The sequence below is a fragment of the Dactylosporangium sp. NPDC050688 genome (assembly GCF_040654515.1).
In the GTDB taxonomy this organism is placed as follows: Bacteria; Actinomycetota; Actinomycetes; order Mycobacteriales; family Micromonosporaceae; genus Dactylosporangium.
This window is the reverse complement of sequence record NZ_JBFAIC010000004.1, coordinates 1-57,031: the sequence shown is the minus strand read 5'-3', so window position 1 is coordinate 57,031 and position 57,031 is coordinate 1. Positions and strand designations below refer to the sequence as shown.

General features: G+C 72.2%; 53 protein-coding genes. 22 read left to right on the top strand and 31 right to left on the bottom strand.

What is annotated here, in order from left to right:
* Positions 1–165 precede the first annotated feature (165 nt).
* Positions 166–936 carry a VOC family protein gene (locus AB0H83_RS05830; protein WP_360087473.1) on the top strand — a complete coding sequence of 257 codons (771 nt, stop codon included), beginning with the start codon at positions 166–168 and terminating at the stop codon, positions 934–936.
* Positions 937–939: 3 nt separating this feature from the next.
* On the opposite strand, the gene AB0H83_RS05825 is transcribed toward AB0H83_RS05830, so the two are convergent.
* On the bottom strand, positions 940–2,289 hold the full coding sequence (locus AB0H83_RS05825; protein ID WP_360087470.1) for a serine hydrolase domain-containing protein: 1,350 nt from the start codon (positions 2,287–2,289) through the stop codon (positions 940–942).
* Positions 2,286–2,636, bottom strand: coding sequence for a histidine triad nucleotide-binding protein (locus AB0H83_RS05820; RefSeq protein WP_360087467.1), 351 nt, complete (start codon positions 2,634–2,636; stop codon positions 2,286–2,288). The genes AB0H83_RS05825 and AB0H83_RS05820 overlap by 4 nt, the downstream gene beginning before the upstream one ends.
* A 33-nt stretch (positions 2,637–2,669) precedes the next feature.
* Between AB0H83_RS05820 and AB0H83_RS05815 the strand changes: the two genes are divergently transcribed.
* The gene (locus AB0H83_RS05815; protein ID WP_360087464.1) at positions 2,670–3,407 is read left to right on the top strand and encodes an SDR family oxidoreductase; all 738 of its coding nucleotides are present in this window, start codon (positions 2,670–2,672) and stop codon (positions 3,405–3,407) included.
* 163 nt (positions 3,408–3,570) lie between these two features.
* On the opposite strand, the gene AB0H83_RS05810 is transcribed toward AB0H83_RS05815, so the two are convergent.
* The 3 genes from AB0H83_RS05810 to hrcA all read right to left on the bottom strand — a co-directional run bounded on the left by AB0H83_RS05810 (position 3,571) and on the right by hrcA (position 6,928).
* On the bottom strand, positions 3,571–4,266 hold the full coding sequence (locus AB0H83_RS05810; RefSeq protein WP_360087461.1) for a 16S rRNA (uracil(1498)-N(3))-methyltransferase: 696 nt from the start codon (positions 4,264–4,266) through the stop codon (positions 3,571–3,573).
* 482 nt (positions 4,267–4,748) lie between these two features.
* Positions 4,749–5,873 (bottom strand): molecular chaperone DnaJ, encoded by a 1,125-nt coding sequence (dnaJ, locus tag AB0H83_RS05805; protein ID WP_360087458.1) that lies wholly within the window; start codon positions 5,871–5,873, stop codon positions 4,749–4,751.
* A 32-nt stretch (positions 5,874–5,905) separates the two neighbouring features.
* A complete protein-coding gene (gene hrcA, locus AB0H83_RS05800) occupies positions 5,906–6,928 on the bottom strand; it encodes a heat-inducible transcriptional repressor HrcA (RefSeq protein ID WP_360087455.1) in 1,023 nt (340 codons plus the stop codon).
* 184 nt (positions 6,929–7,112) lie between these two features.
* Here hrcA and AB0H83_RS05795 point away from each other — a divergent pair, with 184 nt between their 5' ends.
* Positions 7,113–7,739, top strand: a complete 627-nt coding sequence (locus tag AB0H83_RS05795; protein ID WP_360087452.1) for a DUF4870 domain-containing protein — start codon at positions 7,113–7,115, stop codon at positions 7,737–7,739.
* A gap of 56 nt (positions 7,740–7,795) precedes the next feature.
* On the opposite strand, the gene hemW is transcribed toward AB0H83_RS05795, so the two are convergent.
* The gene (gene hemW / locus AB0H83_RS05790; protein ID WP_360087449.1) at positions 7,796–8,992 is read right to left on the bottom strand and encodes a radical SAM family heme chaperone HemW; all 1,197 of its coding nucleotides are present in this window, start codon (positions 8,990–8,992) and stop codon (positions 7,796–7,798) included.
* A 17-nt stretch (positions 8,993–9,009) separates the two neighbouring features.
* On the opposite strand from hemW, the gene AB0H83_RS05785 reads away from it, so the two are divergent.
* From AB0H83_RS05785 to AB0H83_RS05775, 3 genes are all read left to right on the top strand, one after another.
* Positions 9,010–9,786, top strand: coding sequence for an enoyl-CoA hydratase-related protein (locus AB0H83_RS05785; RefSeq protein WP_360087446.1), 777 nt, complete (start codon positions 9,010–9,012; stop codon positions 9,784–9,786).
* Positions 9,787–9,872: 86 nt separating this feature from the next.
* The gene (locus AB0H83_RS05780; protein WP_360087443.1) at positions 9,873–10,778 is read left to right on the top strand and encodes a hypothetical protein; all 906 of its coding nucleotides are present in this window, start codon (positions 9,873–9,875) and stop codon (positions 10,776–10,778) included.
* A 146-nt stretch (positions 10,779–10,924) separates the two neighbouring features.
* Positions 10,925–11,845: a phytanoyl-CoA dioxygenase family protein gene (locus AB0H83_RS05775; protein WP_360087440.1), complete on the top strand. Its 921-nt coding sequence runs from the start codon at positions 10,925–10,927 to the stop codon at positions 11,843–11,845.
* A 127-nt stretch (positions 11,846–11,972) separates the two neighbouring features.
* Here AB0H83_RS05775 and AB0H83_RS05770 read toward each other — a convergent pair whose 3' ends face one another.
* The 8 genes from AB0H83_RS05770 to AB0H83_RS05735 form a co-directional block, all read right to left on the bottom strand.
* Positions 11,973–12,254, bottom strand: a complete 282-nt coding sequence (locus AB0H83_RS05770) for a GlsB/YeaQ/YmgE family stress response membrane protein (protein ID WP_360087437.1) — start codon at positions 12,252–12,254, stop codon at positions 11,973–11,975.
* Between the two features lie 68 nt (positions 12,255–12,322).
* Positions 12,323–12,775, bottom strand: coding sequence for an NUDIX hydrolase (locus AB0H83_RS05765; protein ID WP_360087434.1), 453 nt, complete (start codon positions 12,773–12,775; stop codon positions 12,323–12,325).
* 41 nt (positions 12,776–12,816) lie between these two features.
* Positions 12,817–14,694 (bottom strand): translation elongation factor 4, encoded by a 1,878-nt coding sequence (gene lepA / locus AB0H83_RS05760; RefSeq protein ID WP_360087431.1) that lies wholly within the window; start codon positions 14,692–14,694, stop codon positions 12,817–12,819.
* A 131-nt stretch (positions 14,695–14,825) separates the two neighbouring features.
* Positions 14,826–15,380: a YbjN domain-containing protein gene (locus AB0H83_RS05755; protein ID WP_360087428.1), complete on the bottom strand. Its 555-nt coding sequence runs from the start codon at positions 15,378–15,380 to the stop codon at positions 14,826–14,828.
* 170 nt (positions 15,381–15,550) lie between these two features.
* Positions 15,551–16,129: a hypothetical protein gene (locus tag AB0H83_RS05750; RefSeq protein ID WP_360087425.1), complete on the bottom strand. Its 579-nt coding sequence runs from the start codon at positions 16,127–16,129 to the stop codon at positions 15,551–15,553.
* A 41-nt stretch (positions 16,130–16,170) separates the two neighbouring features.
* Complete coding sequence (locus AB0H83_RS05745; RefSeq protein WP_360087422.1) at positions 16,171–16,572, bottom strand: thioesterase family protein; 402 nt, start codon at positions 16,570–16,572, stop codon at positions 16,171–16,173.
* 1 nt (position 16,573) lies between these two features.
* Positions 16,574–18,253 (bottom strand): energy-dependent translational throttle protein EttA, encoded by a 1,680-nt coding sequence (ettA, locus tag AB0H83_RS05740; protein WP_360087419.1) that lies wholly within the window; start codon positions 18,251–18,253, stop codon positions 16,574–16,576.
* An 81-nt stretch (positions 18,254–18,334) separates the two neighbouring features.
* Positions 18,335–18,976, bottom strand: a complete 642-nt coding sequence (locus AB0H83_RS05735; RefSeq protein ID WP_360087416.1) for a hypothetical protein — start codon at positions 18,974–18,976, stop codon at positions 18,335–18,337.
* A 55-nt stretch (positions 18,977–19,031) separates the two neighbouring features.
* Here AB0H83_RS05735 and AB0H83_RS05730 point away from each other — a divergent pair, with 55 nt between their 5' ends.
* On the top strand, positions 19,032–20,432 hold the full coding sequence (locus AB0H83_RS05730; protein ID WP_360087413.1) for a trehalose-6-phosphate synthase: 1,401 nt from the start codon (positions 19,032–19,034) through the stop codon (positions 20,430–20,432).
* Positions 20,433–20,513: 81 nt separating this feature from the next.
* Positions 20,514–23,078, top strand: a complete 2,565-nt coding sequence (otsB, locus tag AB0H83_RS05725) for a trehalose-phosphatase (protein ID WP_360087410.1) — start codon at positions 20,514–20,516, stop codon at positions 23,076–23,078.
* Between the two features lie 40 nt (positions 23,079–23,118).
* On the opposite strand, the gene cobA is transcribed toward otsB, so the two are convergent.
* From cobA to cobC, 3 genes are read right to left on the bottom strand one after another with little or no spacing between them, the layout of a single operon-like run.
* Positions 23,119–24,336, bottom strand: a complete 1,218-nt coding sequence (gene cobA, locus AB0H83_RS05720; RefSeq protein WP_360087407.1) for a uroporphyrinogen-III C-methyltransferase — start codon at positions 24,334–24,336, stop codon at positions 23,119–23,121.
* The gene (gene cobT / locus AB0H83_RS05715; protein WP_360087404.1) at positions 24,333–25,376 is read right to left on the bottom strand and encodes a nicotinate-nucleotide--dimethylbenzimidazole phosphoribosyltransferase; all 1,044 of its coding nucleotides are present in this window, start codon (positions 25,374–25,376) and stop codon (positions 24,333–24,335) included. The genes cobA and cobT overlap by 4 nt, the downstream gene beginning before the upstream one ends.
* Before the next feature lie 2 nt (positions 25,377–25,378).
* Complete coding sequence (gene cobC, locus AB0H83_RS05710; protein WP_360088080.1) at positions 25,379–26,410, bottom strand: Rv2231c family pyridoxal phosphate-dependent protein CobC; 1,032 nt, start codon at positions 26,408–26,410, stop codon at positions 25,379–25,381.
* A 113-nt stretch (positions 26,411–26,523) separates the two neighbouring features.
* Between cobC and AB0H83_RS05705 the strand changes: the two genes are divergently transcribed.
* Positions 26,524–28,611 (top strand): transglycosylase domain-containing protein, encoded by a 2,088-nt coding sequence (locus AB0H83_RS05705; protein ID WP_360088077.1) that lies wholly within the window; start codon positions 26,524–26,526, stop codon positions 28,609–28,611.
* Positions 28,612–28,639: 28 nt separating this feature from the next.
* Here AB0H83_RS05705 and AB0H83_RS05700 read toward each other — a convergent pair whose 3' ends face one another.
* Positions 28,640–29,215: a GNAT family N-acetyltransferase gene (locus tag AB0H83_RS05700; RefSeq protein WP_360087401.1), complete on the bottom strand. Its 576-nt coding sequence runs from the start codon at positions 29,213–29,215 to the stop codon at positions 28,640–28,642.
* Positions 29,215–32,298, bottom strand: a complete 3,084-nt coding sequence (locus tag AB0H83_RS05695; RefSeq protein ID WP_360087398.1) for a cobyrinate a,c-diamide synthase — start codon at positions 32,296–32,298, stop codon at positions 29,215–29,217. The genes AB0H83_RS05700 and AB0H83_RS05695 overlap by 1 nt, the downstream gene beginning before the upstream one ends.
* Positions 32,299–32,394: 96 nt before the next feature.
* Here AB0H83_RS05695 and AB0H83_RS05690 point away from each other — a divergent pair, with 96 nt between their 5' ends.
* Complete coding sequence (locus AB0H83_RS05690) at positions 32,395–33,180, top strand: SURF1 family protein (protein ID WP_360087395.1); 786 nt, start codon at positions 32,395–32,397, stop codon at positions 33,178–33,180.
* Positions 33,181–33,552: 372 nt separating this feature from the next.
* On the opposite strand, the gene AB0H83_RS05685 is transcribed toward AB0H83_RS05690, so the two are convergent.
* From AB0H83_RS05685 to AB0H83_RS05670, 4 genes are all read right to left on the bottom strand, one after another.
* Positions 33,553–35,079, bottom strand: coding sequence for an ATP-dependent DNA ligase (locus tag AB0H83_RS05685; RefSeq protein WP_360087392.1), 1,527 nt, complete (start codon positions 35,077–35,079; stop codon positions 33,553–33,555).
* Positions 35,080–35,115: 36 nt separating this feature from the next.
* Positions 35,116–35,352: a hypothetical protein gene (locus tag AB0H83_RS05680; RefSeq protein WP_360087389.1), complete on the bottom strand. Its 237-nt coding sequence runs from the start codon at positions 35,350–35,352 to the stop codon at positions 35,116–35,118.
* Positions 35,353–35,436: 84 nt separating this feature from the next.
* Entirely contained in the window at positions 35,437–36,927 is a 1,491-nt protein-coding gene (locus AB0H83_RS05675) for a bifunctional diguanylate cyclase/phosphodiesterase (RefSeq protein ID WP_360087386.1), read from the bottom strand.
* 107 nt (positions 36,928–37,034) lie between these two features.
* Positions 37,035–37,253 carry a hypothetical protein gene (locus AB0H83_RS05670; protein ID WP_033364102.1) on the bottom strand — a complete coding sequence of 73 codons (219 nt, stop codon included), beginning with the start codon at positions 37,251–37,253 and terminating at the stop codon, positions 37,035–37,037.
* Between the two features lie 441 nt (positions 37,254–37,694).
* Here AB0H83_RS05670 and AB0H83_RS05665 point away from each other — a divergent pair, with 441 nt between their 5' ends.
* The 5 genes from AB0H83_RS05665 to AB0H83_RS05645 all read left to right on the top strand — a co-directional run bounded on the left by AB0H83_RS05665 (position 37,695) and on the right by AB0H83_RS05645 (position 45,150).
* Positions 37,695–39,344: a DNRLRE domain-containing protein gene (locus tag AB0H83_RS05665; RefSeq protein ID WP_360087383.1), complete on the top strand. Its 1,650-nt coding sequence runs from the start codon at positions 37,695–37,697 to the stop codon at positions 39,342–39,344.
* A gap of 287 nt (positions 39,345–39,631) precedes the next feature.
* Positions 39,632–41,236, top strand: a complete 1,605-nt coding sequence (locus AB0H83_RS05660; protein ID WP_360087380.1) for a S8 family serine peptidase — start codon at positions 39,632–39,634, stop codon at positions 41,234–41,236.
* A gap of 188 nt (positions 41,237–41,424) precedes the next feature.
* Positions 41,425–42,030 (top strand): SRPBCC family protein, encoded by a 606-nt coding sequence (locus AB0H83_RS05655; RefSeq protein WP_360087377.1) that lies wholly within the window; start codon positions 41,425–41,427, stop codon positions 42,028–42,030.
* Between the two features lie 145 nt (positions 42,031–42,175).
* Positions 42,176–42,550, top strand: coding sequence for a response regulator (locus AB0H83_RS05650; protein WP_360087374.1), 375 nt, complete (start codon positions 42,176–42,178; stop codon positions 42,548–42,550).
* Positions 42,547–45,150 carry a HEAT repeat domain-containing protein gene (locus AB0H83_RS05645; protein WP_360087371.1) on the top strand — a complete coding sequence of 868 codons (2,604 nt, stop codon included), beginning with the start codon at positions 42,547–42,549 and terminating at the stop codon, positions 45,148–45,150. Before AB0H83_RS05650 ends, AB0H83_RS05645 begins: the two co-directional genes overlap by 4 nt.
* Here the strand turns inward: AB0H83_RS05645 and AB0H83_RS05640 are convergent.
* The 5 genes from AB0H83_RS05640 to AB0H83_RS05620 form a co-directional block, all read right to left on the bottom strand.
* On the bottom strand, positions 45,116–45,559 hold the full coding sequence (locus tag AB0H83_RS05640) for an ATP-binding protein (RefSeq protein WP_360087368.1): 444 nt from the start codon (positions 45,557–45,559) through the stop codon (positions 45,116–45,118). The genes AB0H83_RS05645 and AB0H83_RS05640 overlap by 35 nt on opposite strands.
* An 11-nt stretch (positions 45,560–45,570) precedes the next feature.
* Positions 45,571–46,134 carry a GAF domain-containing protein gene (locus AB0H83_RS05635; protein WP_360087365.1) on the bottom strand — a complete coding sequence of 188 codons (564 nt, stop codon included), beginning with the start codon at positions 46,132–46,134 and terminating at the stop codon, positions 45,571–45,573.
* Between the two features lie 103 nt (positions 46,135–46,237).
* Entirely contained in the window at positions 46,238–46,966 is a 729-nt protein-coding gene (locus AB0H83_RS05630; RefSeq protein WP_360087362.1) for a hydrolase, read from the bottom strand.
* A 101-nt stretch (positions 46,967–47,067) separates the two neighbouring features.
* Positions 47,068–47,778 (bottom strand): response regulator transcription factor, encoded by a 711-nt coding sequence (locus AB0H83_RS05625; protein WP_344512041.1) that lies wholly within the window; start codon positions 47,776–47,778, stop codon positions 47,068–47,070.
* The gene (locus tag AB0H83_RS05620) at positions 47,775–49,646 is read right to left on the bottom strand and encodes an ATP-binding protein (protein WP_360087359.1); all 1,872 of its coding nucleotides are present in this window, start codon (positions 49,644–49,646) and stop codon (positions 47,775–47,777) included. Before AB0H83_RS05620 ends, AB0H83_RS05625 begins: the two co-directional genes overlap by 4 nt.
* Before the next feature lie 160 nt (positions 49,647–49,806).
* Between AB0H83_RS05620 and AB0H83_RS05615 the strand changes: the two genes are divergently transcribed.
* The 3 genes from AB0H83_RS05615 (at position 49,807) to AB0H83_RS05605 (ending at position 51,877) form a co-directional block, all read left to right on the top strand.
* Positions 49,807–50,538 (top strand): HAMP domain-containing sensor histidine kinase, encoded by a 732-nt coding sequence (locus AB0H83_RS05615; protein ID WP_360087356.1) that lies wholly within the window; start codon positions 49,807–49,809, stop codon positions 50,536–50,538.
* Positions 50,539–50,574: 36 nt separating this feature from the next.
* Positions 50,575–50,973 (top strand): DUF3224 domain-containing protein, encoded by a 399-nt coding sequence (locus AB0H83_RS05610; protein WP_360087353.1) that lies wholly within the window; start codon positions 50,575–50,577, stop codon positions 50,971–50,973.
* Positions 50,974–51,241: 268 nt separating this feature from the next.
* Positions 51,242–51,877: a response regulator transcription factor gene (locus tag AB0H83_RS05605; protein WP_360087350.1), complete on the top strand. Its 636-nt coding sequence runs from the start codon at positions 51,242–51,244 to the stop codon at positions 51,875–51,877.
* Between the two features lie 115 nt (positions 51,878–51,992).
* Here the strand turns inward: AB0H83_RS05605 and AB0H83_RS05600 are convergent, their stop codons facing one another.
* The 3 genes from AB0H83_RS05600 to AB0H83_RS05590 form a co-directional block, all read right to left on the bottom strand.
* Positions 51,993–52,430, bottom strand: a complete 438-nt coding sequence (locus tag AB0H83_RS05600) for a hypothetical protein (RefSeq protein WP_360087347.1) — start codon at positions 52,428–52,430, stop codon at positions 51,993–51,995.
* A gap of 179 nt (positions 52,431–52,609) precedes the next feature.
* Positions 52,610–53,500: a sporangiospore maturation cell wall hydrolase GsmA gene (gene gsmA, locus AB0H83_RS05595; RefSeq protein ID WP_360087344.1), complete on the bottom strand. Its 891-nt coding sequence runs from the start codon at positions 53,498–53,500 to the stop codon at positions 52,610–52,612.
* Between the two features lie 118 nt (positions 53,501–53,618).
* Positions 53,619–54,323, bottom strand: a complete 705-nt coding sequence (locus AB0H83_RS05590) for a hypothetical protein (protein ID WP_360087341.1) — start codon at positions 54,321–54,323, stop codon at positions 53,619–53,621.
* Between the two features lie 298 nt (positions 54,324–54,621).
* Between AB0H83_RS05590 and AB0H83_RS05585 the strand changes: the two genes are divergently transcribed.
* The 4 genes from AB0H83_RS05585 to AB0H83_RS05570 all read left to right on the top strand — a co-directional run.
* Positions 54,622–54,771, top strand: a complete 150-nt coding sequence (locus AB0H83_RS05585) for a hypothetical protein (RefSeq protein WP_360087338.1) — start codon at positions 54,622–54,624, stop codon at positions 54,769–54,771.
* Positions 54,772–55,152: 381 nt separating this feature from the next.
* Positions 55,153–55,659 carry a SigE family RNA polymerase sigma factor gene (locus tag AB0H83_RS05580; protein ID WP_360087335.1) on the top strand — a complete coding sequence of 169 codons (507 nt, stop codon included), beginning with the start codon at positions 55,153–55,155 and terminating at the stop codon, positions 55,657–55,659.
* A complete protein-coding gene (locus tag AB0H83_RS05575; protein WP_360087332.1) occupies positions 55,656–56,741 on the top strand; it encodes a hypothetical protein in 1,086 nt (361 codons plus the stop codon). The genes AB0H83_RS05580 and AB0H83_RS05575 overlap by 4 nt, the downstream gene beginning before the upstream one ends.
* A 109-nt stretch (positions 56,742–56,850) precedes the next feature.
* The coding region (locus tag AB0H83_RS05570; protein ID WP_360087329.1) for a hypothetical protein at positions 56,851–57,031 on the top strand (181 nt) is incomplete at its 3' end.

Below are 57,031 nucleotides of genomic sequence, written 5' to 3'. Positions count from 1 at the left end.
TGCCGATGCCCGGTTTGCACCCTATACAGGCAATATCCGCCTCGCCCGGATCAGGGTCGCCCGAACATGCTGTTCGCGCCGAAAGTCCGGACAGGCCCGCTGCGGCGGTGGTACTGAGGCAGTGAGACATCGGCGGTACCCCCCATCGACAGGAGGCCCACACGCATGGTCGAGCGCAGCGGATATGTCGACGGGGAGCCGTGCTGGGCCGACCTCGTGGCCCCCGACCTGGCCGCCGCGCAGCGGTTCTACTCGTCGCTGTTCGGCTGGACGTTCCTGGACACCGGCGCCGATTTCGGGCATTACGTCATGTGCCTGAAGGACGGCAAGGTCGTCGCCGGGATGAGCCCGCCGATGCCGGGCGCCGAGCAGACCCCGGCGGCCTGGAGCGTGTACCTGATGTCGCACGACCTGGAGGCCGCCGCCCAGCGGGTCGACGCCGGCGGCGGCAAGGTCATCGTCGAGCCGATGGAGATCCCGGGCAACGGCCGGATGTTCTTCGCCCTCGACCCGTCCGGCGCCGCGTTCGGCGCCTGGGAGCCCGGCCAGCACACCGGCTCGCAGCTGTACGACGAGGACGGCGCACTGTGCTGGGCCGAGGTCAACACCCGCGACCCGGACGCGGTCGACGCCTTCTACCAGGGCCTGTTCGGGTACCGGCAGGCCAGGGTCGACGCCGGCGAGCAGTTCGACTACACCGCGTGGAGCCTCGGCAACGCCGACCCCGTCGCGGGGCGGCTCACCATGACCGACGCGTGGGAGGGCATCCCGCCGCACTGGATGGTGTACTTCGCCACCGCCGACACCGACCGCGCCGCCGAACGGATCCTCTCGGCGGGCGGCCAGGTGCAGCACGGGCCGTTCGACTCCCCGCACGGCCGCATCGCGGTCGTGGTGGACCCCAACGGCGCCGTGTTCACGATCATCTCGCGCTAGTTCCTAGAACCGGTACCGGTCGAAGGTCTCCTGACCCCTGGTGAAGCGGTACGTGGCCCAGTGCAGCCGCTCGACCGTGCCGTCCGCGTCGCGGGTCAGCCGCAGCAGCTCCCCGGCCTCCCGGCCGGACACGGTGCGGAACACGTCCGGCTGGCCGTCGACCGGCGCGAACACCGCCGGCGGCCGGTTCGCCGGCTGGTCCGCGGCGCGCGCCTGCAGCGTGCCGTCGTGCCAGTTGAAGACGTACTCGAAGCCCTCGCCCCACCAGCGGCCCAGCACGGAGCGGTACCGCTGCGGCGGGGGCGGCGCGGGCACCCACGGCGCGATGTCGGCCGGGTCGCTCTCCACCGCCGCGGCGAGCAGTTGGTGCGCCAGGTCGATGACCTCACCGGCGGTGCCGGACGAGCCGAGGGCCGCCGCACCGAACGCACCTGGGGTGCCGGCGCCGCCGACCCGCCCGTAGGCACCGGCCAGGAAGCCGGGCATCGCGCCGTCGTGGCCGACGTGCACGATCCGCTCGGCGCCCGGCTGCGGCTGCAGGATCAGCCCGAGCCCCAGCCCGCGCGCCCACAGGACGTCCTCCGTGACGGCCCGCGGCGCCCGCATCTCCTCGACCGTCGCCGCGGCCAGCACCGCCTCGGCGGGATCGACGGCCTTCGGGTCGGCCAGGAACGCCGCCCACTTCGCCAGGTCCGCCGCGGTGCTCCACAGCTGCGCGGCCGGGCCGACCGCGCCGAAGTCGTCGGGCGGCTCCGGGTGCGCGTAGTCGGACCAGGCGTCGACCTGGTACCCGACGGCGGGCCGGCTCGGCGTGACGACCGTGTCGTCCAGGCCCAGCGGGTCGAGGATCCGCTCCCGCAGCACCTCTTCCCAGGTGCCGCCGCGCAACCGCCCGGCGAGGTGGCCGAGCAGCGCGATCGCCAGGTTCGAGTAGTGGAACCGCTGCCCCGCGGGCAGCACCCGCTCGGCCCGGTCGAGCTGGTCGAGCAGCGTGTCGACGTCGGGCGCCTGCATCGTGTCCCAGACGTCGCCGAACGGCTCGCGCTGCAGCCCCGACAGGTGCGACAGCATCCGTCCCACCGTCAGCTCGCCGTGCGCCTTCACCGGCAGGTGCCGGGAGATCGGGTCGTCGAGCTCCAGCAGCCCCTCGTCGCGGCACTGCATCACCAGCACGGCGGTGAAGGTCTTCGTGACCGAGCCGATCCGCAGCTGGCTGCGCTCGTCGACGTCCGTGCCGACGGTGAACGTCCACAGCGGCCGGTCGGCGCGGTGGATCGCCACGCTCAGCGCCGGCACCCGCGCGCCGGCCTGGACCTGCCGGGCCAGCCGCTCGTACCGCTCGTGCGCCGTCATACCGACAGCATCCGGCCGAGGGGCTGTCCGCCGAGCACGTGGCCGTGGACGTGGAAGACCTCCTGACCACCGTGCGCGCCGACGTTGAAGATGATCCGGTACCCGTCCCCGGTCAGCCCCTCCTGCTCGGCGACCGCGGCGCAGGCGGCCATGACCTTCCCGGTCAGCCCGGGGTCGGCGAAGGCGAGCGCGGCGACGTCGCGGTGGTGCGCCTTCGGGATCACCAGTACGTGCACCGGCGCCTTCGGGTCGATGTCGCGGAACGCCAGGGTGTCGTCGGTCTCGTGGACCATGGTCGCCGGGATCTCACCCGCGACGATGCGGCAGAACAGGCAGTCATCAGTCACAGTCGCATCGTAGGCGGCTTGTAGGGTGCTGCCATGGCTGGACGCAAGGTCTTGGTGACGGGGGCATCCCGCGGTATCGGCGAGGCGGTCGCGCGGGCGTTCGCCGCGGCCGGCGACGTGGTGGCGGTGCACCACCGCGACTCGGCGGAGCTGGCCGGCAAGGTCCGCGACGACCTGCCCGGCGAGGGGCACGTGATCGTCTCCGGCGACCTGGCCGACCCGGCGGCGGTGCAGGCCTTCGTGGACGGTGCCGCGCTGTCCCTCGGCGGCCTCGACGTGGTGGTCAACAACGCGGCCGTCGTCGTCGAGCACCCGATCCTGGAGCAGGACTACGCCGCGTGGCAGGCCGCCTGGCAGCGGACGCTCGCCGCCAACCTCTCCGGCCCGGCGAACGTCTGCTGGTGCGCGGCCCGGCACCTCGGCCAGGGCGGCAGGATCGTCAACGTCTCCTCGCGCGGCGCGTACCGCGGCGAACCCCGCTACCCGGCCTACGGCGCGGCGAAGGCGGGCCTGAACTCGCTGACCCAGTCCCTGGCCCTGGCCCTGGCCCCGCGCGGGATCGCCGTGACCGCGGTCGCGCCGGGGTTCGTCGCCACCGACATGGGCAACGCCATCATGGACGCCGGCGACGGCGCCGCGATCCGGGCGCAGAGCCCGTTCAACCGGGTCGCCCGCCCCGACGAGGTCGCCGAGGCGGTGCTGTTCCTCGCCGGCTCCGAATGGTCCTCAGGCGCCGTGCTCGACCTGAACGGCGCGTCCTACTTCCGCTGACCAGCGCGGACGCCGGCCGACCGCCGCGGCCGGTTCGACCGGCGCTGGGCAGCCGGCGCTGGTGGGTGTGGGGTGGGTCACCGGCGCGGCGGGAGGCCGGCGGGCGCTGCCCCGCAGGCGAAACCCGGCTCGGCACGCCCCACGGCGGGTCAGGCGGCGCGGGTCACCAGCGGCCGAGGCGGACCGACAGGGCGGCCAGGGCGGCCGCGCCCGCCGTCGAGGTGCGCAGGATCTCGCGGCCCAGGCGGACCGGCACCGCGTCCGGGAACGCGGCCAGCTCCTCCGGCGCGATGCCGCCCTCGGGGCCGACGACCAGGGTGATGTCGCCGGCGAGGGGGACGCTCGAGAGGGGTACCGACGCCTCTTCGTGCAGCAGGAGCACGGTGCCGGTCAGGGCGAGCTGCTTCGTGGTCCGCGCGTCGGTGACCTCGGGCAGCCAGGCGCGGCGGGACTGCTTGACCGCCTCGCGGACCGTGGCGCGCCAGCGCTCGACCGGTTTCGCGTCCTTCCACCGGGCGATGCTGCGGGCCGCCTGCCAGGGCACGATGCGGTCCACGCCGAGCTCGGTCATCAGCTGCACGGCCAGCTCCGCCCGCTCCCCCTTGGCGATGCCCTGCACGACGGTGATCCGCGGGTCTTGCGGCGCGACGAACTCACGGTCGAGCAGGTCGAGGTCCAGGGCGCCCTTGTGCGCCGCGGCGACGGTCGCGCGCAGCAGGCCGCCCCGCCCGTCTGACAGCAGCAGCGCCTCCCCGGCGGTGAGGCGCTGCACGTTGGCCGCGTGGTGGCCCTCGGGCCCGTCGAGCCGCCACCGGTCCCCGGCGGGCAGCTCGGGGACCAGGAACAGCGGCAGGCTCACGTCGTCCCCTCCGCTACGCTCCGGCGCCACCGCGAGCCGAACCTGAGCCCACGGTTCGCGGCCCCTCCGCTCCGCTGCGGCCCGCTCACGCCGTCACCTCCGCTGCGCTCAGGCGCCACCGCGAGCCAAACACTGAGCCCACGGTTCGCGGCCCCTCCGCTCCGCTGCGGCCCGCTCACGCCGTCACCTCCGCTGCGCTCCGGCGCCGCCGCGAGCCAACAACACTGAGCCCATGGTTCGCGGCTCCTCCGCTACGCTGCGGACCGCTCACGCCGTCACCTCCGCCACGCACCGGCGCCGCCGCGAGCCGGCACCGGGCCCGGCCGCGTGCCGGGCGGCAGCACCACCGGGAGCCGGCAGGAGCCCGCGACGCGCGGACCCGTCGCCGCGCACCGGCGCCGCCCGCACCGGCACCGCCGTGAGCCGGGCGGCGGCACCGCGGTGCGCGGGCGCCGGGCCCGTGGTGCGTCCCGGAGGACCGCTCACGCGTGGCCGTTGAAGGCGTCGCGCACGCGGGAGAAGAAACCGCCCTGCTTGGACAGCTCGGCGACCTCCTCGCCGCGGGTGCGGGCGAACTCCCGCAGCAGCTTCTCCTGCTCCGGCTCCAGCCGGGTCGGGGTCCGCACGTCGAGGTGGACGTGCAGGTCGCCGCGGCCGGCGCCGCGCAGGTGCGGGACGCCCTTGCCGCGGATGCGCAGCGTCTGGTTGGGCTGGGTGCCGGCCTTGACGTCGACCGTCTCCTCGCCGTCGAGGGTCTTGATCGTGAGCCGGGTGCCGAGCGCCGCCGCGGTCATCGGGACGGTGACCCGGCAGTGCAGGTCGTCGTCCTTGCGGGAATACACGTCGTGCGGGCGCTCGTGGATCTCGACATACAGGTCGCCGGGAGGGCCGCCACCGGGGCCGACCTCGCCCTGCTGGGCCAGGCGGATGCGCATGCCGTCCTCGACCCCGGAGGGGATCTTCACGGTCAGGGTGCGACGGGTGCGGACCCGGCCGTCGCCGCCGCAGGTCGCGCACGGGTTCGGGATGACGGTGCCGAAGCCCTGGCAGGCGGAGCAGGGCCGGGCCGAGACGACCTGGCCGAGGAACGTGCGCTGCACCGACTGGACCTCGCCGCGGCCGCCGCAGATCTCGCACGTCTGCGGGTGGGTGTTGGGCGCGGTGCCGGCGCCGCTGCAGGTGGAGCAGACGACCGCGGTGTCCACCGTGATCGGGGCCTCGACGCCGAACGCGGTCTCGTGCAGGTCCAGGTCGAGGCGCAGGATCGCGTCGGCACCCGGCCGGATCCGCGGGCGTGGCCCGCGGCTGGCGGTCGTGCCGAAGAACGCGTCCATGATGTCCTGGAACCCGACGAACGCGCCGCCCTGCGGCCCGCCACCGCCGCCACCGGGCGCTAGCGGGTCGCCGCCGAGGTCGACCATCTCCCGTTTGCGCGGGTCGGACAGCACCTCGTAGGCCGCGTTGATCTCCTTGAACTTCTCCTGTGCCACGGGGTCGGGATTGACGTCCGGGTGGAACTCGCGCGCCAACCGTCGGTAGGCGCGCTTGATCTCGTCGGCCGTGGAGTCCCGCTTGACACCGAGAATCCCGTAGTAGTCCTTCGCCACTGAGTCCTATGCCCCTGACTCGTCCATGAGGTTCAACTTTGTCCCAGCAGATCGCCGACGTAGCGTGCCACGGCGCGCACCGTGGCGATGTTGCCGGGGTAGTCCATCCGGGTCGGCCCCAGCACACCCATGCCGCCGACGACCATGGAGCCCGGCCCGTAGCCGGTCGCCACGATCGATGCGCTGCGCAGGTCCTCGATCTCGTTCTCGTCGCCGATGCGGACCCTGGTCATGCTCGGCTCGACCTCACCGAAGAGCTTGAGCAGGATGACCTCCTCCTCCAGCGCCTCGAGGATCGGGCGCAGTGAGCCCTGGAAGTCCAGCAGGCCGCCGCGGGCGAGGTTGGCGGTGCCGGCCAGGGCGATCCGCTCCTCGGTGCGCTCCACCAGGGTCTCCAGCAGCACCGTCGACAGGGCGGTCATCGGCGGTCGCAGGCTCGGCGCGGTCTCCTCGACGAGCGCCTCGACCAGGGGCGGGGTGTCGACGAGGCGCTTGCCGACCAGTTTCTCGTTGATCCTGCGGCGCAGCTCGGTGACGTCGTCGGCGAGGATCGGGCCGGGCAGGTCGACCAGGCGCTGCTCGACCCGGCCGGTCTCGGCGATCATGACGACCATGAGCCGGGTGGTGGAGATCGGCACCAGCTCGAAGTGCCGCACGCTGGCGCGCGACAGGCTCGGATACTGCACGACGGCGACCTGCCGGGTCAGCTGCGCGAGCAGCCGCACTGTGCGGTGCACCACGTCGTCGAGGTCGACCGCGCCGATCAGGAACCGCTCGATCGCCCGCCGCTCGGCGGGGCTGAGCGGCTTGACCCGCGACAGCTTGTCGACGAACAGCCGGTAGCCGGCGTCGGTGGGCACCCGGCCGGCGCTGGTGTGCGGCTGCCGGATGTAGCCCTCCTCCTCGAGGACGGCCATGTCGTTGCGGACCGTCGCCGGGGAGACGCGCAGGTTGTGCCGCTCGACGAGGGCCTTGCTACCGACCGGCTCCTGGGTGGCGACGTAGTCCTCGACGATGGCACGCAGCACCTCGAGCTTTCGGTCGTCGAGCGCCATACGCACCTCCCCGAGACTTGGCACTCCCACTTTGCGAGTGCCAGTCTACGTCGCCTCCGCCGCCCACGGAATGATCGTCATGTGTGCGAACCGCCGCTATTGGGATGGTCTGCGGGAACTTTGTCCAAAAGAAGTCATGCCGCGTCGCTGGCCATCCTTGATCGGTGCACCTACCGTGGCCCCCATGAGTGAACCACCTCGCCCTGGGGAGTACGGCGTTCCGCAGGACCCGAATATTCCGCCCTCGTATTCGATGCCGGGCGGGGCCCAGTATCCGCCGCCGGCCCCCGACTACTCCCAGCAGCCGCCGGTCTCCGGTGGCGGCTACCCGCCGCCGACCAGCGGCGCGGGCTACCAGCAGCCGGGCGGCTACCAGCAGCCCGGTGGCTACCAGCAGCCCGGTGGCTACCAGCAGCCTGGTGGCTACCAGCAGCCGGGCCAGTACGGCTACCAGCAGCCGGGCGGCTACGCCGGCGCCGGTCCGGTCGGCTACGCCAACAGCGACGAGAAGACCTGGGCCCTGATCGCCCACTTCGGTGGCATCTTCTTCGGCTTCATCGCCCCGCTGGTCGCGCTGCTGGTCAAGGGCAACGAGTCGCCCACGGTGAAGGCGCACGCGAACGAGGCTCTGAACTTCCACATCACGTGGGGCATCATCCTGTTCGTCGGTGCCCTGCTGTCGATCTGCACGTTCGGCGTGACGCTGATCGTGCCCTGGATCATCATCATCGTGTTCGCGATCATCGCCGGCATGAAGGCCAACGGCGGCGAGCTGTACCGCTACCCGATGACGTACCGCTTCATCAAGTAGGCATCGACGTGCAAAGGGGCGGCCGGGCCGCCCCTTTTCCTTTCAGGGCGCCCTGCTCAGGTCAGGGCGCGCGCCACCCCGTCGGCGAGCAACCGGCCGCGCAGGGTCAGCACCGCCCGGCCCGCCGCGAACGCCGCCGCGTCCAGCTGCCCGTCGGCGAGGCAGTCCCGCGCCCCGGCCAGCCCGGCCGCGTCGAGCACCTCCAGCGGCAGCCCGTCGGCGAGCCGGATGCGCAGCAGCACGTCCTCCATGTGCCGTTCCTGCGGCGTCAGTACCTCCCGCGCGTGGCCGGGCGAGGCGCCGCCGGCCAGCCGGGCCGCGTACGTGTGCGGGTGCTTCACGTTCCACCACCGCACGCCCCGCACGTGGCTGTGCGCGCCGGGGCCCAGCCCCCACCAGTCGCCGCCGCGCCAGTAGAGCTCGTTGTGCCGGCAGGGCGAGTCGCGGGACCAGTTCGACACCTCGTACCACGTCATGCCGGCGCCGGTCAGGGCCTCTTCGGCGGCCAGGTAGCGGTCGGCGGCGATGTCGTCGTCGGGGTAGGGCAGCTCACCGCGGCGCATCCGGGCCGCCAGCCGCGTGCCGTCCTCGACGATCAGCGCGTAGGCGCTCACGTGGTCGACCCCTGCGCCGATCACCGTGCGCAGCGAGGCGGCAAAGTCCTCGGGGCGCTCGCCGGGCGTACCGTAGATCAAATCGAGATTGACCCGCTCGAACCCGGCGGCGTGCGCCTCGGCGACGGCGGCCGCGGGCCGGCCCGGCGTGTGCCGCCGGTCGAGCACCGCCAGGACCCCGGGCGCGACGGACTGCATGCCGAGGGAGATCCGGTTGAACCCGGCGCCGCGCAGCCGCCGCAGGCCGGCCGCGTCGACCGACTCCGGGTTGGCCTCCGTGGTCACCTCCGCGTCGCCGGCCAGGCCCCAGGTGCGGTCGATGCCCTCCAGGATGCGGCCCAGCTCCGACGGCGGCAGCAGCGTCGGCGTGCCGCCGCCGAAGAAGACCGTGTCCACCCGCGGCGGCGCCACCACCTTCGCGGCCAGGGCCAGCTCGTCGAGCACCTGCTCGGCGTAGCCGGCGCTGAGCACGCCCTCGTCGGCGGTGTAGGTGTTGAAGTCGCAGTACCCGCAGCGGGTGGCGCAGAACGGGACGTGGACGTAGACCCCGAACCCGGCCTCCCCCGCCGCGTCGGCGACCCCGTCGGGCAGCGCGCCGTCGCGCGGGATCGGCTCGCCTTCTGGCAGTGTTCCGGGCATTTCACTAGTGTGCCCGCATGCCACTCGTACGGTCACAGACGGCGCAGGGCGTGGCCACCGTCACGCTCGACAGCCCGACCAACCGCAACGCGCTGTCGTCGGCCCTGATCGAGGAGCTGCTCGCGGCACTGGCCGCGGCCGGCGCCGACGAGTCGGTGCGGGTCGTGGTCCTCACCCACACCGGCCCGGTCTTCTGCTCCGGGGCGGACCTCAAGGAGACCGCGGCCGCGTTCGGGTCGGGCAAGCCGCCGATCAACCGGCTCGGCGAGGTGCTGACCGCGATCTGGGAGAGCCCGAAGCCGGTCATCGCGCGGCTGACCGGGCCGGCGCGGGCCGGCGGCCTGGGTCTCGTCGCCGCCGCGGACCTCGCGGTGTGCTCGCTGGAGGCGACGTTCGCGTTCTCCGAGGTGCGCATCGGCGTGATTCCGGCGGTGATCTCCGCCACTGTGCTGCCGCGGCTGTCCCCGCGCGCCGCCGCCGAGCTGTTCCTGACCGGCGACACCTTCGACGGTGCCCGGGCCCGCGAGATCGGGCTCGTCACGGCCGCCGTGCCCGCCGACGAGGTCGACGCGGCCGTCGCGTCGTTCGTCGCGTCGCTGGTACGGGGAGCGCCCGGCGCCGTGCGCGGCACCAAGGAGCTGCTACGCCGACGGAAAGCCGACACGTTGGGTGACGAGCTGGCGGCCATGACGGAGCTGTCGTTGTCGTACTTCGGTTCCCCGGAGGGAATCGAGGGAATCATGGCATTCCGGGACAAACGACCACCAAACTGGATCCCTGATGGCGTCAGTTGAACGGTCCGACTCGCCTCAACCCCGCGTGGAACGCGGGGAGGCAGTGGCGGGCGGGACGTACGCTGGTCGAGTTCTCAGGTCGGGAGGTGACGATGCGTACACGACACGTGCTGGCGGTCCTGGCGACGCTCACCGTCGCCGCGGCCGTCGGTGTCTACGTGCTCGTCCAGCGGATCGGCGACCACCTGCCGCAGCTGCTGCCGGTGGGCCGGGCCTGCGTCATCAACGCCGGCGACGCCCCCGCCAACGTCAAAGACTCCGGCGCCTCCGCCGGCGCCGGCACCGCCGTGCCGCTCGACGCCGAGCAGGTCGCCAACGCCGCCACCATCACCGCCGTCGGCCTGCGCCGGGGCGTGCCGCAGCGCGGCCTGGTCGTCGCCCTCGCCACCGCCTGGCAGGAGTCGAAGCTGGAGAACCTCAGCGGCGGCGACCGCGACTCGATCGGCCTGTTCCAGCAGCGGCCCAGCCAGGGCTGGGGCAAGCCGGAGCAGATCGCGGACCCCCGCTACGCGGCCAACGCCTTCTACACCGCCCTGCTGAAGGTCAAGGGCTGGGAGAAGATGCGGGTCACCGACGCCGCGCAGCAGGTGCAGCGCAGCGCCCACCCCGAGGCGTACGAGAAGTGGGTCGACGAGTCGGAGATCATGGCCCGCGCGTTGAGCGGCGAGGCCACCGGCGCGGTCGCCTGCACCGTCACCGAGGCCAGCAGCCACGGTGCCGAGGCCGCGAAGACCCTCGGCGCCAGCGTCAAGCTCGACTGGGGCGACGTGCGCACCGCCGAGGTCACCGACCTGGTCGGCGTCGCGCTGAAGGTGCGCGAGCAGAAGACCGGCTGGCAGTATGCGCACTGGATGGTCGCGCACGCCCAGGACCACGGCGTCAAGCGGGTCGTCTTCAGCGACATGGAGTGGACCGCGAAGAGCGGCGGTTGGAGCCGGGTCACGCAGCGTGGCGACACCGGCGCCCAGCAGGTCGTCGCCGAGGTGTACTGAGAGCCTGGACGTCGCAGACGACCAGCAGGTTGTCGGCCGTTCGGGTGACATTTGCGCATTGTCCGGCAGCCAACTCCGGAGTCGGCTCCATGTGCACCTCGCGTTACCATCGGTCGTTCCCTGGTTGACGAAAGTAAGGGGAGGACATGACGTCCGCTGCACCCGACTACGGCGGTCTGACCGGCTATGAGCCGATCAGCGAGGCCGACCGCAAGGAGTTCCTGGATCAGGGCTTCCTGCTGGTCCGCAACGTTCTGAAGGAAGACCACCGTGCGCAGCTCGAAGCAGCCATGGACCGGGTCTACGCCGAGGAGAAGGCGGCCGGCTCCAGCAGCATGAAGAAGGACGGCACGCTGCACCTGCTGGGCTTCCTCACGCGCGACGACCTGTTCGGGCACCTGCTGACCCAGCCGACCCTCTTCCCGTACATGTGGGGCCTGGCCGGCTGGAACATCTACACGCACCACAACCACCTCGACGTCACCCCTCCGGCGGCGGCGACGGAGGCCCCCTCGTGGGGCTGGCACCAGGACGGGTACCGGCAGAACTCCGACCCGGAGACCATGGACCCCAACCTGCCGCGGCCGATGTTCTCGCTGAAGATCGCCTACGTGATCTCCGACCTGTCCGAGACGGGCCGGGGCGCCACCAAGGTGATCCCGGGCAGCCACCTGTGGAACTCCCTGCCCCGCCCGGCCGACACGACGATCGAGAACCCTGACCCCGAGGGCACCGTGGAGATCACGGCCAACCCGGGTGACTGCTTCATCTTCGACCGCCGCCTCTGGCACTCCCGGTCGCCGAACTACTCGGACATCACCCGCAAGATGCTGTTCATCGGCTACACGTACCGGTGGATCCGCAACCTCGACGACATGCCGATCGACTACGACAGCGAGTGGTGGGCCAACCGCACGCCCGTCCAGCGTCAGCTGCTGGGCGAGGCCACACACACGGCCAACTACTGGGGCATCAACTGGAACGGCTACATCGACGAGGAGATCCCGCTGCGCAAGGAGCTCAAGACGCGCGGCCTGCTCGACCGCTCCATCCCCTGGCTGCGCTAGGACCTCGCACCACAGCTCCGAAGAGGTCGTGCCCCCGCACCCCAGGGGTCACGACCTCTTCGCCGTCCGACCCCGGACACAGCGAGGCCCCCAGACCGGGGGGCTGGGGGCCATACGCTGTGTGGTGTTACAGGGTACTGCGACGACCGCGACCGGCCACGCCGACCACCAGGGCCACGCCGACGGCGGCGAGCAGGACCTGGATCAGCAGCTCGCCCCAGTCGACACCGGGGGTGTTGGTGGAGATGCCGATGGCGTTGGCGATGACGGTGCCGAGCAGCGCGGCGACCACGCCGATCACCATGGTCAGCCAGATCGGGATGTTCTGGCGGCCGGGCACGACGAGCCGCCCGAGCGCACCGACGATCAGGCCGACGATCAGTGCCGTGATGATTCCGGTGACAGTCACGGTGTCCTCCTTCGGAGCCTCAACCAGGGGTCTTGCATTTTGCGGTTGCGCTCTTATTGCCCGTGACGTCAAGGGACCAAACGCCCCGACGATCGACGAACTTCGCGTATCGCCGCGTCCATGGTGCTGAACGCGAGGGGTGGCGGATCGGACAGTGGCATCCAGGCCAGTTCGCTGCCTTCGGCGGGATCGAGGGTGATGACGGCGCCGGGGGCGAGGGAGGCGAGCCAGAAACAGTCCAGAACCGGCAGCATCTCGTCCTGGAACTGGTACCCGCCGATCCACATGCCGACGAAGGCGCCGAGCCGGACCTCGACGCCGAGCTCCTCGCGGGCCTCGCGGACGGCGGCGTCGGACGGGTGCTCCCAGCCGTCGCAGAAGCCGCCGGGCAGGTCCCACCAGCCCTCCCGGGGCGGGCGGGCACGGCGGATGACGAGGAATCGGTCGCCGTCGAGGATGATCGGGGCGCCGGAGGGCCGGGGGTTGACGAAGACGGCGTAGCCGCAGGCGTGGCAGGCCACCGGCGGGGCGTCCGTGGACGCCCCGCAGCGGGGGCAGTGCCTCACTTCTTCGACTTGTCCGCGGCCGGAGCGTCCGACGTCGACAGCGCGGCGATGAATGCCTCCTGCGGCACCTCGACGCGGCCGACCATCTTCATCCGCTTCTTGCCTTCCTTCTGCTTCTCCAGCAGCTTCCGCTTGCGGCTGATGTCACCGCCGTAGCACTTGGCGAGCACGTCCTTGCGGATGGCGCGGATCGTCTCGCGGGCGATGATCCGGGTGCCGATGGCGGCCTGGATCGGCACCTCGAACTGCTGGCGCGGGATGAGCTTCTGCAGCTTGGCGGCGATCGTGACGCCGTAGTTGTACGCCTTGTCCTTGTGCACGATGGAGCTGAAGGCGTCGACCGGCTCACCGTGCAGCAGGATGTCGACCTTCACCAGGTCCGCCTGCTGCTCGCCGCTGGGCTCGTAGTCGAGGCTGGCGTAGCCCTTCGTGCGGCTCTTCAGCTGGTCGAAGAAGTCGTAGATGATCTCGCCGAGCGGCAGGGTGTACCGCAGCTCGACGCGGTCCGCGGACAGGTAGTCCATGCCCTGCAGGGAGCCGCGGCGGCTCTGGCACAGCTCCATGACGGCGCCGACGAAGTCGTTCGGGGTCAGCACGGTGGCCCGGACCGTCGGCTCGAAGATATTGCTGCTCTTGCCGTCGGGGAACTCGCTGGGGTTGGTGACCGCGTGCTCCTTGCCGTCCTCCATGATCACCCGGTAGACCACGTTGGGCGCGGTGGAGATCAGGTCGAGGTTGAACTCACGCTCCAGGCGCTCCTGGATGATCTCCAGGTGCAGCAGGCCGAGGAAGCCGCAGCGGAAGCCGAAGCCGAGCGCGGCGCTGGTCTCCGGCTCGTACACCAGGGCGGCGTCGTTGAGCTTGAGCTTGTCGAGGGCGTCGCGCAGCAGCGGGTAGTCCGAGCCGTCGATCGGGTACAGGCCCGAGTAGACCATCGGCTTGGGGTCCTTGTAGCCGCCGAGCGGCTCGGTGGCCGGCTTGGCGTTGATGGTGACCGTGTCGCCGACCCGGGACTGGCGCACGTCCTTCACGCCGGTGATGAGGTAGCCGACCTCGCCGGCGCCCAGCCCGTCGCTCTTGATCGGCTCCGGCGAGATGACACCGATCTCCAGCAGCTCGTGCACGGCGCCGGTGGACATCATCTTGATCCGGTCGCGGGCGCCGAGGCGGCCGTCGACGACGCGGACGTAGGTGACCACACCGCGGTACACGTCATACACCGAGTCGAAGATCATGGCGCGGGCGGCGCCGTCGTTGCCCGGCTGGGGCGTGGGCAGCTGCCGCACGATCTCGTCGAGCAGGTGCGCCACCCCGACGCCGGTCTTGCCCGACACGCGCAGGCAGTCGTCGGGGTCGCAGCCGATCAGGTGGGCGAGCTCCTCGGCGTACTTCTCGGGCTGCGCGGCCGGCAGGTCGATCTTGTTGAGCACCGGGATGATCGTCATGTCGTTCTCGAGCGCGAGATACAGGTTCGCGAGGGTCTGCGCCTCGATGCCCTGCGCCGCGTCGACGAGCAGCACGGCGCCCTCGCAGGCGGCCAGGCTGCGGGAAACCTCATAGGTGAAGTCCACGTGGCCCGGGGTGTCGATCATGTTGAGCACGAACTGCTCGCCGGCCAGGTCGCCCTCGCGGACCCGCCACGGCATGCGCACAGCCTGGCTCTTGATCGTGATGCCGCGCTCGCGCTCGATGTCCATGCGGTCGAGATACTGCGCCCGCATCTGCCGCGCGTCGACCACCTCGGTGAGCTGCAACATCCTGTCGGCCAGCGTCGACTTGCCGTGGTCGATGTGCGCGATGATGCAGAAGTTGCGGATCCGGTCCGGCACGGTGGCACCGGGACGGTTCGCGCCGGGGTCGTTCGTCGGTGGCACAGGCGTCCGTTCTCCATGATGGCGGGGATCAGAGCTCTATCGTCCCATGCCCGCCGATCACCTCGAAGCGCCGCCGGTACGGTGCCCCGCCGTTGCCGGACTTGTCCGGATAAGGCGGGGCATACAGTCCGTCAGAGCAGCGCGCCCTCGTCGTGCAGCCAGTCGACGAAGCCCATCGCGACGACGGCCGCGCAGTCGACGAGCTCGGCGATGAGCTCGGGGTGGGCGCCGGACAGCAGAGGCACCTGCATCTCGGCGTAGATCGGCAGCTGGCCGCGGTCGGTGGGGTCACCGACGTAGGCCTTGTAGAAGCGGCGAGTGTGGTTCCACTCGTTGACCACCCGGTAGGAGCGGTCGGCCCAGTCCGGCGGCACCGTGGCGTGCGGCCTGGCCCGGACGACGAGGATCTCGTCGGATGGTCCTTCGAGGGCGAACAGCACAGCGTGGCGCTCCCACAGCGCGAGAAGGCTGCCATCCCCATCGGTCAGGTATCGAATTTCGAGCTGCTCCAGGGCCTCCGCGACCCGCAGCAGCGTCACCGGTGCGATCACGCCCGCACCCACGTCCCGGCTTCCGTCGCGCACCGCGTCGGTCACCGGAGTCGGCTCCTCCCGTGCCAGCTGCGCGACGGTCGTCTCGGCCTGCGATCCGTCCGTCTGCTCGGCACGCCATGGCCACTTTGGCATGTTCCCGCGCTCCCTAGCTCCCCCGTGGCCTCCACCCGCAATTGCGGTCTGTCGCCGAGTGATTCCGCTCGGCGGTGGACCCGAAAGAGGACGGTACCCGTTCGGACGAGTTTCAGCAGCCCCCAATTTCACCCTCGCCCCACCCGTTCGGGTGAGGGTCTTACCACCGTCTATCCGATGAGAAGAGTCTTGGCAGTACGATGCCAGGCAGAGCCATATGCGCAGGCCAGGGCCGTCCATGGACCCGATTTCCGAACATCGACGAAGTCTCGTGCAGCTGCACGTTCACTCGACATGAACCCCATTCGCACGACCGCCTGCACGAGCCGTTGCGCGATCTCGACGCGATCTCCGGCGGCGGTCGTCACGACGATCGGCACATGATCCAGCAGCGCGTCGCGGAGCACCCTCGAACCGACCGCACGGCCCCCGACACCCTCCGTCGCGGCGGTGCGCAAGGTGTCCGCGGCGGCGGCCCCGACGCGCCGGATGTCGGCCCCCGGGATCCGCTCCACGACGGTCCCCGGGTCACCAGGGATGGACCACCGCCACTGGTCGTCCCGAAAGGTGGGAAGATCCCCATCGAGGGAGGTCAGCAGCTCCCGGGCCAGCACGGTGTGGTCGCCGTCGACGTGGCCGGGGACTCCGCGGCTCACCAGGACTCCCCACGGCAGGTGCGACCAGAGCGTGACCCGGTCGTCACCGGCGGGCCGCAGCCGGACCACGGCACCGTCGTCGAGGCGCACCACCCGGGCCAGGAAGGCCCGGGCATCCTCGGCACCGGCCCCGCTCAGCCAAGCCACGGGGACAGGAACTCCCGCTCGACGTCCTTCACCCGGCGGGGACGGCCGGCGGCCAGATCGAAGGGCACGCAGACGGTCCGCGCGCGGGAGGCGACCGCATCGCCGTCGAAGAGCTCGTAGGCGACCGTCAACCGGCTGGCCTTGATCTCCTCCAGCCACAGCTCGATGCGCACGGGGTCGCCGTAGTCGACCGGCCGCAGATAGTCGATCTCATGACGTGAGATGACGATCCCGTCCTCGAACGTGCTGAGCCCGGCGTTCTTCGCCGCGGTGAACATCAACGCCACGCGCGCCTCCTCGTACAGGGTGAGGAAGCGCGCGTTGTTGACGTGCCCGTACGCGTCCAGGTCGGACCAGCGCAGGGCGCAGTGGTAGATGAAGCGGCCCACCTCAGTCGCGCGTGAGCTTGCGGTAGGTGACGCTGTGCGGCCGCGCCGCCTCCTGGCCCAGGCGGTCGACCTTGTTCTTCTCGTAGGACTCGAAGTTGCCCTCGAACCAGAACCACTTGGCCGGATCCTTCTCGTCGCCCTCCCAGGCGAGGATGTGGGTGGCGACCCGGTCCAGGAACATGCGGTCGTGGGAGATGACCACGGCGCAGCCCGGGAACTCCAGCAGCGCGTTCTCCAGCGAGGACAGCGTCTCGACGTCGAGGTCGTTGGTCGGCTCGTCGAGCAGCAGCACGTTGCCGCCGATCTTCAGCGTGAGCGCGAGGTTGAGCCGGTTGCGCTCGCCGCCGGACAGCACCTTCGTCGGCTTCTGCTGGTCGGGGCCCTTGAAGCCGAACGCCGCGACATACGCCCGGGACGGCATCTCGACCTTGCCGACCATGAGGTGGTCGAGGCCGTCGGAGACGACCTCCCAGACCGTCTTGTCGCCGTCGAGGCCGGAGCGGCTCTGGTCGACGTAGGACAGCTTGACCGTCTCGCCGACACGGACCGTGCCGGCGTCGGGCTGCTCCAGGCCGACGATGGTCTTGAACAGCGTGGTCTTGCCGACGCCGTTGGGCCCGATGATGCCAACGATGCCGTTGCGCGGCAGCGAGAACGACAGCCCGTCGATCAGCACGCCGCGCTCGTCGAAGCCCTTCACCAGCTCCTTGGCCTCGATGACCATGTTGCCCAGGCGCGGGCCCGGCGGGATCTGGATCTCCTCGAAGTCCAGCTTGCGGGTCTTCTCGGCCTCGTTGGCCATCTCCTCGTAACGCTCGAGGCGGGCCTTGGACTTCGTCTGGCGCGCCTTGGCGTTGGAGCGGACCCACTCCAGCTCCTCGGTGAGGCGCTTCTGCAGCTTCTGGTCCTTGCGGCCGGCGACCGCGAGCCGCTGCGCCTTCTTCTCCAGGTAGGTGGAGTAGTTGCCCTGGTAGCCGTGGACCTGGCCGCGGTCGACCTCGGCGATCCACTGGGCGACGTGGTCGAGGAAGTAGCGGTCGTGGGTGACGGCGAGCACGGCGCCCGCATACTTCTGCAGGTGCTGCTCCAGCCAGTTGACGCTCTCCGCGTCGAGGTGGTTGGTGGGCTCGTCGAGCAGCAGCAGGTCGGGCGCCTCGAGCAGCAGCTTGCACAGCGCGACGCGGCGGCGCTCACCGCCGGAGAGGGTGGTCACGTCGGCGTCCGGCGGCGGGCAGCGCAGCGCGTCCATGGCCAGGGCGAGGGCGGAGTCGATGTCCCACGCGTCGGCGTGGTCGAGCTCCTCCTGCAGCCGGCCCATCTCCTCCATGAGCTCGTCGGTGTAGTCGGTCGCCATGAGCTCGGCGACCTCGTTGAACCGGGCGAGCTTCGCCTTGGTCTCCGCGACCGCCTCCTCGATGTTGCCGAGGACGGTCTTGCTCTCGTTGAGCGGCGGCTCCTGCAGCAGCATGCCGACGGTGTAGCCGGGCATGAGCCGGGCCTCGCCGTTGCTCGGCTTGTCGAGCCCGGCCATGATCTTCAGCAGGCTCGACTTGCCGGCACCGTTCGGGCCGACGACACCGATCTTCGCGCCGGGCAGGAACGACAGCGTGACGTTGTCGAGCACGACCTTGTCGCCGTGCGCCTTGCGCGCCTTCTCGAGCACGTAGATGTACTGCGCCACGGTGCGCCCCTACCTCCGGTAAGTCTGTGTTCGCGTCGGGTCAATCTTTCCAGGCCCCGGGGTCAGCCCCCAAACCGGGCGTCACTTCTTGGGCAAGGACTCTTTCACGTCCTCGTTCAGCGTCTGGTTGCCGCTGACCGTGAGCTTCTCCCGGGACACGGTGTAGGTGGTGGCACCGTTGGTCGCCGTGTACTTGTCGTTGCCCGCGCTGCCGGAGAACGTGACAGTGCTCAGCAGCAGCCCGTTCTCGCCCTCGACGGGCGTCTCGCCGGAGCCGGTGACGCCGGAGAAGTTCTTGCGCTTGTCGTGTCCTTGGTACCACAGACTGGAGGCGTCGGCCTCCTGGCAGATCCAGACCTCACGCTTGTCGGTGCGGATGTAGAGCCGCAGCGCGAGGGGTAGGGCCGCCTTGCTGTCGCGCTGCTTGATCGCGTCTTCCATGAAGGTGGGGCAGGGCATGACCGCGGAAGAGGCACCCTGCGTGCTGACGTTCGTCGATGGTCGTGAAGACTGTCCGCTACCGGGATCCGACGCAGCGTCGCCCTTTTCCCGGCGGCCGAGCACGAATCCGAACAAAGCACCGATGACGGTCAGGATCAGCAACGCGAGCAGGACGACGGTGAGCGTCCGGCCCCGCTCGGGCTCGGCGTAGGCATCGTGCGAGGACATGCCCAGCAGGATCGCACCTGTGAGCCAGCACGCTGCATGCTGCCGGGCAGGCACGGGATCAGTAGGCTGAAAGTACGAGGGTGGATCACCCAGGGGGAGGACACGACACGTGGCTGGAAACAGTGCATTCGTGGTGGTCGCCAACCGGCTGCCGGTCGACAAGGTTGTCGGGCCGGACGGCGAGGTCAGCTTCCGCAGAAGTCCAGGAGGCCTGGTCACCGCGCTCGAGCCGGTGCTCCAGCAGCGCAACGGCACCTGGGTGGGCTGGTCGGGCGGCACCGGGGACTCACAGCTTCCGGAGGAGACCTTCGAGGCCGGCGGGGTGAAGCTGCACGCGGTGGCGCTCAGCGCGGGTGAGGTCGAGCGGTACTACGAGGGCTTCTCCAACTCCAGCCTGTGGCCGCTCTACCACGACGCGGTGGAGACACCGATCTTCAAGCGACGATGGTGGGAGTCGTACCGGCTGGTCAACGAGCGGTTCACCAAGGCAGTCGCCGACGACGCCGCACCCGGCGCGACCGTGTGGGTCCAGGACTACCAGTTGCAACTCGTGCCGGCCCTGCTGCGCGAAACCCGACCCGATCTCAAGATCGGGTTTTTTCTGCACATCCCGTTCCCCCCGGTCGAACTGTTCATGCAACTACCCCGCCGGGCGGAACTTCTCAAGGGTCTGCTCGGTGCCGATCTGGTTGGTTTCCAACGGCCACTCGGCGCGCAGAACTTCGTCCAACTGTCCCGACATCTGCTGGGCACCCGCGTGCGGCGCGGCGTCGTGGAGTGGGAGGGCCGCACGGTGCGGGCCGAGGCGTTCCCGATCTCCATCGACGTCGAGGAGATGGAGCGGCTCGCCGCCTCACCGGAAGTGCAGGCCAGGGCCAGGGCGATCAGGACCGAGCTGGGTGAGCCGAAGACCATCATCCTCGGCGTGGACCGGCTCGACTACACCAAGGGGATCGAGCGGCGGCTCAAGGCATTCCGCGAATTGCTGTCGGATGGACGACTTACGGCGCCGGAGACGGTGATGGTACAAGTGGCTACGCCGAGTCGGGAGCGGGTGGAGCACTACCAGACACTGCGGGTGAACGTTGAACGTGAGGTCGGGCGCATCAATGGTGAGTACGGACGAGTTGGCCAACCGGCCGTGCACTACCTCCATCAGTCGTACAGTCGGGCTGAGTTGGCCGCGTTGTACGTCGCGGCCGACGTCATGATGGTGACTCCGTTGAGGGACGGCATGAATCTCGTTGCCAAGGAATACGTCGGTGCCCGCGCCGACAACGGCGGCGCCCTCGTGCTGTCGGAATTCGCCGGCGCGGCGGCCGAGCTGCGTCAGGCGTTCCTGTGCAATCCGCACGACCTCGACGGGGTGAAGGACGCGCTGATGCGCGCGATCCACGTCGACCCGGTCGAAGGGCGCAAACGGATGCATGCTATGCATTCCCACCTGCGCTCACACGATGTCCGCGCCTGGGCGGACGCGTTTCTCGACGCTCTCGGCGCAGCATCTTGACCGCCACACGCCCGCCCATGCACCGCCGTGTGCACGTCAACCGCTCCAACGACCTCCATCGCTCCCACGAACAGGCCGGACATGAACCAACACTCGGCGACAGGCAGTGTCCTCTCGCTCGACCCGGACCTCCGCGCGGCGGTGCTGCGCGTCGCCCGCGTGCCGAACCTTCTGGTGGCATGTGACTACGACGGCACGCTCGCGCCGATCGTCGCCGACCCCACCAAGGCGATCCCCAGCCCAGAATCCGTGGCCGCCGTCCGCGCGTTGTCCTCACTGCCGCAGACAACCGTCGGTGTGATCTCGGGTCGCGCGCTGCGCGACCTGGCCGCCCTGTCGCGCCTCCCCGCCGAGGTGCGGCTCGTCGGCAGCCACGGCTCCGAGTTCGACGTCGGTTACGTCGACGAGTTGCCGCCGGAGCGCCAGCAGCGGCGCGCCGAGCTGCACGCGGCGCTCACCGCGATCTGCCGCGACCAGCCGGGGGTGCGCCTGGAGGCGAAACCCGGCAGCGTCGCGGTACACACCCGCGCGGCCCCCCGCGACGTCGCGGGACGGGTCTTCGACGCCGTGCGCAGCGGTGCGGCCCTGTGGCCCGACATCGAGGTGACCACCGGCAAGGAGGTCATCGAGCTGTCGGTCGTGCCGACCGACAAGGGCCTGGCCGTCGACGCCCTGCGGATGCAGGTGTCGGCCAGCGCCATCGTCTACCTCGGCGACGACGCGACCGACGAGAAGGCCTTCGCCCACCTGCACGGGCCCGACCTGGGCATCAAGGTCGGCGCCGGGGAGACCGGCGCCGAGACCTTGGCCCGCTTCAGCATCGCCGACGCCGAGGTCGCCGTCGCCGTGCTGGAGCTGCTGCTGCACACCCGCCGGCGCTGGCTCTTCGGCGAGCAGGCGGTGCCGATCGAGCGGCACTCGATGCTGTCCAACACGCACACCGTGGCGCTGCTCACGCCCGCCGCCCGGGTCACCTGGCTGTGCCACCCGAAGCCGGACTCCGGCGCGGTCTTCGCCGACCTGCTCGGCGACACCGCGGCGGGCCACTTCACGGTCCAGCCGGAGCGCGGCGGCATCCCGCTCGGGCAGCGGTACCGGCCGGGCACGATGACCGTGGAGACCCGCTGGTCGGGGCTGACCGTCACGGACTGGCTCGACCACCACCCCAGCGGCAACTCGCTGCTCCGGGTGCTGTCGGGCAGCGCCCGGGCCCGGATCGACTTCGTGCCGCGGCCCGACTTCGGCCAGGTGCACATCCGCCTGCAGCCGATCGGCGACGAGGGCCTGCTGGTGCTCGGCTCCAACGAGCCGATGGTGCTCTACTCCCCGGGCATCAGCTGGGAGATCACCTCCGACGGCCACAGCGACCTGGCCCGCGCCACGGTCGACCTCAGCGCCACCGGCGGCACCGCCATGCTGGAGCTGCGGCTGGGCACCGACTCGATCGACCCGCCCGTGGACGACGTCGAGCAGCGGCAGGTCGCCGCGGAGGCCGCCTGGCGGGACTGGTCCGACGGGCTGAAGCTGCCCTCGGTCGCCCGCGACCTGGTCCGGCGCAGCGCGCTCACGCTGCGCGGGCTGTGGCACAAGCCGACCGGGGCGATCCTGGCCGCGGCGACGTCGTCGCTGCCGGAGGAGATCGGCGGCTCCCGCAACTGGGACTACCGGTACTGCTGGCTGCGTGACGCGTCGCTGACCGCCAAGGCCCTGGTCGACCTCGGCTCGACCGAGGAGGCCGAGTCGCTGCTGCGGTGGACGCTGAAGGTCGCCGACAACACCGACGGCCACCCGGAGCGGCTGCACCCGCTGTACACGCTCGACGGCACCGAGCTGGGCCCGGAGGCGGTCATCGAGGCGCTGCCCGGCTACGCGGGCTCCCGCCCGGTGCGGGTCGGCAACGCCGCCAACGGCCAGGTGCAGCTCGACGTGTTCGGCCCGGTCGCCGACCTGGTGACCACGCTGGCCGAGATCCGCCCGCCGGAGGACGGCGACTTCGCCCTCATGGAGGCGATGGTCGAGGCCGTGGAGCGGCGCTGGCACGAGCCCGACCACGGCATCTGGGAGGCGCGCCGGCGGCCCCGGCACTACGTCTACTCGAAGGTCATGTGCTGGATGACCGTCGACCGCGGCGTCCAGCTCTTCGAGCGGGCCGGCCGGCCGGTGCCGGAGACGTGGCGGGCGCTGCGCGACACGATCGCCGAGAACGTGCTGGACAAGGGCTGGGACGAGAAGCTCGGCGCGTACACGGTCGCCTACGGCTACGACGAGATGGACGCGTCGGTGCTGTGGATCGGCCTGTCCGGGCTGCTCGCCGACGACGACCCGCGGTTCCTCGCCACGGTCCTGGCCGTCGAGGCCGACCTGCGTGAGGGCCCGACGGTGTACCGGTACCGCTGGGACGACGGCCTGGCCGGCGTCGAGGGCGGCTTCCACCTGTGCACGACCTGGATGATCGAGGCGTACCTGCGCACCGGCCGCCGGGCCGACGCGGAGGAGCTGTTCGCCCAGTTCATCGAGTGCGCCGGCCCGACGGGCCTGCTGCCGGAGGAGTACGACCCGCTGACCGAGCGCGCCCTGGGCAACCACCCGCAGGCGTACTCGCACCTCGGGCTGATCCGCTGCGCCCTGGAGCTGGACCGCTCCTGAGCCTGGAGAACGGGCGCCCTCCGCGGGGAGGGCGCCCGTTTCATGCGGTGAGGGCGTCGACGACCGGGCCGACCACGATGACGGCCGGCGGGCGCAGCGCCGCCTCCTTCACCGCGTCGGCGACCGTGGACAGCTGCGCGCGCACGACCCGCTGGTCGCGGGTCGTGCCCTCCTGGATGACCGCGACGGGGGTGTCCGGCGCCCGGCCGTGCTCCTGCAGGGTCGCGGCGATCGCCGGCAGGTTCTTCAGGCCCATCAGGATGCTCAGGGTGCCCCGCAGCCGGGCCAGGGCCGCCCAGTCGACCAGCGACTCGGGGTGCGACGGGGACAGGTGCCCGGACACGACGGTGAACTCGTGCGCCAGGCCGCGGTGCGTGATCGGGATGCCGGCCGCCGAGGGGACCCCGATCGAGCTGCTGATGCCGGGCACGACGGTCACCGGTACCCCGGCCGCCGCGCACGCCAGGAGCTCCTCGCCGCCCCGGCCGAACACGTACGGGTCGCCGCCCTTGAGGCGGACCACGAACTTGCCCTGCCGGGCCCGGTCGACCAGCACCCGGTTGATCTCCTCCTGGGCGGCCGACGGGCCGTAGGGGATCTTCGAGGCGTCGAACAGCTCGACCTCCGGGCGCAGCTCGTCCAGCAGCAGCCCGGCGGCGAGCCGGTCGATGACGACCACGTCCGCCGCCGCGAGGAGCCGGCGGCCGCGGACCGTGAGCAGCTCCGGGTCGCCCGGGCCGGAGCCGACCAGCGCCACCCGGCCCATGCCGTCCACCGGTGCGGCCTCGGGCGGCGTCGCCGCCGCGATCTCGCCGGCGGCGAGCCGCTCGCCGATCGCGTCGCGGACGGCGACGGCGCGGGCCGGGTCGCCGCCGCCGAGCACGGCGACGGTCACCGGGCCCTGCCGGGTCACCGCCGGGGTCCAGGCGGTGGCGGCGTGGCGGTCGTCGGCGCGCACGCAGAAGATCCGGCGGGCCGCGGCGAGCTCACTGATCGTGGCGGCCGCGGCGGGGTCGCTGACCGCCACGTGGACCAGCCACACGTCGTCGATGTCGGCCGGCTCGAAGCGCCGGGCGCGCCAGGTGACCCGGCCGGCGTCGACGTGGGCCTGCAGGGCGGGGGTGATGTGCGGCGACACCAGCACGACGTCCGCGGCGGCGTCGAGCAGGGCGGGAACGCGCCTGGTGGCCACGGCACCGCCGCCGACCACCAGGACACGCAAACCGTTGAGCACCAGACCGAGGGGGTATGGGTTCACTTGTGGGCAACTCCAGCTGAGTCGAAAGTGGCAACCTCGTGCAACACGCGGACAGCACTGGCCACGATCGGCAGCGCCAGGACGGCGCCGGTGCCCTCGCCCAGGCGCAGGCCCAGGTCGACGAGCGGTTCCAGCTCAAGATAGCCGAGCGCTACGCTCGCGCCGGGCTCGGCCGACCGGTGCCCGGCGACCATGGCGGCGGTGCAGGCGGGCGCGAGCGCGGCGGCGGCGAGGGCGGCGGCCGCGGCGATGACCCCGTCGATGATCACCGGGACGCGCAGCGCCGCGGCCCGCAGGATGTAGCCGACGAGCGCGGCGTGCTCCAGCCCGCCGACCGCGGCGAGCACGTCGACCGGGTCCTCGGCGTGCAGCGCGACGACCGCTGATGTGACAACCGCCACCTTCCGGGCGTGGGTCTCGCTGTCGATGCCGGTGCCGAGGCCGGTCACCGACGCCGGGTCGGCGTGCGTGAACGCGGCGATCAGCGCCGCCGACGGGGTGGTGTTGGCGATGCCCATGTCGCCGGTCAGCAGCACCTTCGCGCCGCCGTCGACCAGCTGCTGGGCGATGTCGATGCCGACCTCGATCGCCTGCAGCGCCTCCTCGCGGGTCATCGCCGGCTCGACGCTGAGGTCGCGGGTGCCGGCGCGGACCTTACGCAGCTCCAGGCCCTCGGCCGGGTCGAGGGTGCTCTTCACGCCGACGTCGACGACGGTCACGCTCGCGCCGCACTGCCGGGCGAACGCGTTGACGACCGCCCCGCCGGCCAGGAAGTTGGCCACCATCTGTGCGGTGACCTCCTGCGGCCAGGGCGTCACGCCCTGCGCATGCACGCCGTGGTCACCGGCGAAGATCGCCAGCGCGGCGGGCTCCGGTACGGGCGGCGGGCACGTGCCGGCCAGGCCCGCGAGCCGTACCGCGAGGATCTCCAGCACACCGAGGGAGCCCGGTGGCTTCGTCAGCCTGGCCTGCAGTGCCCTGGCCGCCGCGATCGCCTCGTCGTCGAGCGGCCGGATCGCCGCGAGTGTCTCCGTGAGCATCTTCACCCTCCCAGTACGTTCGACAACACCGCGACGAACGCGTCACTCGTGGCAGTGTCCCGCACCGCAATACGTAACCAGTCCTGGCCCAGTCCCGGGAACGTTTCGCCACGTCGCACCGCGAAGCCCCGGTCCCGCAGCGCCTCGCGGACCCTCGTGCCATCGGCGACCCTGATCAGCAGGAACGAGCTGCGGGGCCGGCCGGCGACCTCGACGCCCGCCGCGCGCAGCGCCGCGACGAGGTGCTCCCGGTCGGCGGTGAGCGCCTCGGCGATGGTCCGCTCCGTGTGTACGGCCAGCGGCGACGCGCACGCGGTCGCGGCGGCGAGCGCCGGGGTGGAGACGCTCCACAACGGCGCGTGCCGCCGCAGCTCGGCGATCAGCCCAGCCGGGCCGAGGACGTAGCCGATGCGCAGGCCGGCGAGGCCCCACGTCTTGGTCAGGCTGCGGATGACGACGGCGTCGCGGTTGCCGGTCAGGGTCTCCGGCTCGCCGGGGACCGTGTCGGCGAACGCCTCGTCGACGACGACCGTCCGCCCGGGACGCACCCAGGACGCGATCCGCTCCGCTGGGTGCAGGCACGAGGTCGGGTTGGTGGGGTTGCCGACCACGACGAGGTCCGCCGAGTGCGGCGGGTCCTTCAGCGTGAAGCCGTCGGCGGCGTCCAGCAGCAGCCGGTCCACCGCGTGGCCCGCGGTCAGCAGCGCGCTCTCCGGCTCGGTGAACTGCGGGTGCACCACCACCGCGTGCCGGGGGCGCAGCGCCTGCGCCAGCAGCGTGAACGCCTGCGCGGCGCCCGCGGTCAGCAGCACCTCGTCGGCGGGCCGGCCGTGCCGGGCGGCGATCGCCGCGGTCGCGTCCGCCGGGTCCGGGTACCGCGCGAGATCCGCCAGGGAGGCCGCGATCGGGTCGGTGAGCCACGAGGGCGGCCGCTCCTGTCGGACGTTGACCGCCAGGTCGACCAGACCGGGCGCGACCTCGGCATCGCCGTGGAACCGCAGCATCCAGCGATCGTCGCGTACGGGGAGGCGAATTGTCCTAGCTTGGAGATGTGATCGCGCGCACGCTGCGAGTGGCCGGTGGATTCCTGACCCTCGTCCGGACCGGGCTCATCGTCGGGCTCGCGGTCGCCGCGCTGATCTACCCGATGGTGGCGCTCACCGGCGTGGGCGTGAAGCGCGGCACCGACGCGCTGTCCGTGCCGGTCGGCGCGCTGCGCTCGTCGCTGCCCGCGCAGACCAGCCACGTGTACGCGGCCGACGGCACGACGCTGCTCGCGCAGTTCTACGAGGAGTACCGGACCTACACCAGCCTCGACACGATCTCGCCCAACATCCAGCGGGCCATCGTCGCCGCCGAGGACGCCCGCTTCTGGGAGCACCACGGCGTGGACTTCAAGGGCGTCGCCCGCGCCTTCGTGGCGAACCAGAAGGCCGGCACCGTCTCGCAGGGCGCATCGACGCTCACCATGCAGTACGTGCGCAACGTGCTGCGCGACAGCGCCGACACCCCGGCCGAGGTGTCCGAGGCGACGGAGCAGACCGGCGCCCGGAAGCTGCGCGAGATGAAGCTCGCCATCGAGCTCGAGAAGCACCTGAGCAAGCCCGAGATCCTGGAGCGGTACCTCAACGTCGCCTACTTCGGGCACCGTGCCTACGGGATCCTCGCCGCGGCGGAGGTGTACTTCTCCAAGCGCCCCGCCGACCTCACCGTCCCCGAGGCCGCGCTGCTCGCCGGGCTGGTCCAGGCGCCGTCGTCGTACGACCCGGCCGGCAGCGACCCCGCGCCGGCCGTGCAGCGGCGCGACTACGTCATCGACCGCATGGCCGACCTCGGGTACCTCGACGCCGCCGCCGCGGCCGCCGCCCGGGCCACCCCGATCGCGCTGAAGCTCAGCGAGCCGCCGAACGACTGCCTGCCCGCCCGGCCCGGCTGGGGCTTCTTCTGCGCCATGTTCCGGTCCTGGTGGAGCGACCAGCCCGGGCTCGGCGACAGCCCCGACGAGCGGCTCGACCGGCTGCGCCGCGGCGGGTACACCGTCATCGCGTCACTCGACCCGCGCATCCAGGAGATCGCCCAGGCTCAGGTGCTGAAGCGGGAGAAGACGCACAGCCTGTACGCCCTCGGGCAGGTCGCGGTCGAGCCCGGCACCGGCCTGATCCGCGCCATGGCGGTGAACCGCACGTACTCCCTCGACCGGGCCAGCAACGGCCCGCACTCCGACCCGCGCCAGCGCAAACGCCTGCGCGGCAACTACCCCAACACGGTCAACCCGCTGCTCGGCGGCGGCGACATGGCCGGCTACCAGGCCGGGTCGACGTTCAAGATGTTCACGCTGCTCGCCGCCCTGGAGCAGGGCATGCCGCTGGCCACCGCGATCAACTCGCCGAAGACGTTCGTGTCCGAGTACAAGACCGGCCGCGACAGCCCCGCCCGTTGTGGCGTGGACAGCTGGTGCCCCTCCAACGCCTCCGCCTCCATGACCGGCCGGCACACCATGTGGTCGGGCTTCGGCAAGTCCGTGAACACGTTCTTCGTGCAGCTCGAGCAGCGCGTGGGCGCCGAGTCCGCGGTCCGCATGGCCGAACGGCTCGGGCTGCACTGGCGCACCGGCATCGACAAGCTGCAGGCCTCCCCGGCGAAGGCGAAGACGTGGGGCGCCTTCACCCTCGGCGTCGCCGACACCACACCCCTGGAGATGGCGGGCGCCTTCGCCACGGTCGCCGCGGACGGCAGGCACTGCGAGCCCATCCCCGTCGTGTCCATCCGGCAGGTCGACGGTGCTGAGGCCGTCGACGCCAAGGGGGTGGCCGTCGCGGCGCCCCGCTGTGCCCAGGTGCTGTCGCCGGACGTGGCCCGGGGCGCGGTCGACGCGGCCCGCTGCGTCACCGGGTTCAAGGCGGCCACCGGCGACTGCGGCGGCGGGGGTACCGCGTCCCGGGTGTACCCGACCGTGCGCCACCCCGTCGCCGGCAAGTCCGGCACGACCGACGACAACCGGGCCGCGTGGTTCGTCGGGATGACGCCCGGGCTGACGGTCGCCGGGTTCATCGCCGACCCCGACAACCCGCTGCACCGGGTCGGCTCGGCCAACGCCGGCAAGCCCCGCGAGACGGTCGCCGAGACGCTCCGCGACGCCCTCGACGGCACCGCCGTGCGCCAGTTCACGCCGCCGAGCATGACCATCGCCTACGGCGCGAACGCCAAGCCGCGCGCCTTCAAGACGCGGCGCTGAGCTTCCCCCGGTGGGACCCGCCGGGGCTTCAGCGGATGTCGGCGGGCACCAGGGACCAGCTCTCCAGGTCGACCCGCCCGCTGTGCAGCGACCCGGCGTTGCGCATCAGCCCCTCGTACGTGAACCCGGCCTTCTCCGCCACCCGCCGCGACGCCACGTTGCCGGGCGCCACCCGCAGCTCGACGCGCTGGAACCGGTGCTCCAGCAGCAGCGACAGGGCCAGCACGTCCACCGCCTCGGGCGCGACGCCGTAGCCCCGGGCGTCGGCGGCCACCGCGTACGCGATCTCCGTCGACCGGGTCAGCCAGTCGGTGTTCTTCGTCCAGAGGCAGCCGACGAGCCGCTCGTCCTCCCGCCGCACGATGCCGTAGTGGTCGCCGGCCCCGCTGTCGCGCCGCTCGACGGCCAGCTCCGTGCACCAGGCGTAGCCGTCGAACTCGCTGTTGTCGTCCTGCGCGATCGGCAGCCACCGCCGCACCAGCCGGTCCGCGAAGATCTCACCGACCCGCTTGTCGTCGTCCGCGCACAGCGGCCGCACCGACAACCTGGGGGTCTGCACCGACAGCGACGGGAAGCGGCGCAACGCCACCGACCAGGTCGACACTAGGCGGCCTCCGTCGCCCCGCCGGCGGGCGGCCCCGAGGTCGGCGGCCCGTCCCCGGACCATGCGTCCTCGCCCGCCGCCCGCTCGCCGTCGCCACGTGCCGCAGGCACGGTGCCACCGGCCCCCGCCGCAGCGGCGCCGGCCTCTGTCGCGGCGGCGCTGATCCCTGTCACGGCAGCGCCGGTTCCTGTCGCGGCAGCGCCGGTCTCTGTCGGGGTGGCACTGGTTCCCGTCGCTCCGGCGGCGCCGGCCCTCGTCGCGGCGGCGCTGATCCCTGTCGCTCCGGCGGCGCCGGATGCGAGCGGGTGCTCCGGCCCTAAGTCTGGCGGTGCCGAGACCGGGCTCTGGTCCCCGACCCCGAGCGGCTCCCGCCCTTGGGCGGGCACCTGCAGGTACGCCGTCGGCGCCTCATCGGGCGCCACCAGGTCGGACCCGGCGGCGATCACCGTCATCCCGGCGGGCGCCGCCGACACGGGTGCCGCAACGGTCGGCAACGGCGCCGGCGAGACCGGCACGGCCGCCGACGTCGCGGACGCGCCCGCCCACTGCTGCCCCTGCCCCACCGGCGGCATCCCGGCCTCCTCGGCGGGCCGCGACCCGGCGGCACCGGCCCCGGACACGGGCGCGCCGGCGGGCGGCGGCACCTCGGACGACTGGACGGACGCGGGCGGGGCGGAGACGATCGTCGGCACAACCCCAGACGATGGCAGCCCGGAGCCCGTCGCGGGCGCGTTCGGGGTGGAAGGCACCCCAACGCTCGCCCCAGCAGTCGCGCTGGACGGCTCAGCCCCGGCCGCCCCGGCCGTGCCCAACTCCGCGCCGTCGCTGCCAGAACCCTCCGTGCCGGCGCCGCCGGACCGCTCAGCCACATGGTCCGACCCGACCTGCGGCCCGGCACCCGGCCCGACCTGCGGCCCGACACCTAGCCTAGTGACATCCGGCGCGGTGACACCAGACTCGACGGCACCCGGCCCGTCGACACCCAGCCCGACCGGCGACCCGGCATCCGAGCCGACCTCCGGCATGGCATCCGGCCCCGCATCTTGGGCGGCTGGCCTGGCGACCTGGCCTGCGGATCCGGAGGGCTGAGCGGCGGACACCAGCGCGACCCCTGCCCGGCTCGTCGGACCGAACGGGCTGGAGGCGATCCCATCGTCCTCCCCCGCGTCCGCCGGCGCCTGGATGACCGCGGTGGGCGCTTCCTCCCTGCCCGCCGGCGCGGCGGCGGGCGACGACACCGGCGCCGGCGACGGGGTGGACGGGGCCGACACCGGCGTCACGGCGCCCGGGCCCACGACGGGCGCGGGCGGCGAGTATGTGTCCGCCGCCACGGGGAACCCACCCGGCGCCGCGGTCAACCCACCGGAGGCCGCGGTGAACCCGCCCGGCGCCGAGACCGGGCCCGGGACTGACACAGGGCTGGCGGCGGGGGCGGTGCCCGGCGCGGCGAAGGCGGCCGGAGCCGAGACGGGGCTCGGGCTGGGAGCGGCCGGCTGGCGCGACGGGTCAGGCCTGGTCGGCGCCGGCCCCGGCGCACCGCCGGGCTTGGCGAGGCTGGTGACCCCGGACGCACCGGCCGCCGCGACCTGGCCGCCCGCCGGGAACTGCAGGGTGGTGCCGCCGGACGGCGGCTGCGCGGCGACGACGGTCGGGCGGTTGTACGGGTGCGTGCTCGGCGTCGTCCACTGCCCCTGCACCGGGGTGGCGGTGGCGCCGGCGGCGGCCACGAAGCGGGACGCGATCGACGGGGTGCCGGCCCAGTGCAGGCCGAGGTAGGAGGCGTGCACGCCGCGGTGGACGAAGCCCTCGGCCGGACCGCCGGCCCAGGTCCAGGCGGCCTGGAGGCCGGCCCGGGGGTTGATCGTGGTGCGGTGCATCTTGTGGCCGACGACCTGGGCGCCGACCGGCAGCAGGACCGACGAGCTGCGGGCGGTGGCCTCCCGGTAGCCGAGCACGACAAGGTCGGTCTCGCGGGCGGAGGCGTCCACGACGCCGCACATCGGGCGGCCGTTGAAGTCGCGGCAGAGCCAGACCAGGCCGGTGCCCTCGGCGGCGATCGGCTTGCCGGCCGCGGCGTGCGCGGCGACGGCGGCCCGGAGGCGGCTGTTGAAGCCCAGCTCCTCGACGTACGACTCCGGCAGGGCACCACCGACGACCAGGCCGTCGACGCCGTCGGGCAGGAACTCGTCGCGCAGCGGGTCGAAGGGCACGACCTCGGCACCGGCGGCGGTGAGCAGCTCGGCGGTCTCCGGGTAGGAGAAGGCGACGCCGATGATCGGCCGGCGCCCGATGCGGGCCACCGCCGGCTCGGGGCCGCGGGCCGCGGCGACCTCCTCCGCAGCGTTCCACGGGTCGGAGGTCAGCCTGGGCGCCGAGCGGGCCAGGGCCATGGCCCGGTCGATGTCGACGGCGCCGGCGATGACCTCGCCGAGGCGGCGCACGGCGCGGACCGCGTCGAGGTTGTGGTGCACGACGGGGGCGACGCCGTGGTGCCGGGACGGCAGCGGCGCGCCCGCGTCGCCGATGTCGGTGAGCGCGTGGCGGCGCAGGGCGCCGAGGACGGGCACGCCGATGTCGTCGAGGGCCTCGCGCAGCAGCTGCTCGTGCCGGGACGAGGCGACCCGGTTGAGGATGACGCCGCCGAGCCAGAGCAGTTCGTCGTACGCCCGGAAGCCGTGCACGAGTGCGGCGACGGACTGCCCCATGGCGCCGACGTCGACGACCAGCACCACGGGCGCGCGCAGCAGCCCGGAGATCTGGGCGGTCGACTCGCTGTCGGTGCGGCCGGCGAGCCCGTCGAACAGCCCCATCGTGCCCTCGACCACGGCGATGTCGAGCGAGCCTGCGCCGTGGGCGAACAGCGGGCCGATCCGCTTCGCGCCGACCATGCGCGGGTCCAGGTTGCGACCTGGCCGACCGGCGGCCAGCCCCAGGTAAGCGGCGTCGACGTGGTCCGGGCCGATCTTGAAGCCGGCGGACCGATAGCCCCGCGCAGACATCGCGGCCAGCAGGCCGACGGAGACCGCGGTCTTGCCGTGACCGGAGGACGGCGCGCTGATCACCAGCCTCGGGATCGTGCTCATGATGCTCCTCTGGCGCGGGGGCAAACGTGTGTCCCGGACGATACCGGGTGGGCGCCACCGCAACTGTCCGGAACGCACCGGATACCGTGCTTGGTTGTGTACCGGTTTCTCGCGTCGCCCCGGTGGCTCGGCTACGCCGCGCTGACCGTCGCCGCGGCGACCGTCATGGTGCTGCTGGGCTTCTGGCAGCTTGACCGCTATCACCAGCGGGCGTCGATCAACGCGCGGATCACGGCGGGCACGTCCGCCACGCCGGTGCCGCTCACCGACGTGGTGCCCCGCCCGGGCGGCGCCGCCGGCACGGTGGGCCCGGCGCCCGGCGGCCACACCGACTGGCTGCGGGTGCAGGTCACCGGCCGTTACGACCCGTCCCGGGAGATCCTGGTGCGGGGCCGCACCGTGGAGGGCCGGGTCGGCTTCGAGGTGCTGACCCCGCTGGTCCTCGCCGACGGCACGGCGGTGCTGGTCGACCGCGGCTGGGTCGCACCGGCCGAGGGCGGCGCGCTCGCGATGCCGTCGGTGCCCGCCGCCCCCGACGGCGAGCAGACCGTGCTCGGCAGGCTCCGGCCGTCGGAGAGCCGCGGCAGCGCGCCGAAGGAGGTCGGCGGCCGCCTGGAGGTCCGCCGGATCACCCCGGCGGCGATCGCCCCGGCGATGCCCTACGCCGTCTACGACGCCTATGTCAGCACCGACCAGCCCGCCCCGGGCCTGACCGCGGTCGCACCCGAGAAGCAGAACGCCCTGCAGAACGCCGGCTACGTGCTGCAGTGGTGGCTGCTGGCCGCCCTGAGCCTCTGCGGCTTCGTCTACCTGGCCCGCCGCGAGGCCCGCGGCCCCGAGCCCGAGGACCTCCTCGACGAGTTCCACGACACGCCCGCCTGAGCCACCCGGCGGCAGACCACGGGCCGGACCCACGGCCGACGCCGCACGAGACGGCCGACGCCGCACGAGACGGCCGACGCCGCACGAGACCGGCCGGGCCACGCCCGAACACGGCCACGCCGCAACCCACGCACGGCGGCCCGCGCCACCACCCAGCAAGCAGGCAGGCAGGCAATGCGACCGCCCAGCAAGCCGGCAGGCAGCGCGACCAACCAGCACCGGCCCTCGACCACCGCCCGGCAAGCCGGCAGGCAGCGCGACCAACCAGCACCGGCCCTCGACCACCACTCGGCAGGCCGGCAGGCAGCGCGACCGACCAGCACCGGCCCGCGCCGCCTGCCGGCCGGGCGCCGGGCAGGCACCCGGACCGGCTCACGGCTCGTCGGTGGACGGTCCCGCGTGGATGGCGCGCACCGCGTCGATCGTGTCGGCCTCGTCGGCGCGCTTGTCCTCGCGGTAGCGCAGGACGCGGGCGAAGCGCAGGGCCACGCCGCCGGGATAGCGCGGCGAGGTCTGCACCCCGTCGAAGGCGATCTCGACGACCAGCTCGGGCCGGACCTTGACGACCCAGTCGGACTCCTCGACGGCGAGGGCCTTCAGCCGCTCGGTCTGCCAGCGCAGCATCTCGTCGGTCATGCCCTTGAAGGTCTTGCCGAGCATCACGAACCCGCCGGTCTGCGGGTCGCGGGCGCCGAGGTGCAGGTTGGACAGCAGGCCCTTGCGCCGGCCGTGGCCCCACTCGACGGCGAGGACGACCAGGTCGAGCGTGTGCCGCGGCTTGACCTTCACCCAGGCGGAGCCGCGCCGGCCGACGTCATAGGGCGCGGCGGCGGACTTGACGACGAGACCCTCGTGGCCGGCGGCGACGGCGGCCGCGAACACCCGCTCGGCCTGCTCCGGCGTGTCGAGCATGGTGCGCTCGACCCGCAGCCCCGCCGGCACGGCCCGCTCCAGCGCCGCCCAGCGCACCGATGCCGGCTCGTCGAGCAGGTCAGCGCCGTCGAGGTGCAGGATGTCGAAGAAGAACGGCTGGAGCACGGCGGTGCCGTCGCGGCGCGCGGCCCGGCTCGACGTCTCCTGGAACGGCACGGTCCGGCCGGTGTCGTCGACGCCGACGGCCTCGCCGTCGAGCACGACCGAGGACACCTCGAGTCCGCGGACGGCCTCCACCACCACCGGCACCCGGGCGGTGAGGTCGTCGAGGCTGCGGCTGAACACGGCGACCGTGTCGCCGTCGCGGTGCACCTGGATGCGCACCCCGTCGATCTTGATGTCGGCGGCGGCGGGGGCGCCGGTGTCGGCGAGGGCGTCGGTGGCGGTGGCCGCGCTCTGCGCGAGCATCGGGGCCAGGGGGCGCCCGACGGTGAGCCGGTAGGCCTCCAGGGCCTCGGCGCCGGCGGTGAGCGCGTCGACGGCGACGGTCTTCAGGTCGCCGGCGAGCAGCAGCGCCCGGCGGATCTGCGCGATCGGGACGCCGGAGGCGCGGGCCACCGCGTCGACGAGGAGACCTGCCTGAGCGCCCTGCCGCAGCTCGCCGCTGAGCAGGCCGACCAGGAAGTGCCGCTCGGCCTCGGTGGCGGCGCCGAAGAGGGTGGCGACGAGCTCCCGCCGGGCCGCCTGCGAGCCCTTGCCGGACAGCCGGGCCATGGCCGCGAACGCCTCGTCGACGTCGGTGATGGACAGCGACGGCGACTCGGCGGGCTCCGGCAGGTCCCGCAGGCTGGCATAGCCGACGCCGGTCTGGCGCTGGCGCAGCTCGCCGGACAGATAGGAGGCGCCGGGCGAGAGCTCCCCCGGCTCCAGCCGCCGCAGCGCGTCGGCGAGCAGGTCGATCTTGGCGTTGCGCCCTGAGGTCCGCGCGACGGCGGCGGAGACGGTGGCCAGCTCGACGAATCTCATACCCGGATTCTCACCCAGGGGTACGACAGATTCACCTCAAGCGGCGTACGCCCGCCGGACGGCACCCAGGACCCAGCCCATCCGGCTGACGGCGGTGTCGGGGTGCTCGCCGAACTCGTGGGCCACCAGCGCGGCGCAGCCACGCGGCCCGTGCCGCCGGACGCTGCGCATGACGGCGGTGCGGATGTGCTCGGGGCTGGTCGGATCGGAGGACTGCACGTCGGAGACGAACAGCGCCTCGGCCCGGACGTGTTCCAGGAGCTGCGGCGTCATCTTGTACCCCCTTCGGCTGCCTCCCATCACACGCTCCCGCAGGTGTACCGGTGTGTCCGCCGGGTTGCGGACAGGGTGACAACGTCAAAACGACAGTGCCCCGGCGGGGACAGGGCGGGAGTACAGGTAGCCCTGCCCGTAGTGGCAGCCGAGCGCCTTCAGCCCGGCGGCCTGCGCGGCCGTCTCGATGCCCTCGGCCACGGTCTGCAGCGACAACCCCTCGGCGAGCTGCAAGATCACCCGCATGAGGGTCGAGTCGACGCCCGAAGCGGTGAAGGTCCGATCGATCTTGAGGATGTCGACCGGCAGGTGTACGAGGTACGCCAGCGACGAGTATCCGGTGCCGAAGTCGTCCACGGCGACCCGGACGCCCCGCTCCCGCAGCCGCCCGAGCCGTGCGGTGCGCTCGGCGTCGTCGACCAGGACGGACTCGGTGAGCTCCAGGACCAGCGCGGCGGGCGGCAGGCCGGTCTCGTCGAGCACGGCGAGGACCCGCTCGACGAAGTCCTGCTCGCGCAGCTGGCGCCCGGAGACGTTGACGGTGACGGCGACGCCGTCGCGCTCGTGCCACTCGCGGGCGTCGGTGCACGCCTGCCGCAGCACCCACCAGCCCAGCGGCACGATCAGCCCGGTGGCCTCGGCGACCGGGACGAACGTCAGGGGCGGCACCCCGCCCGCCGGCCAGCGCAGCAGCGCCTCGACCGCGGTGACCCGGCCGTCGGCGAGGCGCACGACGGGCTGGTAGTGCAGCGTGAACTCGCCGTCTGCGAGGGCCCGGCGCAGCCCGGTGGCGAGCTCCTGGTGGCGGGCGGCGGCGGTGCGCAGCCCGGGATCGAACCGGACGATCCGGTCCTTGCCGGCGCTCTTCGCCGCGTCGAGGGCGAGGTCCGCGTCGCGCAGCACGTCGGCGGAGCTGCGCTGGTCGCCGACCGCCACGAGCCCGGCGCTGCCGGTCAGGTGCACCTGCCGCCCGGCGACCGGGTAGGCGGGCCGCAGCTGCGCGAGGGCTTCGTCGAGGGCCCCGTCGAGCGCCTGGCCGGCGCCGCGCCAGACGACCGCGAACTCGTCGTCGCCGAGGCGGGCCAGCAGGTCGGCGCCGGGCAGCGCCGCCCGCAGCCGCCGCGACACCTGCACCAGCAGCTCGTCGCCGGCGGCGTGGCCGAGGGTGTCGTTGACGTCCTTGAAGCCGTCGAGGTCCAGCAGTGCGACGGTGACCCCCGGCGTGGCGCCGGCGAGCACCCGGTCGAGCCGCTCGGTGAGCTGCCGGCGGTTCGCCAGGCCGGTCACCGGGTCGCGGGTGGCGCGCTGGCGCAGCTCCCGCTCCAGGCCCTTGCTACGCGCCGAGGACCTGGCCAGGGAGTGCCTGAGCCGGTGGGAGCGCTGCCGGACCAGCAGCACGGCGGCGCCGGCGGCACCGAGCGCCACGAGCATCGCGAAGCCCGACAGCGTCTGGCGCAGCATCCCCGGTACCGCTGCCGAAAACGCGATCAGGAAGACGCCGGCGACGGCGAGCAACGTGGACGGCCGGCCCGCCATCGGGGCAGGGCGGGGATGGGGGCTCGGCTTGCGTCGCACGCTCCGATGCTAGCTAGCACATATCCGATTTTTCGCCACCTAACGGACAACACGCGCGCAAAGGGCGGGCCCCCACCAGAGGGGGCCCGCCCAGGTCTGCGTGGTGGTCAGCCGCGCCAGTCGAAGCCCGCCTCGACGACGATCTTGTCGGCGGTGGCCGCGATGCGGTCGGCGAATTTGTTGGTGTGGTGCCCGCAGAAGGCCAGGTCGCCGGCGGCACCGAAGGTCACGCGAGCCTTGGCGGCGGCACCACAGCTGTCGCAGCGCTCCCCCGTCAGCTCGGGGACGACGTGAACGGCCGGGCGCGAGATCAGCATCGGGGTCATCTCAGTCTCCTCGAGTCGAAGCGGTCAGCTGCTGATTGAAATGCGGCTTTTCTGGGTGTTGCGCCTTACCTACCTAACAGTACGTTCGCCTCTTTTGAGCGCCTAGTTCGTAAGCGTTGGCATTTGGTCACTGCCTGGTTGCCGACTTTGGCCGTTCGTCTGATGCATCACGCGTGAACGCCACATACCCCTCCGGCAACTTCTCGACACCAACCGCCCAGCCAGGCGGCCATGCGCCTGGAGTGCGCTCAACCCTCGCTCAGCCTGCGTTCAGCGTGTCCACTGTGGACAGAACGGCCGCGGGGCGGGCACCCGAACGGCAACGAACGGCGACCCAGGGGTGTAACCCGGGGTGCCGAATCTTGTGGAGGTCCGGATGACAACGCCGGACGGCACCACCGCTCCACAGGATTCGCAAATCCCGAGGAAGGGCCCAAATAGATGATTCGCCGCCACGCCCGCACATTGATGCCGCTCGCCGCCCTCGCCATCGGTGCCGCCGCCGGCACCGTCGTCCTCTCCGGCAACGCGGGCGCCGAGACCACCGACATCATCCGCACCGGTGCGGGTGAGGACGGCTACAGCTCCAGCAGCCGCCCGACGTACAACTTCGGCGCCTCCAGCACCCTGGTCGCGGGCCGCTCCGGCGGCGACACGATGATCACCTACCTGAAGTTCACCGTCGCCTCCCCCGGCACCGGCGTGACCGTCAAGAACGCCCAGGTGACCCTGACCCGCGAGAGCAAGGCGCTGCCGGGCACGCTGGCGCTCAGCAAGGTCGCCGACACCAGGTGGACCGAGAAGACGCTCTCCGCCAGGAACGACCCGGCGCTCGGCGCGACCGTCAGCACCGTCAAGCCGAAGAGCAACGCGGCCACCGTCACGTTCGACGTGAGCTCGGTCGTGAAGGGTGCCGGCACGTACACGTTCGCGGTGACCTCGAAGGTCGCCAACACCCCGGCGCGGTTCCGGTCCTCCGAGGCCACCGCGGGGCGGCCGAGCCTGAACCTGACCGTGGTCCGCCCGGCCGCCACCAAGCCGCCGGTCACCACGCCGCCGTCGACCACACCGTCGACCACGCCGGCGAAGCCCCCGGCGACCTCGCCGTCGACGAAGCCCGTCGAGACCACGCCGGCCACGCCCGCCGACTGCGTCGTGGACGCGAAGCTCGTGCCGTCCTGCGGCGTGCTGTGGGGCGCGGCCGCCGGCGGCTTCTCCGACGTGCCCCGCGACGAGGCGCTGAAGACGTTCGAGCAGAAGACCGGCCGGACGTCGACGGTCTACCACACCTACCACAAGGGCGACGAGCTCTTCCCGACCAAGGCCGAGATCGCGATGACCAGCGACCCGGCCAACCCCCGCACCCTGATGCTCAACTGGAAGGTCGGCTACGGCACCAAGTGGGCCAACGTCGCCAAGGGCGACCAGGACGCCCGCATCGACCGCCTCTCGACCTACATCAAGACCAACTACGGCACCAAGAAGTTCTTCATGGTCCTGCACCACGAGCCGGAGAACGACGTCGTCGCCACCGCCGGGTCGGGCATGACCGCCAAGGACTACGCCGCGATGTTCCGCCACACCGCGCTGCGCATGAAGGCCAATGGGGTCACCAACGCCGTCTTCGTCGTCGCCTACATGAACTACGAGAAGTGGAACAACAGTCCGTGGTGGGGCGACCTCTACCCCGGTGACGACGTCGTCGACTGGGTCGGCATCGACACCTACAACAACGCGCAGCCCGGCGGCTTCCACTACGGCGACTTCAACTACATGATGAACCGCACCAACGACAAGGCGAAGTTCCCCGGCTGGTACACCTGGGCCACCACCAACCACCCGAGCAAGCCCATCATGGTGGCCGAGTGGGGCGTGTACGACTCCTCGCCGACCGTCGTCGGCAAGAACAAGGCCGACGTGTACGACACCGTGCTGCCGCAGCTGGCGAAGCTGCCGCAGATCAAGGGCCTGGTCTACTTCGAGACCGCCAAGGACCAGAACGGCCACGACATCCGCATGGACGACACCCCGGAGGCCCTCGCCGGCTTCCGGAAGATCGCCGCCGACCCGCGCTTCAACGTGAAGCTCTGATCCTTCGACGCTTGCCGAAAGGCCCGCCCGGACTCCGTCCGGGCGGGCCTTTTCCGTATGCCGGCGGGACCGGGCACGCGGCCCGCGAGACCTTGCCGGGCAACAAGAACCGGCCGCCGCCCCGGTGGATGCGCACCGTTCGCCCGACGCGGCCGGCGGGGCCGGCGGGGCCGGCGCTGCGGGCAACTTCGCTGCTCCCGAGCGGGTCCCGGGCGTGCCACCGGAGCGGCCGAATCTTGTTTCTGCAAGGCAATGACGAAGAACATGAAAGCAAGGGATGTAGACATATGTTGAACCGCCGCATGCTCACCGTCCTGACCATGACCGCCGCCGCTGCCGGCTCCTTCTCCTTCGCGTCCGCCGCCGCGGCCGCCCCGGCCGAGGGCACCGTCCGTGGCACGGGCGAGGCCGGGGTGATGAAGGACCGCTACATCGTGGTGATGAAGGACGGCTCGACGACGACCTCGGACGCCCTCGCGGGCAAGGTCGGCGGCTCGGTGAGCGCGCGGTTCAACAGCACGGTCAAGGGCTTCTCCGGCACGATGAGCGCGACCGCCGCCCGCCGGCTCGCGGCCGACCCGGCCGTCGCCTACGTGGAGCAGGACCGCATCGTCAAGGTCGAGGCGACCACGCAGACCGGCGCCACGTGGGGGCTGGACCGCATCGACCAGCAGGCCCTGCCGCTGAACGGCAGCTACACGTACGGCCCGGCGAGCAACGTCACGGCGTACATCATCGACACCGGCCTGCGGGCCGGCCACAGCGAGTTCGGCGGGCGGGCCCGGTCCGGCTACGACTTCGTCGACAAGGACGCGGACTCCACGGACTGCCAGGGCCACGGCACGCACGTCGCCGGCACCGTCGGCGGCGCCACCTACGGCGTGGCCCAGGACGTCAAGCTCGTCGGCGTCCGGGTGCTGGACTGCCAGGGCAGCGGCTCCTACTCGCAGATCATCGCCGGCGTCGACTGGGTGACGAAGAACGCGGTCAAGCCCGCCGTGGCGAACATGAGCCTGGGCGGCTCGGCCGGCAGCACCCTCGACGAGGCGGTCAAGAAGTCGATCGCGTCGGGTGTCACCTACGCGGTCGCCGGCGGCAACGACTCCGCCAACGCCTGCACCAAGTCCCCGGCCCGCCTGCCCGAGGCGATCACGGTCGGCGCGACCGACAGCAAGGACGCCCGCGCCAGCTTCTCCAACTTCGGTTCCTGCCTGGACATCTTCGCGCCGGGTGTGAGCATCCTGTCCAGCGCCAACAGCAGCAACACCGGCACGACCAAGATGAGCGGCACCTCGATGGCCACCCCGCACGTCGCCGGCGCGGCCGCGCTCTACCTGGCCGGTCACCCGACCGCCACCCCGGCGCAGGTCCGTGACGCACTGGTCAACAGCGCCGTGACGGGCGTCGTCACCGGCGCCGGCAGCGGCTCGCCCAACAAGCTGCTCAACACGACCGCCCTGATCCCGGCGCCGGACACCACCCCGACCACGCCCACCACGCCCACCACCCCGACCACGCCGCCGACCACGCCGACGACCCCGGTCGCCTGCGCCGCGGTCTCCAACGGCACCGACGTGTTCATCGCCGACCGGGCCGTCGTCACCAGCAAGGTCACCGTCGCCAACTGCGCCGGCACCGCCGCCAAGGCCTCGACCGTCAAGGTCTCCGTGCGCCACGCCGACCGCGGTGACCTGCGCGTCGACCTGATCGCCCCGGACGGCACCTCGTACAAGCTGAAGAGCTCCATCTCCGGTGACAACGTCCGGAACCTGAACGCCACCTACACCGTCGACCTGTCCGGCGAGACCCGCAACGGCGTGTGGACCCTGAAGGTGTCCGACATCTTCGCCGGCGACACCGGCACCCTGGACAGCTGGACCCTGACCGTCTGAACCCACCTCCCCCGGTGACCGGTGGCCCCCCGCGACCTCGCGGGGGGCCACCGGCGTTCCCGCAGCCCACCGGAAAATCGCTGAAATCTTGCCAGGACCGTGGGGACGTTGCAGAAACCGCGAATCGGTCTCAACTAGGGCGTACCCGTCGGTACCGTGTTGGGCATCCGAGAGCAAGGGGGGCCACCATGAGTACCGCACGTGAGTCCATCGAGGTGGCCGTCCCGGCCGGGGTCGCGTACGAGCAGCTCACCCACTTCGAGAACTACCCGCAGTTCATGTCGGGAGTGATGAGCATGGCGCCGATCGACGCCTCGACCGCGCACATGGTGCTGGACCTCGGCGGCAACCGGGCGGAGTTCGACGCCAGGATCACCGAGAGCCGCCCCGGGGAGTTCCTGTGCTGGGAGGCGACGGACGGCCCGCAGGTCAGCGAGGCGCTGCGGCTGGAGCCGATGGCCGACGGCATGACCAGGGTGATCGCGGAGCTGCAGATCGACGCCCGCGAGCTGATGCCGGCTGAGCAGCACGCCGTCGAGGTGCTCAACCGGCGGCTGAAGGCGGACCTGAGGGGGTTCAAGCGCTTCTGCGAGGAGGCCGCGACGAAGGCGGCCGCCAACCGGCCGGTGACGGCGACCCCCGCCACGATCGCCCGCGGCATCGCCTCGTCCTCCGGCATGACCCACGCCAGCAACGAGCGGCCGCCGCAGCGCCCGCCGGCCGCCGGCAACCTGGGGCCGATGCAGCACACGCTGGACCGGGGCGCGGCGAGGAGCAAGCAGACGCGCTTCTGACCGTCCGAGCCCTGTGGACGCCGGCCGGTCGGCCGGCGTCCTTTTGGATCGGGCGATATCACCCCTAAATGCCGCATATCATGAAGTCTCAAGGTCAACGGAAGTGAGGACCCATGACCGGTCCGGAGCGCAGCGGAGGGCCGGCATGACCGCGATCCTGGTCGCCGACGACGACGTGGACATCAGGGACCTCGTCGCGTTCAAGCTCGAACAGGCCGGCTACGACGTCGTCGCCGTCGACAACGGGCTGGCCGCGCTCACCGAGGCGACCCAGAACCCGCCGGACCTCGTCGTGCTGGACGTCATGATGCCCGGCATGTCCGGCATCGACGTGTGCCGCCAGCTACGCCAGGACGCCGGCACCAAGGCCCTGCCGATCATCCTGCTCACCGCGCGCGCCCAGGAGGGCGACGTCGAGGTCGGCTTCGGGGCGGGTGCCGACGACTACATCGTCAAGCCCTTCAGCCCCCGGGAGCTGGTGAGCCGGGTCGAGGCCGTGCTGGCGCGGATGCGCACGTGACGCTCGCCGGCGCCGCCGTCGTGGCGCTGGCGGTCCTGCTCGTCGCGGCCCTGGTCTTCGGCGGGCTCATCGTCGGCGGGCGGGCCGTGCGCCGCGCCCGCGAGGCCCGCCGCGCGAAACTCGCCACGCCCGCCCGCCGGCTGCTGCTCGCGATCACCGCCGGCGACGACGACCCCGAGCAGGTCGAGGCTCTCGTCCGGCTGCCCGACGAGGTCTGGCACGCGGTGGAGCCCAACGCGATCGCCCTGCTGGGCAAGGTCCGCGGCGAGGCGCACACCACGCTCGTCGACGTGTTCGAGCGCCGCGGCGCCGCCTGGCGGGCCCGCAGCCAGCTGCGCCGCCGCGACCCGGTGGCCCGCGCGCAGGCCGCCGAGGTGCTGGGCAACCTCGGCCGCAGGGACGCCCTGCTGCCGCTGTGCGACCTGCTCGGCGACCCCGACCCCGACGTCCGGGTGGTCGCCGCCCGCTCGCTCGGCCGCATCGGCGACGCCGGCGCGACCCAGCCGCTGCTGGCCACCCTCGCCAGCCGGCGCATGGTGCCCCAGCAGGTCGTCGCGACCGCACTCACCCGGCTCGGCACCGCGGCGCAGAACGCCCTGCTGGCCGGCCTCGACGACCCGCGGGCGCCGATCCGGGCGACCGCCGCCGAGGTCCTGGGTCTCATCGGTGCGACGGGCGCCACGGTACGGGTGGAGAGCGCGCTGCGCGCGGACCCGTCAATCGACGTCCGGGTCAGCGCCGCCCGCACGCTGGGGCGGCTCGGCACCCGGACCGCCCTCGCCCCGCTGCTCCACTCGCTCGGACCGGACCGGCCCGTGGCGCTGCGCGCGGAGGCCGCGAAGGCGCTCGGCGAGCTCGGCGCGGTCACCGCCGCGGCCGCGCTGACCGGGTTGCTGTCCGACGTCGAGTACGTGGTGGCCCACAACGCGGCCCGCTCGCTGCTGCGCCTCGGCGGCGCCGGCCGGGCCGCCCTCGCCGCGGCCGAGCACCGGGCCGGGCGACCATCGTGTCCTGCTCGCCGCCGCGCACGCCCGGGAGGCTCTGGCCGCGGCCGAGCTCGACGACCACCGCAGGCAACTCGTGCCATGATTGCCGACTGGGTCCGGCAGGTGCTGACCGTCACGGACGTGTGCATCCTGACGTACTTCCTGCTGATCAACTCCAGCTACCTGGTGCTGATCGTGCTGGCCTCGGCCGAGTTCGTGCACCACATGCGGCGGGTACCGTTCGCCGGGCACGAGGAGACGTACCGCAGCCCGCTCACCCAGCCGGTGTCGGTGCTGGTCCCGGCGTACAACGAGTCGGCCGGGATCGTGCATTCGGTCCAGGCGATGCTGGCGCTGCGGTACCCGGTGTTCGAGGTCATCGTCGTCGACGACGGATCCACCGACGACACGTTCGAGCGGCTGCGGGAGGAGTTCGGGCTGGTCGAGGTGCCGCGGGTCGTGCCGGACGCGACCCCGACCCGCGGGCGCATCCAGTCGGTGCACGTCCCGCGGGAACGCCCCGACCCCCTGGTCGTGGTACGCAAGCAGAACGGCGGCAAGACCGACGCGGTCAACACCGGCATCAACGTCGCCCAGTACCCGCTCGTCTGCATGGTCGACGCGGACTCGGTGCTCGACCCGCAGGCGCTGCTGTCGGTGGCGAAGCCGTTCGCCGACGACCCGCTGCGCACCGTGGCGTCCGGCGGGGTCATCCGGGTCGCGAACGGCTGCACCGTCGTGGCCGGCCGCATCGTCGACGTCCGGATGCCCCGCGGCTGGCTGCCGAGGGTGCAGGTGGTGGAGTACCTGCGGGCATTCCTGCTGGGCCGCACCGGGTGGTCGCGCATCGGCGGGCTGCTCATCATCTCCGGCGCGTTCGGCATCTTCCGCCGGGACCTGCTGGTGGAGGTCGGCGGCCTGGACCACGACTGCATCGGCGAGGACGCCGAGCTCGTCGTGCGCCTGCACCGGCACCTGCGCCGGCAGCGGCGCGACTACCGCATCGTGTTCGTCGCCGAGCCCGTGTCGTGGAGCGAGGCGCCCAGCTCGCTCAAGGTGCTGGGCAAGCAGCGCCGCCGCTGGCACCGGGGCATCACCGAGATCCTCGGCAAGCACCGCTCGATGATCCTGAATCTGCGGTACGGCCGGATCGGGCTCGTCGCGATGCCCTATTTCGTGCTGTTCGAGCTGCTCGCGCCGATCGTCGAGCTGGCCGGGGTCGTCCTGGTCCCGCTCGGGCTGTACGTGGGCGCGATCGACGCCACGTTCGCCCTCGTGTTCGTCGGCGTCGCGTACGGCTACGCGCTGCTGATCAACCTCATCGCGCTGACCGTGGAGGAGTACTCGTTCCACCGGTACCACCGCTGGACCGATCTGATCGCCTCAGTGCTCGCCTCGATCCTGGAGAACTTCGGCTACCGGCAGCTGACCGCGCTGTGGCGCACGATGGGCATGTGGGCCGCGATCCGCGGCGGCAAGCACGAATGGGGCCAGATGACCCGGACCGGCTTCCAGACCGTGCTGACCCCGCCGGCGTCCGCCGCTGGTCCCGGCGGGAGCGGCCGGGACCGGGCGCCGGTCACCGCCGCTGAGGACGCTCGCGTGGAATCCTGACCGTGAACGTGGTGCCGGCGCCGACGACGCTGTCCACGGCGACCTCGCCGCCGTGGCCTTCCACGATCGTCTTGGTGATCGCCAGCCCGAGGCCGGCGCCCTGGACCGCCTCGCGGACCGCGAACGTGCCGCGGAAGAACCGGGTGAAGAGCTGGCGCTGCTCGCCCGGGTCGATGCCCACGCCGGAGTCCCTCACCTTGATCACCACGTCGGCGCCCTCGGGCCGCGCGGTCATCTCGATCAGCCCGCCGTCGGGGGTGAAGTTGACCGCGTTGACCAGCAGGTTGACCAGGGCGCGCTGGAGCTGCTCCGGGTCGGCGTCGATGGTGCCGAGCCGCGGCGCGATGGCGAGCTCCAGGCGGTGGCCGCGGCGCCTGGCCCGCGGCTCGACGTCGGCGTGCGCCGCCATCAGCACCTCGGTCAGGTCGGTGGGGGCCAGCGCAGCGCCTGCGACGCGGCCATCCGGTCGGCGACCCGGCCGAGCTGGATGCCGACGTCGGCCATGATCTCCAGCAGCCGCGCGTCCGGCTCGACCGGCTCGTGCGTGAAGAACTCCAGCACCGCGGAGGCGACGCCGCGGGCGATGACCGGGAAGGCGATGGCGGCGCCGACCCCGTCGAGGGCGCCGGCGAGCGGGGACCTGATGAAGTTGCCGTCCTTGGTGACGTCCGGGCTCCACACGGGCCGGCCGCTGCGGGCCGCCTGGCCCACGATGCCGCCGCCGAAGGTGAACCGGAACCCCTCGATGGCCGCCCGGAGCCCGGCGAAGGAGCCCGGGTCGTCCTCGTACCAGATGTCGGTGGACACGAAGACCCTGCGGTCGCGCGGGTCCGGCAGGCACAGGTGGCCGGCGCTCCAGCCTGTGGCGGCGCAGACCGCCCTGATCACGGGCAGGCCGGCGCCGGCGATGTCGTCGGCCTCGTTCGCGATCCGGGTCGCCTCCTGCAGCAGCGAGACCAGGACGAGTTCGCGATCCTTCGGCACATCTTCGATCGTAAAGTCGGACCCGCCGTGATCAGCCCGTTTCGGGGGGATCGCGGCGGGTCCGTGACGCAGGTCGGGGCAGGTCGGGGCAGGTACCGGACGTTCAAGCCGTGGCGGGCGAGCGGTGCAGCGCCGCCACGATCTCCCGCACGTACCGGTAGACGCCGACCTCGCCGGCGCGCACGCCGTCGCTGACCGCGACCAGCCGCACGCCGCCCTCGACGCACGCCTGGGCGAAGCGCAGGCCGGGCAGCCGGTGCCGCTCGCTGATCTCCACGACGGTGCCGTTGAGCCGGCACGCCTCGACCAGCTCGGCGATCGCCGAGTCCGGCACCGCGGCCTCGTCGATCCCGGCCCGGGCGAGGAAGTCCAGGGGGCGGGCGAGGCGGGTCGGCGCGTAGCGGGAGACCCGCTCCACGGCCAGCCCGGTCACGGTGACGACCTGGTCGATGACGTCCAGGGCGCGCATGGTGCCGTTGTCGATGAGCCCGCGCACGGCGTCGGGGCTGAGCAGGCCTGCGGGCAGCGGCAGGCGGTTGAGGCCGACCGAGATGACCTCCAGGCCGTTGAGGTCGGACGGGAACGCCAGCCAGCCGTCGATGCCGATCGCCTCGACCTCGACGCCGCGGCGCAGCACCACGTCGGTGCGCTGCTGAGCGCGCTGGATCGAGGCCAGGTACGGCGACAGCCAGCTCGTGTCGGGTCCGACCCGGTCGGCGAACGTCACCTCGGTCAGCCCCGCCTGCTCGGCGCTGGCCACGAGGACGCTGACGCTGTCCCGGCCGGACGAGAAGGCGGTGTGGACGTGGCCGTCGGCGGCAAGGTCGATCATGTGGGCTCTCTTCCCTGGGGCTGGCTGCTTCCACTCATCAGGTTGCCCGGTCCGTGTCCCCTGTCCGGTCCCGCGCAGTTGCGCTTGGGTTGACGCCGGCGCTATTCACCGGCGCGGTCGAGCACCGGGCGGCGGTAGCGGTACCCGAACCCGCGCACCGACTCGATCGGTGAGGCGTCGGGGTCGGTCCAGCCGAGCTTGCGCCGCAGCCGCAGCACGGCGAACTTGACCCGCTCCGGCCCGATGCCGGTCGGGTCGTCCCATGCCTGCGCGAGCAGCTGGTTGGGCGACAGCACCGCCCCGGCGTGCCGGACGAGCACGTTGAGCAGCCGGAACTCCGTCGGCGTGAGGCGCACCTCGTCGCCGGCGACGAACGTGCGCCGGGCCGCCGGGTCGATGCGCAGGACGCCGTCGTCGTACACCTCGTCGGCCCACGACGCTGGTCCGGCGCTGCGCCGCAGCAGCGCCTCCACTCTCGCCACGAGCTCGGCGTTGGTGAACGGCTTGGTGAGGTAGTCGTCGGCGCCGCCGCGCAGGCCGCGCACCTTGTCCGACTCCTGCCCGTGCGCGGTCAGCAGCAGCACCGGCACGTCACTGACGTCCCGCAGCCGCTCCAGCACCTGCCAGCCGTCCATGCCGGGCAGGCCGATGTCGAGGATGACGAGCTCCGGACGCTCCGTGTACGCGTCCCTGAGCCCGGTCCTGCCGTCCTTGGCGTGTGCGACCTGGTGCCCGGCCCGCGTCAGCAGCAGGCGCAGCGCCATGGCGATATCTGGATCGTCCTCGACGACGAGAAGCCGGCTCACGATCATCCCCCGTTTCGTGCTGGTCGCGAAGGCAACGACAGCGTGACCGTCGTGCCGACCCCTTCGGTGCTGGCGACGCTGATGCCGCCGCCGTGCAGTTCGACGATGGCCCGGCTCACCACGAGCCCGAGCCCGGTGCCGGGCATGACCTGCCGCCCGACCGCCGCGGCGACATTGGAGCCGCGGAAGAATGCGCTGAAGAGCCGGGGCAGGTCCGCCGCCGGGATGCCGACCCCGGTGTCGGCCACAGCGATCGTCCAGCCGTCCTCGGTGGGCCCGGCCCGCACGGTGACCTGCCCGCCGCTCGGCGTGAACTTGACCGCGTTGCTCACCAGGTTGTCCACCACCTGGTGCACCCGGGTGTCGTCGCAGACCAGCTCGGGGCCGCCGGCGCACTCGAGCACCAGGTCCAGGCCGGCCGCGAGCGCCGCCGGGGTCCGCTCCGCGACGGCGACCGCGAGCAGCTCCGGCAGGCGGGTCGGCATCGGCTTGAGCTGCAGGGTGCGAGCCTCCAGCCGGGACAGCAGCAGCAGGTCCTCGATGAGGCGCAGCAGCCGGTTGGCGTTGCGGTCGATCACGTCGAGGTACGTGCGCTGGTCCTCGGACAGCTCGCCGGTGCTGGCGTCGCCGAGCAGGTGCGCGAACGCCACGACCGAGGACAGCGGGCCGCGCAGCTCGTGCGAGACGGTGGCGACGAACTCGTTGTTGAGCGCGGTCGCCTCGATCAGCGCCCGGTTGCGCTCCTCCAGCCCGCGGCTGCGCTCTTCCAGGCCGCGGCTGCGCTCCTCCAGGCCGCGGCGGACCGCGACCCTGGCGGTGGTGTCGCGCAGGTGCACGAGCGTGCCGGAGTCGGACTCGCCGGGGCCGGCCACCGGCACCAGGTCGACCTCGAGGACCCGGCCGTCGGCGAGCGGGAGTTCCTCGCCGACGATCGCGGTGCGCAGGCGGAACGCCTCGCGCAGCCGCTCCGCGCGCGGCGAGTCCGGGTCGAGCCGCTCGACCACCCGGCCGATCACCGCGGCCCAGTCCAGCGGGTCGTCGCGGTGCTCGCCGGCCGGGCCGGCCAGACCGGTGTCCAGCAGCCGGTGCGCGGCCAGGTTGGCCAGCCCGACCCGGCCGCCCTCGTCGAGCAGCAGCAGCCCGTCGTCCATCGTCTCCACCAGCCGGGCGAGGCGCTGCTGCTCCACGCGCGCGTGCCGCTCGGTCTCGCGCTGGCGGGTGACGTCGATGCCGAAGAAGGCGACCGTGCCGACGTCGGCGGCGTCGACGAAGCTGCGGGCGGCGACCTCGATGATGCGCCACCGCCCGGTGGCGGTGCACAGGCGCAGGTCGACCGTGCCGACCGGGTGCCGGCCGCTGCAGCAGGTGAGGAACATGGCGACGGCCGCCGGCCGGTCGTCGGGGTGGATCAGGTCGACGATGCGGTAGTCGCCGGGTCTGTGCCGGTCGTACCCGAGCACCGTGGTGAACGAGTCGGACAGCGCGCTCCACCCGCGGGACGGGTCGACGGTCAGGATCATCGCCCGGGCGCCGGCGGTGATCGCCGCTGCGAGGGGCGAGCCGTGCATCGGCGGGGGCGGCACCGCCCGGCAGGGTTGGGCGAGGACGCGGTCGGCGGCGGCCGCGATCTCCGCGGCGGCGGCGAGCAGCTCGGTGCGGGCCGGCGCGGCGCTGAACTCCACGCGCAGCTCCTGCCCCCACTGCGCGGGCCCGACCGGCAGCCGCTCCAGCAGGTCGAGCTCGCCGAGGACGGGGGTCAGCGCGGAGACGATCTCGGCGGACCGCACCCCGGAGAACCCGCGTAGCTGCGCGACGAGGCGCTGCGCGTCCACCACGGTCGTCGCGTTCGCGGCACGGACCACCAGGTCGACCACGGCGCCCTCGATAAGGCCCGTGTCAACCAGACGGTCGGTCTCTCCACGCAAAGCTCTCCTCGGCCGGCAGGCAGCGCGACACTCGCTGCTTACTGTCGGTACACACATATACTACGCAATGTAATGACATGTCCTGTAACGTTTCCGGAGGACCGAGGGGGTGCTCATCGCTGACGACACCGCCACAGCAACCACCGCACCGGCCGACGCGCCGGGCGGGCGGGGCATGCACGAGCTGCGGACCGAGTTCATCCGGGTGGCCGCGCACGAGCTGCGGACCCCGCTGACGTCGATCATCACGTTCGCCAACATGCTCGACGCCGCCGACGAGGTCCTCACGCTCGACCCGGGCGACCGGCACTCGGCCCTCACCGCGATCCGGCGCAACGCCGAGCGCATGCAGCTCACCGTCGCCGACCTGATGCTGCTGGCCGAGCTGGAGGCCGCCGAGGCGCCCCTCGACGCGGTCCGGGTCGACCTGCAGCCGCTGCTCAACGAGGTCACCGGCGGGCTCGCGGTGGCGCTGCACATACCCCCGGCGGCCCACCTCTTCGGCGACGAACCGCTGCTGCGCCAGCTGCTGCGCACCGCCGTCGACGTCGCCGGCGTCGTCAACGACGCGGACCGGCCAATCACCGTCGCCGTCTCCCGCGCCGCGGAGCTCTGGACGGTCCGGGTCACCGCCACGGTCGCCGGCCCGCTCAGCGCCGAACGGCTGCTGTCCATGCGCATCCCGCACCCCGAGCACCCGGGCGAGCACCGCACCGGCGCGCTCGCGCTCATGCTGGGCCGGGAGATCGCCGCCCGGCACGGCGGCGGCATGGTCACGTCGGTGGAGCAGCACGCGGTGACGGTGACCATCACGCTGCCGCACTCCGTCCCGCATCCCTGACACAGGATGTCAGGTGCGTCCGGCAGACTCCGGCGCATGGGAAACAGGACCGTCGCGCCGTTCGACATCGAGGGCTGGGAAGAGGACGTGTACGACGAGCGCCCCGGCGCCCGCCTGTCGCGCACCAGGATCACCAAGACGTTCACCGGTGACTTCACCGGCACCAGCGAGGCCGAGACGCTGATGTGCCGCGCCCCGGTCGAGGGGTCCGCGGCGTACGTCGGCTTCGAGCGCCTCACCGGCGCCCTGCACGGGCGCACGGGCACGTTCGTGCTGCACCACACCGCGTCCGGTTCCGGCGGGCAGCGCGGCGGCTCGTGGACGGTCGTGCCCGACACCGGCACCGGCGAGCTGACCGGCATCAGCGGCGCCGGCGAGATCGTCATCGCCGAGGACGGCGCGCACACCCTCGTGCTGGAGTACGAACTGGGCTGACGGTCGACGAGACACCGGGCGGCGGCACCACCGTACGCATCACGCTGCCGCGCCCCTGACGCCGCTCCCGGCCGCGCGCTCGGCGGATCCACCGCAGGAGCGGACGGTGTCCACCGGTGTCCGATTGTCCTGCGGTGCAGCATGGTTGCCGACGAGCGCAGGTCGATTGCAGCACCTGGCGACCCGGCGATGCCCCCTGCCACGCTTACCTGGCAATGATCCACGCCGTAAACGTGCAGGCCACGGCACACCTTCCCGAGGAGCCCAGATGACGATCCGACTGGTCGCCGTCGATGAACACGTCCTTCTCCGACTCGGCCTCAACCGTGTCGTGGCGACCGTCCCGGACATCACTCTGGTCGGCGAGGCCGGCAGCGCCGCCGAGGCGGAACGGGTCGTCGCCGAGACCCGGGCCGGCGTGGTCACCATCGACGCGTCCCTGGCCGACAGCGACGGCATCGGTCTCGCCCGCCGGCTCCGCGCCACCAGCCCCGACCTCGGCGTCGTGCTGCTCAGCGCGGTCAGCGACGACAACCTGCTGTACCGCGCCCTCGACGCCGGCCTGTCCGCCTACGTCACCAAGGCCGCGCCCATCCCGTCGGTCCTCGCCGCCATCCGCCACGCGGCGGTCGCCCCGCACTCCTTCACCGCGCCCGGCCTGTCCTCCGCCCTGTCCCGCCGCCGCGGCCAGACCGGCCTGCTCAGCCAGCGCGAGCAGGAGGTCCTCTCCCTCATGCGCGACGGCCTGAGCCTGCCCACCATCGCCCAGCGCCTCGCCGTCTCCGAGGCCACGGTGAAGACGTACGTGTCCCGCCTGTACAGCAAGCTGCGCGTCAACAACCGCTCCCAGGCCCTGATGGCCGCCGTCAACCAGGGCCTGCTGGTCTCGGTGGACGCCGCCTGACCCTGCCCCTGCACCACTCCCCGCACGACGGACGCGGACCGGCTCCCCCTTGCCGGTCCGCGTTTTTGTCGTACGGCGGCGCCATGCTGGGTTGCCGGTGCCGGTCTGGACGCGGCTACGACCGCAGTCCGAGCACGCTGTGCAGGATCAGCCCGGCCGGGATGTCCGAGTGCCCGGACTCCAGCGCCGTCAGCGCCACCAGCTCGGCCCGTAGCGCCGCCGCCGGCTCGCCGAGCACGATCGCGGTGAGGACGAGCTCGAGCAACACCCGGTCGTAGTGGTCGCTGCCTCGCCGGTACCGCGCAGCGTCGGACTCCACGACCCCCGCCGCGACGCGCCACCCACGACCGGCCACGGGCTCGAACGTCGCCTCGAAGACGCTGTGGCCGGTCCAGCTGCGGTGCAGGAACGCCACCCGGTCCTCGACGAACACGTCCCACTTCTCGTCCATGTCGTCGGCCTGGTAACCGAGCCGGATCCGTTGCCACTCCTCGTCGGACCACGTCCGCTCCGGCACCGCCGCCATCACCACCGGCGCCGCGATCGGCGCCACGCGCAACGACGCCCGGATGACGGGCTCAGTCTCGGCCGTCGGCAGATCCTACGGACCACCCTTGGACCACGGCCGGCGGCGGCCACGCCCGGGATGAACCGAGCATGACCGCCGCCACGAATGCCGTACCAATCTGTACCGGCGAGCTCGCCGGATTGTTCCGTGCCTGGTCAGAATGCTTAAACGGCCAGGTCGTACTGGTAGAGGTTGTACTTCGTCATCAGGTTGACCAGCTTTGTCGTGTACAGCGGGTCGGTGGCGTAGCCGCCCTTGTGGACCTCGGCGACGAACTGGTTCGGGTTGTTCGTGTAGTTGAACGCGGCCGCGTAGCGGCTCAGGTTCTTCAGCGCCATGCCGTGGTCGGTGAAGGAGGCGGCGGCCGTGGCGTACGTGCGGAACGTCGCGACCGTCGTGCTGCACACGCCCGCGGCGTTGCACTCCTGGGTGCTGTAGGACTTGCAGCCGGAGGCGTACGAGCCGGGCGCGTTGTTGAAGCACTTCATGCCGAAGAAGTTGCGGTCGTTGGCGGACAGCGAGCTGCGGCCCCAGCCGGACTCGAGGATGGCCTGGGCGAGCGTGACCGAGGTCGGCACGCGGGTGTCGCGCTGGCTCTGCTGGGCGGCGGGGATCGAGGCGGCCAGGAACTGTTCGTTGGTCATCGTGCCGGTCGGGCCCATCGGGACCGTCGCGACGGGCGCGGCGACCACGGCCGGGGCCGGCGCCGGGGCGGGCGGCGGGATGACACAGGTGGGCAGCTTCGGGTTGCCGGAGACGTACGCGTGGGAGATGAAGTCACCGAGCGCGAGCCGGTCCCACTGGGCGGTGCGGCGCACGTTGCCGCGCAGGTACTGGCCGCTGACCTTGCAGGTGACCGTGACCTTCTGCTTGTTCTTGATCTTGCGGGTCTGCGTGAACCAGTTGGCGGCGCCGTTGCGGGCGGCAAGGCTGCCGCTGACGCGGACCGAGACGACGGCCGCGTCGGCCGGGGCGGTGGTCACGACGAGCGTCGTCGCCGTCGCGGCCAGGGCCATGGCGGGCACGAGGACAAATTTCCTGAGATTGCGCAACATGAACTGATCTCCCATGAGGGGTGGGTGGTCCCCTCAAAGGTCGTCAGTCCGGGTAGCGCGGCCAGGTCCCGGCGGGGTGCCGGGGCGTTGCGGCCGGAAGCTCCACTGTAGACAGCGTTCAGTTGGTACCGTACTGCTGCTTGAGCGTCAGATAGTCGCCGAGCCCGAGTCCCCGGTACGCCGTGGAGCAGTCCGGGAGCCCGTCGGTCATCGTCTGGGTGCCGTGCTCGGCGAACGCCACGTGCCCGAGCCCGAAGGCATGCCCGAACTCGTGGGTGACCGTACCCTCGAGATCCCACCGCGACGCGCAGTCCACCGGCGTCGTGGTGAAGAACAAGCCTTCGGTGTCGTCGATGAGGATGTCGGTCTCGACGCTGCGGCCGTTCTCCTTGCCGCCGAACCACCAGATGCAGGTGACGGCAAGCAGCCCCCGCTCCAGCCGCCCGAACGAGACGGCGTTGTGACCGTCGCGCTCGCCGCAGCCGCCGGCCGCGGTCACCCCGGCCTTGTGGTCGGTGCGGCCGGCGTACGACTCCTCGATGCCGAGGTTCGCGGGCAGTCCGCAGTCGTTGCGCCCCGTGTCCACCGTGGTGGCGGCGCTGCGCAGCGACTCGACGACCTTCGCGCGGTCGCCCAGGTACGCGGGGATCGTCTGCTCGTTGATCCGCCATCGCAACGAGTTGCGCCAGCGCATGCCGAGCCACGTCCCGGCCGGGTCGGCACACCGCCCGCCGCTGTCCGCGGCGCCGGGCGGCTCGCCGACCGGTGGACCCGGGATGACCGGCAACCAGCCACGCGCGACCGCGGCGCGTGACACGTTCACCGACGCCACGGGGGCCGTCAATGAACCTGCCACGAGGACCAGCGCGAGCAACTTTGCCAGACCAGTGTCGATCTTTGGCACAGACTCATTCTGGTCCGCGCGCCACCCCGAAGGGGTGACTTTCCGCAAACAAGGTGCCGACATGGCTCGCTAGATGCCCTTCTGCCGCCTTCCGACACCTGCGCGGCAACCCCATGTCAGGCGTTCATCCCCCGCTCACCGCACCCCGGCTGGACAGCACCGGCTGGTCACGTTCCGTCATGCTTGGCGTACCGAAGGCCACCCGAGGGAGTCGAGGATGATCAACCTGATCGCCAAGCTGCACGCCCGTCTGGTGCGCGAGGACCGCGGCGCCGCCACCCTCGACGTCGGCCTCGCCGCCATCCTGGTCGGCGTCACCGCCGTGGCCGCGATCACCCTCATCGGCGGCGACGTCACCACCTGGTAGCCAGCCCTGCGGTGCCGCCCGGCGCGGCGCCGCGTCCGCCGGTTCCTTCTGGCGGCGGTCATGCCCGGTTCACCCCGGGCGTGGCCGCCGCCTGCATTCCGGGTGCGGCGAATGCCGCCGCTGGGGCTGTCTGCACACCGCCTGCACAGCGGCGCGTTACCGGGCGGCGGCCACAAACTGGCACGGCGGCCGCTCGCCCGCAGAAGGGGTACGGAAATCGGTTCGCCAACCCCAACTTCGCTACCCCTTCCGTGAAGCGGAGGCTGCTCGACGGTAACCGCCGGGCAGACAGCGTCGTATTTGCGGTGGGTGTCATCAAAGTGCTGGTTCCGATGCGTGTTAGGGCTGACCCCGTTGAACGCATCCGGAAGGCGCGATGACGTGACGTTCGAAGAGTTCGTGGCGGCCCGGCTCGGCGTCCTCGTGCGCTACGCGACGGTGGTGACCTGTGATCCGGACCTGGCCCAGGACATCACGCAGGACGTGCTGATCAAAGCCGGGACACGCTGGTCCCGGATCGGGCAGCTGGACACCCCGGAGCAGTACCTCAAGCGCATGGTGGTCAACGAGTTCCTGTCCTGGCGGCGGCGGCGCGCGGCGCAGCTCATCCCGCTGGCCCGCGAGTCACTGGACAGCATGGCGGCACCGGCCCCGGATCCCAGCGGGCCGCGGGACGAACGCGATGCGATGTTGCGGCTGATCGCCGCGCTGGCTCCCCGGCAGCGGGCGGTCATCGCGCTGCGGTTCTACGAGGACATGTCCATCGACCAGATCGCCGACCTCATCGGTTGCCGGCCGGTCACGGTCCGCACCTATCTTGCCCGCGCGCTGGCGACGCTGCGCGAGGCGTTTCCGGCCCATCGAGTCATGACAGGAGACCAGGTATGACCACGCCCATCGAGGACCTGATCCGGGCGGCCCAGCAACGCCAGGCAGAGCGTGCGCACGGGCCCGACCGGCTGCTGACCGAACTGCCGGCCCGGGCCGCCCGGCAGGCCCGCCGCCGCAGGTACCAGACACTCGGCACCGTCGCTGTGGCCGCTGCCGTCGCCGCGGCCCTGACCGTCCCGGCGTTCGGGTTGCGAAACGGCACGAGCGGTGCGCCGTCACAGCCGGCAGCACAGCCGTCCTCGGCCGCCACGCCCGCCGCGACATCGACATTCCCGCCGGTCGCGCTGCGCTACCGGCCCACCTGGCTGCCGCCCGGCCTCACCGAGCGGATCCGCACCGGGCAGCCCGTGTCCGCCGGGAACGACTCGCCGGCCAGCATGCTGCGCGTCTGGACCGACCGGCCGGTCGGCACCGACGGTGCCGGTGTGCCCGCCCAGCTCGTCATGAGCATGCGGCAGGCCAGCGGCACCAACGACCCGCTGGCCAACACCGGCGTCGAGGTCGACATCAACGGCACGTTGGGCTACTACCACGCCAGCGACAAGCCGTACGTGGAGTGGCGTGCCGACGCCGGCACCGTCGTGGCGCTGCAGCAGCACGAGCTGAACCTGTCCCAGCACGACCTGCTGAGGATCGCCCGCTCGGTCCAGCCCGATCCGGCCCAGCTGCTGGTGCCGCTGCACGTGGGTTGGCTGCCCGACGGCATGAACGTCATCACCGGGCAGGTCAGCGGCGACTCGCCGGCCGCATGGATGGCCATGCTCGGCGCCCACCAGCAGCCCACCTCGGGCAGCTCCGCCTCGAGCCAGCGCAGCATCACCGTGTCCCTGAGCCCGACGACCATCGCACCGGCCGGCGGCCGGAGTCTGACCGTCAACGGGCACCCGGCACGACTCGTGATCCGTACCGACCGGCCGATGGACATGCGGTACGTCGTCGTCGACCTCGGCGATGGCCGGAAGCTGACGGTGTCCGGCGTGTCGCGGGCCGACCCGTTGACCGACGACGATCTGATCCGGGTCGCCGAGCACGCCGCACCGTCCGATCCCGTCGACGTCGCCTGGATCGCCACCCCGTGATCCCGTCAGCGCACCGGCAGCCGGCCTGACCCGTCAGCCTGGCGGCCGGTGCGGCCGATCCAGCGAATCAACAGTTCCGTGCAGAAGTTCCGTGCAGAGAGGAAGGTTCATGGACGTCGTCCGTGCCCCGAGCCCGGGCAGGCAGGCCCCACAGCAGTGCTATTCCGGTGTCGTGTGGATCGACCGGGACGTCACCGGTCCGGAGCCGTCCCGGCTGCGGACGTTCCAGGCGCAGTTCAGTCCCGGCACGCGGACGGCCTGGCACCGCAGCCCGTACGGACGGATCCTGA

Coding starts and splice junctions, on each gene's coding strand:
- AB0H83_RS05830 (WP_360087473.1), top strand. CDS start 166: ATGGTCGAGCGCAGCGGATATGTCGACGGGGAGCCGTGCTGGGCCGAC.
- AB0H83_RS05825 (WP_360087470.1), bottom strand. CDS start 2,289: ATGACGGCGCACGAGCGGTACGAGCGGCTGGCCCGGCAGGTCCAGGCC.
- AB0H83_RS05815 (WP_360087464.1), top strand. CDS start 2,670: ATGGCTGGACGCAAGGTCTTGGTGACGGGGGCATCCCGCGGTATCGGC.
- hrcA (WP_360087455.1), bottom strand. CDS start 6,928: ATGGCGCTCGACGACCGAAAGCTCGAGGTGCTGCGTGCCATCGTCGAG.
- AB0H83_RS05795 (WP_360087452.1), top strand. CDS start 7,113: ATGAGTGAACCACCTCGCCCTGGGGAGTACGGCGTTCCGCAGGACCCG.
- hemW (WP_360087449.1), bottom strand. CDS start 8,992: ATGCCCGGAACACTGCCAGAAGGCGAGCCGATCCCGCGCGACGGCGCG.
- AB0H83_RS05785 (WP_360087446.1), top strand. CDS start 9,010: ATGCCACTCGTACGGTCACAGACGGCGCAGGGCGTGGCCACCGTCACG.
- AB0H83_RS05775 (WP_360087440.1), top strand. CDS start 10,925: ATGACGTCCGCTGCACCCGACTACGGCGGTCTGACCGGCTATGAGCCG.
- AB0H83_RS05755 (WP_360087428.1), bottom strand. CDS start 15,380: ATGCCAAAGTGGCCATGGCGTGCCGAGCAGACGGACGGATCGCAGGCC.
- otsB (WP_360087410.1), top strand. CDS start 20,514: ATGAACCAACACTCGGCGACAGGCAGTGTCCTCTCGCTCGACCCGGAC.
- cobT (WP_360087404.1), bottom strand. CDS start 25,376: ATGCTCACGGAGACACTCGCGGCGATCCGGCCGCTCGACGACGAGGCG.
- AB0H83_RS05705 (WP_360088077.1), top strand. CDS start 26,524: ATGGTGGCGCTCACCGGCGTGGGCGTGAAGCGCGGCACCGACGCGCTG.
- AB0H83_RS05695 (WP_360087398.1), bottom strand. CDS start 32,298: ATGAGCACGATCCCGAGGCTGGTGATCAGCGCGCCGTCCTCCGGTCAC.
- AB0H83_RS05685 (WP_360087392.1), bottom strand. CDS start 35,079: ATGAGATTCGTCGAGCTGGCCACCGTCTCCGCCGCCGTCGCGCGGACC.
- AB0H83_RS05680 (WP_360087389.1), bottom strand. CDS start 35,352: ATGACGCCGCAGCTCCTGGAACACGTCCGGGCCGAGGCGCTGTTCGTC.
- AB0H83_RS05670 (WP_033364102.1), bottom strand. CDS start 37,253: ATGACCCCGATGCTGATCTCGCGCCCGGCCGTTCACGTCGTCCCCGAG.
- AB0H83_RS05665 (WP_360087383.1), top strand. CDS start 37,695: ATGATTCGCCGCCACGCCCGCACATTGATGCCGCTCGCCGCCCTCGCC.
- AB0H83_RS05660 (WP_360087380.1), top strand. CDS start 39,632: ATGTTGAACCGCCGCATGCTCACCGTCCTGACCATGACCGCCGCCGCT.
- AB0H83_RS05655 (WP_360087377.1), top strand. CDS start 41,425: ATGAGTACCGCACGTGAGTCCATCGAGGTGGCCGTCCCGGCCGGGGTC.
- AB0H83_RS05650 (WP_360087374.1), top strand. CDS start 42,176: ATGACCGCGATCCTGGTCGCCGACGACGACGTGGACATCAGGGACCTC.
- AB0H83_RS05640 (WP_360087368.1), bottom strand. CDS start 45,559: ATGGCGGCGCACGCCGACGTCGAGCCGCGGGCCAGGCGCCGCGGCCAC.
- AB0H83_RS05630 (WP_360087362.1), bottom strand. CDS start 46,966: ATGATCGACCTTGCCGCCGACGGCCACGTCCACACCGCCTTCTCGTCC.
- AB0H83_RS05625 (WP_344512041.1), bottom strand. CDS start 47,778: ATGATCGTGAGCCGGCTTCTCGTCGTCGAGGACGATCCAGATATCGCC.
- AB0H83_RS05610 (WP_360087353.1), top strand. CDS start 50,575: ATGGGAAACAGGACCGTCGCGCCGTTCGACATCGAGGGCTGGGAAGAG.
- AB0H83_RS05605 (WP_360087350.1), top strand. CDS start 51,242: ATGACGATCCGACTGGTCGCCGTCGATGAACACGTCCTTCTCCGACTC.
- gsmA (WP_360087344.1), bottom strand. CDS start 53,500: ATGTTGCGCAATCTCAGGAAATTTGTCCTCGTGCCCGCCATGGCCCTG.
- AB0H83_RS05585 (WP_360087338.1), top strand. CDS start 54,622: ATGATCAACCTGATCGCCAAGCTGCACGCCCGTCTGGTGCGCGAGGAC.
- AB0H83_RS05575 (WP_360087332.1), top strand. CDS start 55,656: ATGACCACGCCCATCGAGGACCTGATCCGGGCGGCCCAGCAACGCCAG.